This is a genomic window from Microbacterium plantarum, assembly GCF_035231185.1.
Lineage (GTDB): Bacteria > Actinomycetota > Actinomycetes > Actinomycetales > Microbacteriaceae > Microbacterium > Microbacterium plantarum.
The window spans coordinates 910,063-967,733 of the sequence record NZ_CP141117.1 but is presented as its reverse complement, the minus strand read 5'-3'; the positions used below and the strand labels follow the sequence as shown (position 1 = coordinate 967,733).

Sequence of the window (57,671 nt, the reverse complement as noted above, 5' to 3'; positions counted from 1 at the left end):
CGCGATGGTCTCGGCGAGGGCGTCCTGGTCGCGCAGCTCGAGGATGTCGAAGAAGGGCACGTGGCTGGGCAGCGGCGGGTGATGCATCGCGAGCATCGTGCCGCGGGGCGCGGGCTCCGCGAGGATCTCGCGCAGCCAGTCGCGCTGACGCGCGTCGATCTCACCGTGGTGCCAGCCGGGCACCGTGGAGTCGAGGGCGATCAGGCGCAGGCCCGCCAGATCCCAGACCCCGGTCAGCGGTTCCTGCGTCGGGGGCCCGCCGAACAGCCCCACGCGCATCGCGTCGCGCTCGTCGTGGTTGCCGGCCACCCACACGACCGGTGCGCCCAAGCGGTCCGCGACGGGCTCGACCGCGTCGCGGAGGCGACGGTAGGCGTCCGGCTCGCCGAGGTCGGTCAGGTCACCGGTGAAGACCAGCGCGTCGGGTCGGACGCCGGTGCGCTCGATCGCCGCGAGCGTGGCGTCGAGGTTGGCCTCGACGTCGTAGCGCCCGCCGAGCGCGGCCCCGCCCGCCAGCAGGTGGGTGTCGCTGACATGGACGAGGACGTGCGCCGCGGGCTCGTGACGCCCGAAACGCACGGATGCCGCGCGGTCGCGGGGCTGCGTGGAACCGTCCGACGGCACTGCTGAGGTCATGGCCACAGCCTATGCCGGGGGTCCTACCGTCCCGCCACGATGAGGACGATGCCGCCGAGGACGGCGAGACCGCACAGGGCGAAGGCGCCGTAGGCCGTGACGAGCGCGATCCTCTTCTGCCCCGCCGTCAGCGGATTCTTCTTCGCCGCCTTGGCCGCTGCCTTCGCGTGACGGCGCGCCTGCTTCTCGCTGATGACGGCGATCGCGTCGGTGAACTCCGCGGGAGTCACCACCGGCACCCGGCCCGCGCGCACCAGCATCCGGAGCCCGAGTGCGTAGAAGCCGACGACGAGCACGGCGCCCGTGATGGCCGCCGCGAACACCTGGACGAAGGCGAACCAGTCGATCGAGACGTTCATCGCTCGCCCTCCGTCTGCTCCGAGCCCGAGCTCTTCGCCGCGGCCGCCGCCTTCGCGCGCCGCTGCCGCCGCGTGGGCGGCGGATCGGAGGGCACGTCGACGGCCAGGCCGGAGTCGGCGACCTCGCTCATGGCGTTGCCCGCGTGCACCTCGTTGCGGCGCGAGCGGAGGAACAGCGCCAGCACGATCGCGACGGCGGCGATCGCGTCGATGACGATGCCCACCGGGCCGAGCCACACGACCAGGAGCGCCGCCACGGCGCCGACCGCGCCCGACGCGGGGAGCGTCAGCAGCCAGCCGACGGCGATGCGGCCGACCGTGCCCCAGCGGACCGTCGAGCCGCGGCGTCCGAGTCCGGAGCCGATCACCGAGCCGGATGCGACCTGCGTCGTCGACAGCGCGAAGCCGAGCGCGCTCGAGGCGAGGATCGTCGACGCCGTCGACGCCTCGGCCGAGAAGCCCTGCGCGGGCTTGACGTCGGTGAGCCCCTTGCCGAGGGTGCGGATGATGCGCCATCCGCCCATGTAGGTGCCCAGCGCGATCGTGACGGCGCACGCCACGATGACCCACAACTGCGGTTCGGCGTGCTCGGCGCTCTGCCAGCCGGCCGCGATGAGGGCGAGCGTGATGACGCCCATCGTCTTCTGAGCGTCGTTCGTACCGTGGGCGAGCGCGACGAGCGACGACGTGAAGATCTGGCCCCAGCGGAATCCGTCGCGGCCGTCCGGCTTTCCGTCGTGGCGACGGGTCACGGCGTAGGCGACCTTCGTGACCGTGAAGGCGATGAGGCCGGCCGTGACGGGGGCGATCAGCGCCGGGAGGATGATCTTGCTCAGCACGACGCCGAAGTCGATGGCCATCGCGCCGACGCCCACGAGGGTCGCGCCGATGAGGCCGCCGAAGAGGGCGTGCGACGAGCTCGACGGGAGGCCGAGCAGCCAGGTGAGCATGTTCCACGTGATGGCGCCGATCAACCCCGCGAAGATCAGCGGCAGCAGCGCGGTGGCGGCGAGCTGATCCTCGTGAATGATGCCGTGCGAGACGGTCTTGGCGACCTCCGTGGACAGGAAGGCTCCGACGAGGTTGAGGCCGGCGGCCAGGAGGACGGCGACCTTCGGTTTCAGGGCCCCCGTCGCGATCGGCGTCGCCATCGCGTTGGCGGTGTCGTGGAAGCCGTTGGTGAAGTCGAAGAAGAGTGCCAGTCCGATGACCAGCAGAAGAATGAGTACAGCGGTTTCCACTGTGCGCTCTCTGTGCGTGCGGGCCCGCGAGCGCGGGTCCTCGAGTACGGGTCGGGATGCCGCGGCAGCGGCGGGCGCGAACGAAGAGTTCACCGTCTGTTCAGGGTCCGGCAACCGGACCATCGAATCCTGCCACACCATCGCCGTCACCGTGAATCCGAGCGGCCGGATCAGGCGGCCGCGGCGCTAGCGTGGAACGGTGACCGACACCCGCGACATCCCCACTCCGTCCCCCTCCGACGCGCCGGCGGCCCCCGTTGCAGCCGTGCGCGAGCACCGCCGTACGCACCACGACGACGAGTTCGTCGATCGCTACGAGTGGCTGCGCGAGAAGGAAGCCGGCGAGGTCGTCGCGCACCTCGAGGCCGAGAACGCGTACACCGACGCCCGCACGGCGCACCTGAGCGGGCTGCGCGAGCGGATCTTCGAGGAGATCAAGGGGCGCACCCTCGAGACCGACCTGTCCGTTCCGAGCCGCCGCGGCGACTGGTGGTACTACAGCCGCACGGTCGAGGGCAGCCAGTACGGCATCCACTGCCGCGCTCCCCTGGTCTCACCCGATGACTGGACTCCCCCGCAGCTCGAACCCGGCGTCGACGTCCCCGGCGAGCAGGTGCTGCTCGACGGCAACGTCGAGGCCGAAGGAGCGGAGTTCTTCTCGCTGGGCAGCTTCGAGGTCTCCACCGACGGTTCCCTGCTGCTGTACGGCGTCGATACCGAGGGCGACGAGCGGTACACCCTTCGCCTGCGCGACATCGCCAGCGGCGAGAACCTCGCCGATGAGATCGCCGGCACCTTCGCCGGAGCCTCGCTGTCACCGGACGGCCGGTTCGTCGTCTATTCCACCGTCGACGACGCCTGGCGACCCGACTCGGTCTGGCTGCACGAGATCGGCACCGACACGGCCTCCGACGAACGCCTCTTCCACGAGCCCGACGAACGGTACTGGGTGGGTGCCGGCTTCACGCGCAGCGACCGGTATCTGGTGATCGAGGTCGGCTCGTCGATCACGAGCGAGGAGTTCCTCGTGCCGGCCGACGACCTGCGGGCGGAGCCGCGCTCGGTGTGGCCTCGCCGTGAGGGCGTGGAGTACTCCGTCTCGCACGCGATCGTCGACGGCGCGGATGTGCTCTACGTCCTGCACAACGACGACGCGCTCGACTTCGAGCTCGTGCGGGTCTCGGCCGAAGACCCGATGGGTGCGCGCGAGGTCGTGCTCCCCCACCAGCCGGGACGCCGTCTGGAGGGCCTCTCGACGTTCCGCGACTGGGCGCTGCTCGGCTACCGGCGCGACGGGCTGCAGCGTCTCGGCATCTTCGACTACGCCTCGGGCTCGGTCACCGAGCTCGAGTTCGACGAACCCCTCTACACGGTGGGCTCCGGCGGGAACCCCGAGTGGGCGCCGCCCGTCCTGCGTCTCGGCTACGGCTCATTCGTCACCCCCGGCACCGTCTACGACTACGTCGTCGCGACCGGAGACCTGCTGCTGCGCAAGCGCCAGCCGGTGCTGGGCGGCTACGACCCCGCGGACTACGAGCAGCGACGGGTGTGGGCGACGGCCGATGACGGAACGCGCATCCCGGTCTCGGTCGTCTGGAAGCGGTCGTTCGGAGACCCCGCGGACGGGACGAGCGGTCAGCCCCGCGCCCTGCATCTGTACGGCTACGGCTCATACGAGCACTCGATCGACCCGGCCATGTCAGTGGCGCGCCTGTCGCTCCTCGACCGCGGCGTCGTATTCGCCGTCGCTCACGTGCGCGGTGGCGGCGAGATGGGGCGGCAATGGTACGAAGACGGGAAGCTGCTGCACAAGCGCAACACCTTCACCGACTTCGTCGCCGTCGCCCGCCACCTCGTCGAGACCGGCTACACCTCGCCCGACCGGATGACCGCCGAGGGCGGATCAGCGGGCGGACTGCTCATGGGCGCCGTGGCCAACCTCGCCCCCGAGCTGTTCGCCGGAATCCTCGCCGCGGTCCCCTTCGTCGACGCGCTGACGACGATCCTCGATCCCTCCCTGCCGCTGACGGTCATCGAGTGGGACGAGTGGGGCGACCCGCTGCACGACCCGGACGTCTACGCGTACATGAAGTCGTACTCGCCGTACGAGAACGTCCGCGAGGACGCGACGTACCCGCGCATCCTCGCGGTCACCTCGCTCAACGACACCCGCGTGATGTACGTCGAGCCCGCCAAGTGGGTCGCCCGCCTGCGCGAGGTCGGTGTCGACGCGTTGCTGAAGTGCGAGATGGTCGCCGGTCACGGCGGCGTGAGCGGCCGGTACAACTCGTGGCGCGAACGCGCCTTCGAGCTCGCCTGGCTGCTCGACGTCGTGGGTCTCGCAGACCAGCGGGCCTGACCCCGCCTCGAGGGATGCCGTCAGAGCTGGCGGCGTCCCTCGAACGCCCGGCCCAGCGTGACCTCGTCGGCGTATTCGAGGTCGCCCCCGACGGGAAGGCCCGATGCCAGGCGCGTGACCCGGATCTCGAGGGTCGTCAGGAGGCGGCTGAGGTAGGTCGCCGTCGCCTCGCCCTCGAGGTTCGGGTTCGTGGCGAGAATGACCTCCTGCACGGTGCCGTCGGCGAGGCGCTGCATGAGCTGCGCGATGCGGAGGTCGTCGGGGCCGACGCCGCCGATGGGGCTGATCGCTCCGCCGAGCACGTGGTAGAGGCCCCGGAACTCACGGGTGCGCTCGATCGCGGCGACGTCCTTGGCGTCCTCGACGACGCAGATGAACGTGCCGTCGCGCCGCGGGTCGCGGCAGATCGCGCAGCGGTCCTGCTCGGACACGTTGCCGCAGATATCGCAGAACCGTACGCGTTCGCGCAGCTCGCCGAGCAGGTGCGAGAGCTTCGAGACGTCGAAGGTCGGGGTCTGCAGGATGTGGAACGCGATGCGCTGCGCCGATTTCGGTCCGATGCCGGGCAGGCGGCCGAATTCGTCGATGAGGTCCTGGACGATGCCGTCGTACATGGCTTAGCCGAATCTCGTGGGTGAGGTGAAGGGTTCTTCGCGGACGAAGGTGGCACCGAGCATCTGGCGCACGACCGCCTCGCCGTATCGCTCGATCCCGCCCCGCGCGGGCGCCGCGTTCGCTCGACCGTTCGAGGGCGCGGCAACGGGGGCGGCAGCGGGCCGTTCGGGACCGGAGCCGTTCCGGTCTGCGGTCGGAGGCGCGGCCGTGGGCCGCTCCACGGCGACCGGCGCGCGCGGGGGCAGCGGCGCGTAGTCGTCGACGGGCGGCGGCGGGTAGTCGCGGTCCTCCTCGTCGATGGGCGGCAGAGGCTCGGGGTACGGGTCGACGTCACCGTCGTGGGGGGCCGTGAGCGTGCGCACGGGCGCCGCGACGGCATCCTCGGGCTCGTCGTCCACCGCGAACTGCGGCGCCGGGTCGCCCTGCGGAATCGGCGCAACCGCCCACTCCGTGACGGGGGCGGCGTAGGAGGAGGAGCCGGAGGGTGACGCGGTTGCGGTCGGGCGGCCGCCCGCCGGCGCCGAGGGGGCACCCGCGGCCCGCTGACCGCCCGGAGCCTGCTGCGACGAGGGCGCCTGCACCGGCTGCCGCTGATCCGTGGAGGGCTGCTGCCGGGGAGCGCCGCCGGGCTGCCCGCCGGCAGGCGGAGGTGTGGGCCCGCCCGGGGCCGGTCCGCCGCCGGGGTCGGAATCGTGACGAGCGACGTACTTCACTCGCACCCCGAGAACGCCGAGGATCGCGCCGCGCAGGTCTTCGCTCGGGCCCTTGCCGGCGTTGAGCTTCTTGAACTGCAGGACGTCGGACTGGCTCTGGAACGAGAGGGTGAGCACGCCGGTCTCGGAGAAGGCGACGGGCGAGGCGACGGAGGCGATCATCCACGAGGTGCGGCTGATCGTCTCGAGACGCTGCAGCACCTCGGGCCAGGCGTCGCGCATCTGCGCGAGCGTCACGGTCGACGGATCGCGCGGTTCCGCCGGGGCCGCGGCCGCCGAGCCGGATGCGGCCGCCGCAGCGCCGGTCGCCGGCGCGGACGGCTGTGCCGTGGGAGCGGGCGAGGCCGCTGCACGGTCGGGCTGCGCGGAGGCCGGAACCTGCGCCGGAGCGGGGGTGACGATGCGTGGCGGGGCTGCGGGCGCGGACGCGGGCGACGAGGCATGCGACGCGGGGGCCGCGGCGACCGGCGCCTGATCGGCTGCGGGAACGCCGTGCTGGGCCGCGGCGAGCACACGCGCGACCAGCAGCTCGAGCTGCAGCCGCGGTGATGTGGCCCCCGACATCTCGTCGAGCGCGGTCACGACGAGATCGGCCGTGCGCGAGAGACGGTCGGTGCCGAAGAGCGCGGCCTGGCGTCCCATCCGTTCGAGCTCTTCGGCGGACACGCCGCGCAGCACGGCGGATGCGCCCTGGCCGGTCGCCGAGACGATGATGAGATCGCGGAGGCGCTCGAGCAGGTCGTCGACGAACCGCCGCGGGTCCTGGCCCGTCTGGATGACGCGGTCGACGGCCGCGAAGGCCGCCCCAGCGTCGACGGCGCCGAACGCCCCGACGACCTCGTCGAGCAGCTCGGCGTGGGTGTAACCGAGCAGGGCGACGGCGCGCTCATACGCGACGGCGCCGTCGTCGGAGCCGGCGATCAGCTGGTCGAGCAGCGACAGCGTGTCGCGCGGCGACCCTCCCCCGGCACGCACGACGAGCGGGAGGACACCGGCTTCGACCTGCACGCCCTCCTGGGCGCAGAGCTGCTCCACGTACTCGAGCATCGCCGCGGGCGCGACGAGACGGAACGGATAGTGGTGCGTGCGCGAGCGGATCGTGCCGATGACCTTCTCGGGCTCGGTCGTCGCGAAGATGAACTTCACGTGGGCCGGCGGCTCCTCGACGAGCTTCAGCAGGGCGTTGAAGCCCTGAGCCGTGACCATGTGCGCCTCGTCGAGGATGAAGATCTTGAAGCGGTCGCGAGCCGGGGCGAAGACGGCGCGTTCGCGCAGGTCGCGAGCATCGTCGACACCGTTGTGGGATGCCGCATCGATCTCGACGACGTCGAGCGATCCACCGCCGCCGCGGCTCAGCTCGACACAGCTGTCGCAGGTGCCGCACGGGGTGTCTGTGGGTCCCTGCGCGCAGTTGAGGCAGCGGGCGAGGATGCGGGCCGAGGTGGTCTTGCCGCAGCCGCGGGGACCGGAGAAGAGGTACGCGTGACCGACGCGGTCGGAGCGGAGCGCCGTCATCAGGGGTTCGGTCACCTGCGACTGGCCGATCATCTCGCCGAACGCTTCGGGACGGTAGCGGCGGTAGAGGGCGGTGGTCACCCAGACAGACTACGGCGTACCGCTGACACCGGCCCTGTCGGCATCCGCCACCGCGGGAACAGCGCGCGCCCGCGCGCGGTTGCACCGGGCATGGAAGCCGCCCGGGTCGACGTCGTCGTGATCGGCGCAGGGCAGGCCGGTCTCTCCGCCGCCTACCATCTGCGGCGTCGCGGGTTCGTCCCGGTCGCCCCCGGAGACGCACCCTCCGATGCGCCCGTGCGAACGTTCGTCGTGCTCGACGCCGAAGACGGCCCCGGCGGCGCCTGGCAGCACCGGTGGGAGTCACTGCGGATGGAGACCGTGAACGGCATCCACGAGCTGCCGGGATTCGCCGTGCCGCCGGCCGATCCGCGGGCTCCGGCACGCACCGTGCTGCCGGCCTACTTCGACGACTACGAGCGCCGCTTCGACCTCCGCGTGCATCGCCCCGTGGAGGTGCGGCGCGTCGAACGCGAAGACGCCGATCCGCGCGGTCGTCTGCGCGTGGTGACGGGCACCGGGTCATGGTCGGCGCGCTGGGTCGTCAACGCCACGGGGACGTGGCGCCGCCCGTTCTGGCCCCGCTACCCGGGAGCCAAGACCTTCGCCGGCCGTCAGCTGCACGTACACGACTACGTCTCGGCCGACGAGTTCGCCGGGCAGCGGGTCGTCATCGTGGGCGCCGGGATCTCGGCCATCCAGCTGCTCGACGAGATCTCCCGCGTCGCCGACACCTTCTGGGTGACGCGCGACGAGCTGCGGTGGGATGTCGGCGGGTTCGACACCGCCGCGCGCATCGCGGCCATCGCGGGGGTCGAGGAGCGCGTGCGGCAGGGGCTTCCTCCCGGCAGCGTCATCTCGGTCACCGGCCTGCACTGGAATCGCTGGGCGGAGTCGGCGCAGCAGCGCGGCGTGCTCGTGCGGCATCCGATGTTCGAGCGGATCGAGCCGACCGGGGTGCGCATGCCGGACGGCGGTCTTCAGCGCACCGACGCCATCCTGTGGGCGACGGGATTTCGAGCCGACATCCCCCACCTGGCACCGCTGGGCCTGCGGACCGCAGCCGGCGGCATCCGGGTCGCGAACGGGCGGTCGGTCGACGAGCCGCGGCTCTTCCTCATCGGCTACGGCCCGTCGCAGTCGACGGTCGGAGCCAACCGCGCGGGCCGCGACGCCGTCCGCGCGATCATGACCGACGCGACCGCCACGGCCGCCGGGGCACGCGAGGTCGCTGCGCGGGCCTGACCCGCCGCAGACGAGGACCGGATGCCCCGGCGTCCGTCAGGAGTCGGTGCTCACCTGCTGGTCGGCGAAGGTCTGCGCGTAATCATCGACGACGGGGATCTCGCCGGTGATAACGGGGACCTCCGTCGTCACCGTGGGGATGGACGTCGTGACGGTCGCATCCGGGATCGACGCCGACAGCAGCGACCCGTCCTCGCGCCTGGCGTCGGCGAGCTGACGCAGCGACGGCCGCCCCGAGAGCAGCGGGCCCTGACCCGCGAGCGGTATCCGGACGGTCTCTCCGCCCTCGACCCGCACGTCGCGTCCGCGGACGGAGAATTCGACCGCGTCGCCGGGGCCGGCGGCGACCGTCATCGCATCGGCCGTCAGCGTGATGTCGAGGCGCGTGCCCTGCCAGTGCAGCGTGTACTCCAGCGAGGGCCAGTCACGCGGCAGACGCGGGTCGAAGCTCAAGGCGCCGTAATGGTCGCGCATGCCGCCGAAGCCCGACACGAGGGCGGTCCACACACCGCCGGCGGAGGCGACGTGCACCCCGTCCGACGCGTTGCTGTGGAGATCGCCGAGGTCGACGTAGATCGACTCGAGGAAATACTCCAGCGCGAGGTCCTGGTATCCGACCTCGGCCGCGAGGATCGACTGCACGACACCCGACAGAGTCGAGTCGCCCGTCGTGAGCGGGTCGTAGTACTCGAAGTCGGCCAGCTTCTCCTCGTCGGTGAAGTGGTTGCCCTGGAGGAACAGCGCGAGCACCACGTCCGCCTGCTTGAGCACCTGGTAGCGGTAGATCACGAGCGGGTGGAAGTGCAGCAGCAGCGGACGCTGGCTGTCGGGGGTGTTCTCGAGGTCCCACACCTCGCGTTCGAGGAAGACCGCGTCCTGAGGGTGGATGCGCAGCGACTCGCTGAACGGGATCAGCAGCGCTTCGGCCGCCCGCTCCCACCCGTCGGCCTCGGCCGGGTCGAGGTCGAGACGCTCGGTGAGGGCACGGTACGCCTCCGGCGCCTGCTCGGCCATGTCGCGGACCGTGCGCGCCGCGAAACGCAGGTTGAACCGCGCCATCACGTTCGTGAAGAGGTTGTCGTTCACGACCGTCGTGTACTCGTCGGGGCCGGTGACGCCGTGGATGTGGAACGACTCGGCGTCACCGTTCTCGCTGAAACGCCAGAACCCGAGCGTGGACCACAGCCGCGCCGTCTCGACGGCGATGTCGACCGCCTCGCGGTAGAGGAAGTCGACGTCACCGGTCGCCCGCACGTACTTCGCGAGGGCGAAGCTGACGTCGGCGTTGATGTGGTACTGCGCGGTGCCGGCGGCGTAGTAGGCCGACGCCTCTTCGCCGTTGATGGTGCGCCAGGGGAACAGGGCGCCCGCCTCGTTGAGCTGCCGGGCGCGGCGGCGTGCGGCCGGCAGCATCAGGTAGCGCATGCGCAGCGCGTTCCGGGCCCAGAGGGGCGTCGTGTAGGCGAGGAACGGCAGGACGTAGACCTCGGTGTCCCAGAAGTAGTGTCCGCTGTACCCCGAACCCGTCACGCCCTTGGCGGGGACCCCCTGCCCGTCGGCGCGGGCGGCCGCCTGCGCGAGCTGGAACAGGCACCACCGGGTCGCCTGCTGCAGGTCCTCGTGGCCGCCGATACGGACGTCGGAGCGGCGCCAGAAGTCGGCGCACCACGCCGCTTGCCGCTCGAACTGGACCTCGACGCCCTCCTCGCGAACCCGGTCGAGCACGCGACGGCTCCGCTCGACGAGCTCGCGGGCGGGCACGCCGCGCGAGGTGTGGTAGCTGACGAGCTTGGTCACGGTAATCGGAACGCCCCGGCGCGCGTTGACGCGGAAGACGTTCTTGGCGATGTCGGGTTCGACGAGTCGCCGTGTCGAGAACTCGTTCTCGGTCTCGATCAGATGATCGGCGACGACCGACACCGTCATGCCCGAGTTGGACGACTTGTACGACAGCACCGACCGGCCGTCCTCGTCCTGCCAGTACTCCTGGGGCTGGAGGACGCGTTCCTCGATCTTCTCGGTCTTGCGCGGGTCGAAACCGGGAGCGGCACGGCCCGGCGCCGAGCCGCCGTAGACGTCCTCGCCGTCCTGGCGGTTGACGATCTGGCTGCTGACCGACACCGGAGCGTCGGAGTTGAGCACCGTCACCGTCAGCCGCATGATCGCCAGGTGCTTCTGCTCGAACGACACGAGGCGCTCGAAGTCGACCTGCACTTCCTTGCCGCTGGGGGTGACCCACAGCAGCTTGCGCGTGAGGACGCCGGTGCGCATGTCGAGCACCCGCTCGTAGTCGCGGATATCGGCGATGTCGAGCGAGAGCGGCTCGTCGTCGACGTAGACGCGCATGACCTTCGCGTCCGGCGCGTTGATGATCGTCTGACCGACCTCGGCGAAGCCGAAGGCCTGTTCGGCGTGGCGGATCGGGAAGATCTCGTGAAAACCGTTGATGAAGGTGCCGTGCTCGTGCGCGTATCGCCCCTCGGGGTGATTGCCGCGCAGCCCGAGGTAGCCGTTGCCGACGGCGAAGAGCGTCTCGGTGACGCCGATGTCCTCGACCGAGAACCTTCTCTCGACGAGACGCCAGGGGTCGACGGGGAAGCGATCGCGATCGATCATGATGGCCTTCCGGAGGACGGGTTCCCGCTGCTGGAGGCGGGCGATGCGGGCGGGTGTAGACGTGATCAGACGAAGGCGTCGAGGTCGTCGACGACGACGTGGGCTCCGAGCGCACGCAGCGCATCGGCGCCGGCACCGCGATCGACGCCGACCACGAGAGCGTAGCCTGCCGCGACGGCCGACTCGACACCCGAGTGGGCGTCCTCGATGGCGACGGAGCGGGCCGGGTCGACGCCGAGCATGCGCGCCCCCTCGGCGAAGACGTCGGGCGCGGGCTTGGAGGGCAGATGACGCTCTTCCGCGACGACGCCGTCCATGACGACGGGGAACCTCTCGAGCAGGCCCGCGACGGCGAGGACCTCGCGCGCGTTCTTCGAGCTCGAGACGACCGCGATGGGGGTCCCGGCTGCCTGGAGCTTGTCGACCAGGGCGAGCGATCCCGGGTAGGGCGCGATGCCTTCGGACCGCAGGACGCGCTCGAACACGGCGTTCTTGCGATTGCCGATGCCGCAGATCGTGTCCGCTGACGGGTCGTCGCTCGGATCGCCCCACGGCACCTCGACGTCACGCGAGCGCAGCAGGCTCGCGACGCCGTCGTACCGCTTCTTGCCGTCGAGGTGGCGGAAGTAGTCGTCGGCGGTGTACGCCGGTGTGATGCCCCAGGCGCTGAAGAGCTCGGTGAACATCGTCTGCCAGGCGTGCATGTGCACGTCGGCGGTCGGAGTGAGCACGCCGTCGAGGTCGAACAGGACGCCGTCGTAGGTGGTCAGGTCGGGAAGCTCAGCCGAGGTCACGGAACCAGCGTAATGAGTCGGGCAGTCACTCCGTCACGGCGATGGTCTGCCGGGCGATCTCCAGCTCCTCGTTGGTCGGGACGACCAGGACCTCGACGCGCGAGGCGTCCGTGGAGATCCGGCGGATGCCGCGCCCGCGCTGCTCGTTGCGGGCCGGATCGATCGCGATCCCGGCGAACCCGAGCGTCTCGAGTGCCGCGGCACGCACCTGCGGAGAGTTCTCGCCCACGCCCGCGGTGAAGGAGATGACGTCGACCCCGCCGAGCTCCGCGAGGTACGCGCCGGCGTAGGCGCGCAGCCGGTGGGCGTAGACCTCGAACGCGAGCGTGGCCGCCTCGTCGCCGCGGGCGACGCCTTCCTCGATGTCGCGCATGTCGGAGACCCCGGCGAGGCCGAGCATTCCGCTGCGCTTGTTGAGGAGGTCGTCGAGCTGCGGGATGGTCATCTCGGCGCGTCGGGCGAGGTGGAAGATCACCGCGGGGTCGATGTCGCCCGAGCGCGTGCCCATGACGAGGCCCTCGAGGGGCGTCATCCCCATCGACGTGTCGACCGAACGACCGCCGTCGATCGCCGTGACGGATGCGCCGTTGCCGAGGTGGAACACGATCTGGCGCAGCTCGGCGAGCGGTCGCCCGAGGTGAGCGGCCGCGGCTTCGGAGACGAACTTGTGGGAGGTGCCGTGGAAGCCGTAACGGCGGACGCGGTGGGCCCCGGCCAGCGCGGTGTCGATCGCGTAGGTGTAGGCGGCAGGTGGCATCGTCTGGTGGAAGGCGGTGTCGAAGACCGCGACGTGCGGCAGGTCGGCGAAGGCCGCCTTCGCCGCGCGGATGCCCTGCAGCGCACCGGGGTTGTGCAGCGGCGCGAGCACCGACAGCTCGTCGATGTTGATCTCGACGAGAGGCGTGATGAGCGTGGGCTCGAAGAACCGCGCGCCACCGTGGACGACACGGTGGCCGACGGCGACGGGCGGATGCTGCTCGAGCGACGGGCCGTTCTCGGCGAACGCGTCGAGCATGAGCTGGAAGCCGGCCGTGTGGTCGGCGATCGGCAGCTCGCGCTCGGAAGTGGCGTCGGTGGCGGTCACGGCAGGCTCGCCGGCAGCGGCGGGCGGGAAGAACACGGTGTGCTTGACCCGGCCCTGCTCCTGCCCGATGCGCTCGACGAGACCCGATGCGTGAGGGATGCCGGTCTCGGCGTCGATCAGCTGGTACTTGAACGACGACGAACCGCTGTTGATGACGAGCACGATGCTCATGCGGATGCCCCTCCCTGGGCCTGGATCGCGGTGATCGCGATCGTGTTGACGATGTCTTCGACGAGGGCTCCGCGGGAGAGGTCGTTGATGGGCTTGTTCAGGCCCTGCAGGACGGGGCCGATCGCGACGGCGCCGGCCGACCGCTGGACGGCCTTGTAGGTGTTGTTGCCCGTGTTCAGGTCGGGGAAGACGAACACCGTCGCCTTGCCGGCGACGGACGATCCGGGCATCTTCTTGGCCGCGACGGCGGCGTCGGTCGCCGCGTCGTACTGGATGGGGCCTTCGACCAGCAGCTCGGGAGCGCGCTCGCGGACGAGGGCGGTGGCCGCGCGCACCTTGTCGACGTCGGCGCCGGTCCCCGACTCCCCCGTCGAGTACGACAGCATCGCCACGCGCGGGTCGATGCCGAACTGGCGGGCCGTCTCGGCCGACGACACGGCGATGTCGGCGAGCTGCTCGCTCGTGGGGTCGGGGATGACGGCGCAGTCGCCGTAGACGAGGACGCGGTCGGCGAGCGCCATGAGGAAGACGCTCGAGACGACCGAGACGCCCGGCTTCGTCTTGATGATCTCGAAGGCCGGACGGATCGTGTGCGCCGTCGTGTGCGCGGCACCCGAGACCATTCCGTCGGCGAGACCGAGGTGCACCATGAGCGTGCCGAAGTACGACACGTCGGTGACCGTGTCGGCCGCCTGGCCGTACGTCATGCCCTTGTGCGCGCGGAGGCGCTCGTACTCGCGGGCGAACTTGTCGACGTGCACGGCGTCGAAGGGAGAGAGGATCTCGGCTCCGCGCAGGTCGAGACCGAGCTCGAGCGCGCGCGAGCGCACCTCGATCTCCTCTCCCAGCAGCGTGATGTCGGCGATGCCGCGAGCGAGCACGATCGAGGCCGCGTGCAGCACGCGATCATCGTCGGCTTCGGGGAGGACGATGCGGCGGCGGTCGGTGCGGGCCCGCTCGACCAGGCCGTAGGCGAACATCAGCGGGGTCACGACGGTCGAGCGTGCGAGCCCGAGCGCCTCGGTGAGCTCATTGGTGTCGATGTGCCGCTCGAACAGGGCCGCCGCCGCCTCGTAGTGGCGCCGGGAATCGGCCGCGAGGCGCCCGCGGGTGCCCATGATGCGGGCTGCGGTCTCGTAGGTGTCGAGGTCGGTCGCGATGATCGGCAGCGTCTCGCCGACGCCGTCGATGAGACGGTCGACCGCCTCGGGCAGGGGGAATCCGCCGTTGATGACGATCGCCGAGAGCGAGGGGAAGGTTCCCGACCCGTGCGCGAGCAGGGTGGCGAGCAGAACCTCGGCACGATCGGAGGGGATGACCACGACCGAGCGCTCGCTGAGCCTCGGCAGCACGTTGACCATCGACATCGCACCGATGACGACCCCGAGCACCTCGCGCCCCAGGAGGTCGGCGTCGCCCTTGACGAGCGACCCCTCGACGGCGGCGAGGACGGTGCTCACCGACGGCGAGACGAGGAAGCGGTCCTCCGGCACGGCCCAGACCGGGACGTTCTGCGGTACCGCACCGCGCACGGCCTCGACGATCTCGTCGAGACGATCGCCGTCGGCACGGTTGGCGACGACGGCGAAGAGCTCGGCGCGGTCGCCCCGCAGCTCGGCGACGGCCAGCGAAGCGATCTGCCCCATCTCGTCGGGGGTGCGTGCCGGGGCCGAGCCGAGCTTCTCGCCGCCGCCCTGGCCTGCCCGGCCGCCGAGCACCAGCAGGACCGGCGCCCCGAGGTTCACGGCGATGCGACCGTTGTAGCTCAGCTCGGCGGGAGAACCGACGTCCGTGTAGTCGCTGCCCATGATGACGACGGCGTCGCACTTGGCCTCGACCGACTTGTAACGCTCGACGATGCGGGAGAGCGCACCGTCGGGGTCGCGCCGCATGTCGTCGTAGGTGACGCCGATGCACTCGTCGTACGCGAGGTCGACGCCGTCGTGGTCGAGCAGCATCTCGAGGACGTAGTCGCGTTCCTCCGTCGACCGGGCGATCGGCCGGAACACTCCGACGCGGGGCGCGACGCGGCTGAACGCCTCGAGCACCCCCAGCGCGATGATCGACTTCGCGGAATGGCCTTCTGCGGACGTGATGTAGATGCTCTGAGCCACGGGTTCAGCCTAAGAGGGAGAGGCCTGACCACGAGCCGTGAATATCCCCACGGGTCGTGGCGGCGGGTGCCGCAGGCCACGACGGTGGGGGAAAAGTAAGACTCTCCGCGAACCCGGCAGAGCCCGGTTACCCTTGCTACGTTTCCGTCCTGGGGGAGTTGGCCTGGATGCCGCCTCGCGGAGAGCTGTCACCATCCTAACCCGGAACCTGAGTCCTCCCGTCACCGGGGGCGGTTAGGCTCTCGCCAGATGGGCGCGACGCGGCGGGACACGCGGCGCCGAGAACGAGGGGATCGCATGACCAACGACGGCATCCAGGCGGCTTTCGGCCCGGACCGGTTCGCCGCCACCACCGACGCGATCTCGGCGAGCATCGCCCGCGTCATCGACGGCAAGCCCGAGGCGGTGCGCTCCGCGCTCGTGTGCCTCCTCGCCGAGGGTCACCTCCTCATCGAGGACGTGCCCGGGGTCGGCAAGACGATGCTCGCGCGAGCGCTCGCCGCGACGGTGGATGCCACGGTTCGCCGCATCCAGTTCACCCCCGATCTGCTCCCGGGCGACGTCACGGGGGTGAGCGTCTTCAACCAGGCCGATCGCGAGTTCGAGTTCAAGCAGGGGGCGATCTTCGCCCACATCGTCATCGCCGACGAGATCAACCGCTCCTCCCCCAAGACGCAGTCGGCGCTGCTCGAGGCGATGGAGGAGCGTCAGGTGACGGTCGATGGCCGAACCCACGCGCTGCCCGCGCCGTTCCTGGTGGTCGCGACGCAGAACCCTCTCGAGATGGAGGGCACCTACGCCCTGCCCGAGGCGCAGCGCGACCGCTTCATGATGCGGATCTCGATGGGCTATCCCGATGCCGCCTCCGAGGCGCGGATGCTGCGCCAGCGCGACACCGTCAACCCGCTCTCGTCGCTCGGTCCGGTCATCACCGCACGCGAGGTGCAGGATCTCATCGCGTGGGCCCGCAGCCTGCACGTCTCACCCGCTGTCGAGGAATACGCGGTCGCGATCGCGCGGGCGACCCGCGACCACCGCGACCTGCGCCTCGGGGCCAGTCCGCGAGCCACGCTGCAGCTGGTCCGCGCCGCGAAGGTGTGGGCAGCGCTCGACGGGCGCCCCTTCGTCATCCCGGACGACATCGTCGCCCTGCTGCAGCCGGTCTTCGCTCACCGACTCATCCCGGCACGCACGACCGGCGCCTCCCGCGGCAAGAGCGGTGCCGAGGTGGTCGAGGCCGCACTCGCCGACATCGCCGCGACGGTGCCGGTGCCTCTCCCGGTCCGCTGAGCCCGCCATGTCCGCTTCTCCCGCCCCGGCTCGACGCCGGCTGCACCCGCTGGGACGCGCTCTCCGACGGATGTGGCCGCTGACGCCGCGCGGGGTCGGCGCGGTCGTCATCGGCATCGCCGCCATCGTCTGCGCCCACGCCTTCGGCGTCGTGGAGCTGGTGTACGTCGGCGTGCTGCTGATCGTGATCGTCGCGCTCGGGTGGGTGTCGCTGTGGTTCGTGCACCGCTACGGGGAGGTATCGCGCTCGTTCTCCCCCGACGTCGCCGCGGTCGGAACCGAGAGCGTCGTCACGGTGCACGCGACGGCGCGCGGCGGTCTGTCCGGCGCGATCGCACGATGGACCGACATCCTGCCCGAAGGCGTGGAGGGCGAGGCCTCCGGGATCGTGGCCGGCGCCGCAGCCCTCGACCACGTCCGGCTGACCTACCGCATCCGGGGCACTCGACGGGGCATCCGCGACGTGGGACCGTTCTCGATCGTCGTCACCGATCCGTTCGGGTTCACGCGTCGCAATGTGCGGGCGGGTGGCGTGGAGCCGATCACGGTCGCGCCGGCGACGGTGACGCTGCCTCCCCTGACGGAGTACCCCGGCGAGGCAGGCGGCAGCCTCCACACCGCGACCCATCAGCTGGGCGAGGGCGCCGACAACCTCATCCCCCGGGCCTACGCCCCCGGCGACTCGATGCGGCGCATCAACTGGCGTGCCAGCGCGCACCACGACGAGCTGATGGTGCGTCAGGAGGAACAGGAATCCACCCCGGAGGCGACCGTCGTGCTCGATCGCGCGGCGGCGCGCTGGGCTCCCGCCGCGTCACGACCGGGCGAGGACCCGACGTTCGAGGCCGCGGTGACCGCCACGATCTCGGCCGCCGCCCGTCTCGCCCGCGAAGGCTACGACGTCACCGTCATCGACACCGATGCGCACCCCATCGGCGCACCCGTCCCGGCGGGAGACATCGTCGCGGTCGAGCAGCTCGCCCTCGACCTCGCGACGATCGTCACCGGATCGGACGACCGTCTGGCCTCGCTCCCCCGCCTCTTCGCGGGCACCGTCGCCGGTCCCGTCGTTGTCGTGTCGGCGCGGGTCACCGCCGCCGATGCCGAGGCCCTGGCACCATTGGTCGCTCACAGCGCGCTCCCCGTGCTGCTGGCCGCCGATTCCTCGGACGACGCCCTCGAGCGGGCGTCCGCGGCCGGCTGGCGGGCCGCCGCCCTCTCCGCCGACGGCGACCTCACCGAGACCTGGCGCGCCGCGACCGAATGGGGGACGGCTCGTGCCCGCTGATCCGTCACGCCGGTTCTGGCGCCGCCCGGCGACGATGCCCGCGCGCGGTGAGCTGACTCGAACCGGTGACGTGCGCCTGGCGACGGCCCTCCTCGTCGCCATCATCGCGGCGATCCTTCCGCTGCTGCGCGTCGTCGCCGCCGGCACGTGGCTCGTCGTCGCGGTCACGGTGGCCGCGGCCGTGCTGCTGGTCGGCATCGGATTGCGACGACTTCGCACGCCCGCCGTCGTCGTGACTCTGACCGAACTGGTGGCCGCCGGCGCGCTCGTCACCGCGGTGTACTTCGGCGACACCGCGTTGCTGCTGGTGATCCCGACGCCCGGAACGTTCGCCGAGGTGCCCTCTCTCGTGGCGGGCGCGAGCGACCAGATCATCAACGGCATCGCGCCGCTCTCGGCGGAGCGGCCACTGTCAGCCCTGGCCGTGACCGGTGTCGCAGCTCTCACGGTGCTGCTCGACCACACCGTCATCACTGCGCGGATGCCCGTGCTGGCGGCCATCGCTCTCGTCGCGGTATGGCTGATCCCCGCCCTGTCCGTCCCTTCCGCCGTCGACCTGGTCGGGTTCGTCGTCTTCGCCGCCGCGCTGCTGCTGCTCATCCGCGCCGAGACCCGGTCTCGCGAGCGCGCCCTCGCCCGATCCGTCGCCGCGGCGGAGAAACCGCGCGGTGAGGCGGCCTCCGCCGCGCGTCCGCACCGCGCGGGAGCGGTGCTCGCCGCCGGCCTGGCCGTGACCGCGATCGTCGCGACCGTCATCGTGGTCCCGGAACTCCCCCGCCCAGCGCCCCGCATCGGAGTCGGCACGGGGCCCGCCACGACCATCAATGCCAGCCTCGAGCTCGGCGACGACCTGCGACGCCCCACGGACGTCGAGGTGCTGACGACGCGCACCAACGCGCCGAGCATGCCGTACCTGCGGGCGGCGACGCTCTCTCGCTTCGATGGCCGGGTGTGGGAGCCCGACCGCGACGAGACCACACCGCTCACCCCCGAAGCGCTCGGTCCCGTCGTCGCCGACCCCGACATCCGTGTGACGGAGTACCAGACCACCGTCAGCATCACCCAGCTCTCCTCCGCCTGGCTGCCGGTTCCCGGCCCGGCCGTGCGCGTCGATGACCTCTCGGGCGCGTGGGAGGCGATGCCATCGAACCGCACGGTCATCGCAGGAGACGCCGTCACGCAGGGCCAGGAATACGTCACGACGACGCACGTCGTGCGACCGACCCTGGAGCAGATCCAGGCGGCCGGGACCACGATCGACGGCCTCCCCGAGACGGTCAGCGAACTGCCCGCCGAGATGCCCGCCTCGATCGAGCGGACGGCGCGCGAGGTGACCGCGACGGCGGAGAACGACTTCGACCGGCTCGCCGCCCTCCAGCGCTGGTTCCGCAGTGGGGAGTTCACGTACTCGCTCGACGCTCCGGTCTCCGACGGGTTCGACGGATCGGGCGTCGATGCGATCGCCGACTTCCTTGAGGTCCGCAGCGGCTACTGCGTGCACTTCGCCTCGGCGTTCGCCGTCATGGCGCGGACACTCGGCATGCCTTCCCGCATCGTCGTCGGATACCTGCCGGGGACGCTGACCGGCCGGGTCGCCGACGGTGAGAGCGTCGCGACGGTGCTCAGCTCGCAGCTGCACGCGTGGCCGGAGGTGTATTTCGCCGGCATCGGCTGGGTGCCGTTCGAGCCCACCAACAGCCTCGGGACCCCCGCCACCTACACGCGATCCACTCAGCCGGTGCCTGACGACGGCGGGCAGGACGTGCCTCCGGCGCCCGCGCCGCAGCAGACGGCGACGGTCGCGCCGGACGGCGTGCCCACGCCGACGCCGACCGCCTCGACGGGGACGGGAGCGGGCTCCGGGACGTCGCCCCTCTCGCTCGTGCTGCCCTACGGCGGAGTCGCCCTCGGCTTCGCGGCCCTCGTGCTGCTGCCGGCCCTCCTCGGAGCGGCGCGGCGGCGGTGGCAGGCGACGGCGGCTGAACGCGGCGATGTGCTGGCCGCGTGGCGCATCGTCCGCGAGAGCGCTCGCGACGTCGGCCTGCGCGTGGACGACGCCGAGAGCCCCCGTGCCCTCGGCATCCGGCTGGCGGCGGTGCCGACGGTTCCCGCGAACAGGATCGAGGCCCTCGTCGCCGCGGTCGAACGCGCGAGCTACGGCGTTCCCGGCAGCGAACGCGACGCGGAGATCGGCCGCGCCGCGGCATCCGACGCCCTCGCCGTCCGCCGCGGGCTGCTCGCGTCCGTCTCGACGCCGCGGCGCATCGGCGCCGTCCTGCTCCCCCGCGCCCTCGTTCACGCCTGACCTACCCGCTACGCGCGCCCCGTGCACGCCGATGGGGCGCACTTCCTGAGGTCGAGCGCAGAAGAAGCTGCGCCGGATGCCGGAAAGTGCGCCCCATCGCGGGTGGGCGCGAGCGTCAGGCCCGGACGGAGGGCTCCAGCTCGTCGGCGCTGTCGTCGGCGAACGGGTCGCCCGAGCGCTCCGCGTCGTACAGCTCGCGGTCGAGGATGCCCTCTCGCTTGGCGACGATCGTCGGCACGAGCGCCTGGCCTGCGACGTTGACCGCGGTGCGCCCCATGTCGAGGATCGGGTCGATCGCCAGCAGCAGGCCGACGCCCTCGAGCGGCAGGCCCAGGGTCGTGAGCGTCAGTGTGAGCATGACGGTCGCGCCGGTCGTACCCGCCGTCGCCGCCGAGCCGACCACCGACACCACCACGATGAGCAGGTACTGCACCGCGTTGAGCTCCAGGCCGAAGAACTGCGCGACGAAGATCGCGGCGATCGCCGGGTAGATCGCGGCGCAGCCGTCCATCTTGGTCGTCGCCCCGAACGGCACGGCGAACGAGGCGTACTCGCGCGGGACACCGAGGTTGCGCTCCGTGACGCGCTGCGTGAGCGGCAGCGTGCCGATCGAGGAACGCGAGACGAACGCGAGCTGCACGGCGGGCCAGACACCCGAGAAGTACTGCCGGATCGACAGGCCGTGGGTCTTCAGCAGCACCGGGTACACCACGAACAGCACGAGCGCGAGGCCGATGTAGATCGCCACGGCGAACCAGAGCAGCGTCGTGAGCTTCTCCCAGCCGTAGGTGACGACAGCGGATCCGATGAGGCCGAGGGTGCCGATCGGGGCGATGCGGATGATCCACCAGAGCACCCGCTGGACGACCTTCAGGGCCGACTCGGTGAACGACACGAACGCCTCGGCGCGCTTGCCGAGCTTGAGGGCGGCGATGCCGATCGCGACCGAGATCACGATGATCTGGAGCACGTTGTACCCGACGCTCGAGCTCGCGGCACCCGTCTCGGGGTTGATCGAGGTCGACACCGACAGTCCGAGGAAGTTCTGCGGGATGAGGCCCGTGAGGAAGCTCCACCACGAGCCGACGCTCGAGGGGACGTCGGGCGTGAGCTCACCGGCGTCGACACGCGCGCCGGGCTGGATCGTGACGCCCAGCACGATGCCGATCGTCACGGCGATCAGCGCGGTGATCCCGAACCAGAGCAGCGTCTGGCCCGCCAGGCGCGCGGCGTTCGTGACGTTGCGCAGCTGCGTGATCGAGGCGACGATCGCGAGGAAGATCAGCGGCACGACCGCCGTGCGCAGCAGTGTGACGTAGCCGCTGCCGATCGTCGACAGCGTCGCGGCGAGCCCGTTCGGGTTGCCCTCGGCATCGGGCCCGAGCTGACGTGCCAGCAGGCCGAGGAGGACGCCCGCGACGAGGGCGATCGTGATCTGGAAGCCGAACGAGCGGTAGAAGGGCTTCTTCCGCTTCGCCGGGGCGGCGGCGTTCTTCGAGGTGGCAGAACTCATGGTGGTGCTCCTGAGAGGGATGACGTCGCGATGGCGACCCACCGACGCTAAACCCGATTCGAGGTCGTCGGGGCCATATGACCCTCCGTGACACCCGCTGACTCCGACACGCCGTCGCTTTCGGGACACGGCCGCTCTGATGTCTGCCGGAGTCGGCAGCGGGGCGGTCCGGGCCGTCGCCGCCACCCCAGAATGAGCGCATGATCCGTGATCTCGACCGTCTCCTCACCCCGCCGACGCCCACCGCCGCGCTGGCTCTCGAAGCGGTGAGTCGATGGTCCTCGCCCGCGCTCGTGAACCACGGCATCCGGTCGTGGGCCTGGGCGCGGCTGCGCGCCGAGGCGCTCGGGCTCGACCACGACCCCGAACTGCTGTTCGTCGCCGCAATGCTCCACGACCTCGGCGTGACGCCCGCGTTCGACGCGCACGAGATGGCGTTCGAATCGGCCGGCGGGGCGGCGGGGTGGCTCTTCGCGGCCGGTGCGGGGTGGCCCCCCGAGCGCCGCGAACGCGTGCGCGAGGTCATCGAGCGGCACATGTGGCTGAGCGTCGACCCGGCACTCGACCCCGAGGGTCACTTGCTGGAGGTCGCGACGAGCCTCGACGTCTCGGGAGTCGCGCCGGAGCTGTGGGATGCCGCGACCCTGCGGGCGGTCACCGAGCGGCATCCGCGCCGAGACTTCACCGCGCAGTTCGCGGGATGCATTCACGCGCAGGCTCGCCGCAAGCCCGGCACCGCCGCGGCCCGGCTCGACGCGTCGGAGCGCATCAGCCAGGGCGGGCGGGTGTGGGACGGCATCCTGGCATGACGAAGGGCGCCACCCGGATGAGTGGCGCCCTTCGTTGTGGCGGAAGTGACAGGATTTGAACCTGCGAGGCGAGTTACCCCGCCTACATGGATTCCAGCCATGCTCCTTAGGCCGCTCGGACACACTTCCGTCGTCGAGTTTATCAGTCCCCGGCGTGCTCGCCCGCCGCGTCGGTCTCGGGCCGCGGAGCTAGGCTCGTGATGTGACTGATTCCTCTCTCGTCCTGGTCGCCAACGCGGGTGACAGCACCATCAGCGTGTTCCGTCTCGACGGCGACGCCCTCGAACGACTCTTCGTCGCCGAAGGCCTCACCGGAACCGGCACCTTCGCCATCGACGGCGAGCGCGACCTCGTCTACGCCGGGGTCAAGGGCGCGTCCTCGGACGAGCCTGCTGCGATCGTCACGCTCACGCTCGATCGCGGCACGGGCGAGCTCACCCCCCTCTCGCGGTTCGCGCTTCCGGAGGGGTCGGTCAGCTACATCGCGCTCACCCGCGGGGGCACGGCGCTGCTCGCTGCGTCGTACGGCGGCGACTACGGCTTCGTCGCCCCGATCACCGACGGCGTGATCGGCGACCCTACCGGCCGCGTCGAGTTCGCCAAGCTCCACTCGGTGCTGCCCTCCTCCGACGGGCGCTTCGCCTACTTCGTCTCGCTCGGCGACGACCTCGTCGGGCAGTTCGCGCTCGGCGACGACCTGACGCTGACTCCGGTCGGCTCGGGCACCGCCGCAGCGCCCGCCGGCAGCGGCCCCCGCCATCTCGTGCTCAACAGCGCCGAGGACGCTGTCTACGTCATGACCGAGTACTCCGGCGAGGTGCTGCACTACATCCGCGATCTGGAGACGGGCGGCCTGCAGCTGCACTCCCGGGCCAACGCGGTCGACCCGGCCGCCGGGCTCGTGCGCGGTGAGATCGGCGGTGACCCCGTCGCCAACCACGCCGTCTGGGGCGCCGACATCCACTTCGGCGCGGACGAGCAGTACCTCTGGACCTCGGAGCGCTCGACGAGCACGCTGGGAGCCGCACCCGTCGCCGAGGACGGCACCGTGCAGGACGTCGCGTCCTTCATCCCCACCGAGCCGCAGCCGCGCGGATTCGTCCTCTCCCCCGCCGGCGACCGCCTGATCGCGGCGGGCGAGAAGTCGCGCACGGTCTCGCTCTACGCCGTCGACGGTGCCGAGCTGACGCTGCTCGAGCAGGCCGAGACCGGCGCGGGCGCGAACTGGGTCCGCTTCGCCTGACCCGCGGCGCCCCGGGTACCGTGGATGAGGTGGCCCTCTCCTCTCGCACCGCTCCCCGTACCCCGCGCCCGAGCATCGAGCTCGAGGTCGTCGGAACCGAACGCCTCTCGGCGCACCTGGTGCGCGTGACCCTCGGCGGCGAGGGCTTCGCTGCGTTCCAGAACCGGCCCGAGACCGATAAGTACGTCAAGCTGAAATTCACGACCCCCGCGCCCGAGTCGGCGCCGGTCACTCGGACGTACACGGTCCGTCGGGTGGATGCCGTCGCCGGCACGCTCTCGATCGACTTCGTCGTCCACGGCGACGAGGGCCTCGCCGGACCGTGGGCGGCGCGCGCGCAGGTGGGCGACCGGATCGAGCTGATGGGACCGGGCGGCGGCTACGCCCCGGATGCCGCAGCCGACTTCCACCTCTTCGCCGGTGATCTGTCGGCCGCTCCGGCCATCGCGGCGACGCTCGAGGCCCTGCCGTCGGATGCGGTCGGACACGCGTTCATCGAGGTGGAGTCCGACGACGCGATCCTCGCCCTCGAGGCGCCCGCCGGGGTAGAGGTTGAGTGGATCGTCGACCCCACCCACGATCCCGAGGCTCTCGCCGCCGTCGTGCGGCAGTACGACTGGCCGGCGGGCGACGTGGAGGTCTTCGCCCACGGCGAGCGCGAGTCGATGAAGGCTCTGCGACGCGTGCTCTTCGACGAGCGCGGACTCGAGCGCGGCCGGGTATCGTTGTCGGGCTACTGGGCCCGGGGCCGGAACGAGGACCGGTTCCAGGCGGAGAAGCGCGAGCCCATCGGGCAGATCCTCTGACCAACCCGGTCTCTGCAATCGTGCGGGAATGCCGGGACCGGCTCCGGCGGTTCACTCCCCCATGACAACTGTGGGAATCATCGGAGCAGGACACATCGGAAGCGCTCTCGCCGAAGGGCTGGTCGCACGCGGCTACGACGTCGTGATCGCCAATTCGCGCGAGCCTGAGACGCTCAGCGACCTCGTCGCGCGGCTCGGCGAGCGCGCACGGGCGGCGACCGCGCAGGAAGCTGCCGAGGCGGCGGATTGGGCCGTCGTGACGGTGCCGCTGAAGGCACTCGAAGACGTCCCCGCCGAACCGCTCGCCGGCAAGATCGTGCTCGACACGAACAACTACTACTGGGAGCGCGACGGCCGCATCGCCGAGCTCGAGGAGAAGCGCACCACGACCTCCGAGATCGCCCAGCGGCACTTCGCCGAGTCGAAGGTCGTGAAGGCGTTCAACCACATCCCCGCCGCCGACATCAACGCCGGAGGCTCCCCCGCCGGCACCCCCGACCGTCGAGCGCTCGCGACCGCGAGCGACCACCCGGATGCCGTCGCGCACGTCACCGCGCTCTACGACGAGTTCGGCTTCGACACCGTCGACATCGGTTCGCTCGCCGAGAGCTGGCGCGTCGAGCGCGACCAGCCCGCCTACGTCGTCCGGCAGAACGCCGACGAGCTGCGCTCCAACCTCGCCCGCGCCCAGCGCTGATCGAAGCGTCGCAACGCCCACGCGGGCCTGTTCGAGCGGATCACCATCCCATCGAACCCGGGATGCCCTTGAACGGGCCCGCGAGGTTCGACGTCACCCAGCCGCCGTAGAAGCCGCCGGGCTGAGGCACGACGACCTCGCCGTCGACCGTGCACCGCTCCATCCCTCCCGCATAGACGGCGACGCGGCCGACGAGCTCCTCATAACCCGGCGACGGGTTCGGGTACCCCCACGCGGCGCGCTCGCGTACCGCCGTGCCGCGCACGACATCGAAGTACTCGGCTGCGCCCTTGAACTCGCAGTACGAGCTGCCTGCCGCCGGGACCAGCGAGCCGGGCACGAACGCTGCGGCCGGCAGGTAGTACACGGGCGGATGGCTCGTCTCGAGCACCCGCACCACGTCGTCGGTGTCGACGATCGTGACAGCGGCGAAGTCGATCGTCACGCGCGAGTGAACGCGTTCGAGGCGGGGCGGACGGGGATAGTCCCAGACGGACTCCTGTCCGGGACCGACAGGATCGGGAGTGGGGCGGCGCATGCCCGACAGGTTACGCGCGGCGAGCGACATCCCGGCTGCGAGACCGCTCACCGCGGTGCGAGCGCAGCGAACGGATGCCGCGGGCGACGAGGCGCCATCCGACCAGAAGCGCGAGCAGCGTCAGCGTCGCGACGATCACGAACGGCAGCGCCGTCCCCTGACCCGACACGGCGCGAAGCAGCATCCCGCTGACGACAGTGACCGCCCACACGACGAGACCCGTCGGCACGATCCCGGTCGGCGATCGCCATGCCCGCACGGCCACCCACGCCACCAGCAGGCCGGCGAGGAACGGCCACGAGGTCTGCCAGAGGCCTGCGAGCACATCGGAGTCATGGCTCGCCCGGCCCGTCGCCGCGAACGCCACCACGAGGACGGCATCGAGCAGGAAGGCGAGGACGGACGCACGGATCATGTCCCCATCCTCTCCCGCCACAGCGGTGTCGGCCGCCCTCGATAGCGTCGCAGGCGTGCGACTGCTCCTCCTCTCCCTGCATCCCGGCGCGCTGAGCTCGTTCCTCGACGGCTGTGACCGTCCGGGCCCGATCGTGTACATCGACGACGCGCAGGCGGCGTTCCGCGATGCGCCCTTCGTCGCCGCCGGAAACACCTTCGCTCTGCTCGAAGCCCTGCGGATCTCCGGCAACGACGACGTCCTCGTCGACCACGTCCGGCGTGGGCTCCCGTACATCGGACTCAGCGCCGGATCGATCGTGGCGGGACCGGATGTGACGCCCGCATCGCTCATGGACGATCCTGCCGACGGTCCCGCGCTCGAGAACCACGAAGGGCTCGACCTGATCGACGTCACGCCGATCCCCCACGCCGACGGAGCACTGCCGCCCTACCCGCCCGAGCTGATCCGCCGCACCGTCGACACCTACGGATCGGACTTCGCGCTCCTCCCGCTGCGCGACGATCAGGCCCTGCTCGTCGAGGACGGCAGCGCCACGGTGATCGCCTCGCGCTGAACCTGCGCATCCCATGCTTCGCCCAGCATCCGCTCCTTCCTAGACTCGGAAGGCGTCCGCCGCGCCTGCTCCGGACGAGAGAACAGATCCGAGGCCCATGTCTTCTCCCGATGCGACGGCGGCGACGGCCGCATTCCGCGCCGCCCGCGACTTCCTGCTCGACAACGCGCACTCCCCCGAGGCAGCCCACGCCGGGTTCAGCTGGCCCGACGTCGGCGACCACTTCAACTGGGCCGTCGACTGGTTCGACGCCATCGCCTCGGGCAACGACCGCATCGCCCTGCACGTCGTCGACGAGGACGGTAGCGAGACGCGGGTCACGTACGACGAGATGCGTCGTCGCTCCAACCGCGTCGCCAACTGGCTCACGGGCCTGGGCGTCGGGCACGGCGATGCCGTCATGCTCATGCTCGGCAACCGTGTCGAGCTGTGGGAGGCGATGCTGGCGATCCTCAAGATCGGTGCCGTCATCCTGCCGACCTCCGTCGTGCTGGGCGCCGACGACCTCCTCGAGCGCGTCGACCGCGCCGACATCCGCGCCGTCCTCGCCGACCCGGTCGACGCTGCCAAGTTCGACGGGATCGCGGGCGGCTTCGAGCGCATCGTCGTGGGTGGCGAGCGTCCGGGATGGCACTCGTTCGCGGACGCGGCCGACGCCGACGACGCGGCACCCGGTGTCGTCGTGGCCTCCGATGATCCGGCCATCGTCTACTTCACCTCCGGCACCACGTCGCGACCCAAGATGGTCGTGCACACGCACGTAAGCTATCCGGTGGGTCACCTGTCGACGACGTACTGGATCGGCGTCCGTCCCGGCGACATCCACATGACGATCAGCGCCCCCGGCTGGGGCAAGCACGCGTGGAGCCTGTTCTTCGCGCCGTGGATCGCCGAGGCGACGATCTTCGTCTACAACTACTCCCGCTTCGACGCCGCACGCCTGGTCGATCAGCTCGACCGCAACGACGTGAACACCTTCTGCGCCCCGCCGACGGTCTGGCGCATGCTGATTCAGGCCGACCTCGAGAAGCGCCCCCGCGCACTGCGCGAGCTTCTCTCGGCGGGCGAGCCCCTCAACCCCGAGGTGATCGACACGATCCAGCGCTGGTGGGGACTGCAGATCCGCGACGGCTACGGGCAGACCGAGCTGACGGCGGTCATCGGCAACACCCCGGGAGTCGCCGTCAAGCCCGGCGCGATGGGACGCCCGCTCCCGGGCAACGACATCGTGCTGATCGACCCGCTCACCGGACGCATCGGAGATGAGGGCGAGATCTGCCTGCCGACCGCGCCGACCCGTCCGCTCAACCTCATGCCCGGCTACCTCGGCGAGCCCGAGCGCACCGCCCGGGTCGACCACGACGGCTATTACCACACGAGCGATGTCGCCGTCCGCGACGCCGACGGACAGCTGACGTTCGTCGGACGCACCGACGACGTCTTCAAGGCCAGCGACTTCAAGGTCTCGCCCTTCGAGGTGGAGTCGATCCTGTTGACGCACCCCGCGGTGGCCGAGGCGGGCGTCGTCGGGGCGCCCGACGCCGTACGGCTCAACATCGTGAAGGCGTACGTGGCGCTCGCGGCATCCTGGGAGGAATCCGCCGAGACCGCGCGGGCGATCCTCGCGCACGCCCGCGAGCACATGCCGCCGTACATGCGGGTGCGCCGTGTCGAGTTCTTCGAGCTGCCCAAGACGATCTCGGGCAAGATCCGCCGGGTCGAGCTGCGCGAGCGCGAGGTGGCCGCGGCGGATGCCGGCGAGCGCGCGACGACCGAGTGGCGCGAGTCGGACTTCCCCGACCTCAAGGGCTGAAGCGCGGGTCGCCTGCCGCTCAGGCGAGCCATTCGCAACCCCTGGCACGCGCACAGGCGGCGGGAGAAGACTGAGGGTGTCCCGACAGCCTCAGCAGAAGGAGCCCCCGTGCCGCAGAACATCGCCGAACAGATCGTCGCTCAGCTGATGGATGCGGGGGTGAAGCGGATCTACGGCATCGTCGGCGACTCGCTCAACCCGATCGTCGACGCGGTGCGACGAACCGGAGGCGCGGCGGAGGGCGGGATCGACTGGATCCACGTCCGCCACGAGGAGGCCGCCGCGTTCGCCGCCGCCGCTGACGCCGAGCTCACCGGCGAGCTGGCGGTGTGCGCGGGCAGCTGCGGTCCCGGCAACCTGCACCTGATCAACGGACTGTTCGACGCGCAGCGATCGGGTGTGCCGGTGCTCGCGATCGCCAGCCACATCCCGAGCCTCCAGATCGGGTCGGGGTACTTCCAGGAGACGCATCCCGAGCGCCTCTTCACCGAGTGCAGCGACTACTGCGAGATGATCCTGACGCCCGAGCAGTCGCCGCGCGTCGTGAACTCCGCGATCCGTCACGCCACCGCGGGGTCGTCCGTCTCGGTGATCGTGCTGCCCGGTGACCTCGCCGAGTTGCACTCGACCGGCGAGTTCCCGCCATTCGTCGCCGCTCGCCCCGGTCGCATCGCGCCGGACGAGCGCAGCGTCGCCGACCTCGCGGCCGCCATCGACAAGGCCGAGAAGATCGCGATCTTCGCGGGCGAGGGCGTACGCGACGCCCGCGAGGAGGTCATCGCGTTCGCCGAGCACCTGCAGGCACCGATGGGGCACTCGCTGCGCGGCAAGCAGTGGATCCAGTGCGACAACCGGTTCGACGTGGGCATGTCGGGTCTGCTCGGCTACGGCGCCATCGACCACGCGATGCACGAGGTCGATCTCCTCCTCATGGTGGGCACCGACTTCCCCTACGACCAGTTCCTCCCCGACGGCGCGAAGACCGTCATCGCGCAGATCGACGTCGATGCCCAGCGGCTCGGACGTCGAGCGGGCGTGACGCATCCCATCCACGGCGATGTCGGCCTCACCCTCGCGGCCCTGCGCGCACGGACCGCTGCGAAGACCGACGACACGTTCCTCGAACACACGCTCAAGCGGTATCGGAAGGCGATGAAGGACTCGGTGGCGGCGTACACCGACTCGGATGCGCAGCCGATCCATCCCGAGCGCGCCATGTCGGTCATCGACCGGGTCGCGGCATCCGACGCCGTCTTCACCGCCGACACCGGCATGGGCAACGTCTGGCAGGCCCGCTATGTCACTCCCGGGCCCGAGCGCCGTCTGCTGGCGTCGTGGCGGCACGGGTCAATGGCCAACGCCCTCCCCCATGCCTTCGGAGCGCAGATGGCGTATCCCGACCGGCAGGTCATCGCGATCGCGGGCGACGGCGGACTCTCCATGCTCCTCGGTGAGCTCATCACCGTCGCCGCCTACGACCTGCCGCTGAACGTCTTCGTCTTCAACAACTCGACGCTCGGGATGGTCAAGGCCGAGATGCTCGTCGCCGGCTTCCCCGACTTCGGCGTCGACGTGCCGATGGTGGACTTCGCCGCCGTCGGGCGCGCGCTCGGGTTCCACGCGCAGCGCGTGACCGACCCGGCAGACCTCGAGGTCGCCGCCTCCGCCGCCCTCGCGCACCGCGGTCCGTCCATCGTCGACATCGTCACCGACCCCGATGCCCTCTCGATGCCGGCGTCGATCACCGCCGAGCAGGTCGCGGGCTTCGGGATGTCGATGGCGAAGATGGTGCTCGGCGCGAAGGACTCCGGGGGCATCGGCGCGGTGCTCGAGACGGCGAAGTCGAACATCAAGCACATCCGCAGCCTCTGACCCCCGCCGGCCCGCGCCTCCGACGAATGTGTCGGCGGACACGGGCGGGGCCGGTGCAGTCTCGCCGCTTCCGCGAGACGACACCAGCCCCGCCGGTCCGACGGGTGTATCGCCTCAGGCGAGGTCGGCGGGCAGCGGGAAGCGCAGCACAGCGGCCACGGGCGCGCCGTCGGGCAGATCGGTGCTGCGGACGGCCCGCACCCGGCCTCCCGAGCGCAGGACGCGCGCGGCGATCTCGTCGAGGATCGCGTAGGTGCTCGGCCCGGCGTCGGGCGCGCGGGTGATGTGCCCGGCCTCGTCGATGACGCCCTCCTGCTCGAAGGCCAGGTCGAACAGCAGCTCGTCGACGGCGGCGGTGCTCGCGGCGACGGCGGCCTCGCGGACGGATGAGGTCGCGAGCCCCTGCGCCCGGAGCGAGCCGAAGCGCTCACGCCACTGCGCGAGCTCATCCTGCTCGTGGGCGTCGAGGATGTCGCGCGCCGCCTGTTCGAGATCGGCGCTCGAGAGCGAGTCCGGGTGCGCGTCGATGCCGCGCTCCAGCAGCAGGCGGTGGGTGTTGACCGCGCGGTAGGCCGGCTCGAGGTCCTGGGATGCGGCGAGGATCAGCGGAACGTCGGCGGGAACGACGCGCACGACGGCGTCCTGGATGATTCGGCTGAACTTCTCGCGCTCGATGCGGTCACCCGTCGTCCCCTGCGGCCTCGGCATGTCGCGCTGGCCGTCGGTCGTGGTGTGCTCGAGCGCGGCCCACAGGTCGTCGGGAAGCTCGAGTCGACGCTCGGTGAGCCCCAGATCGGGCCCGAGTTCGCTGAGGCGGCCGCCCTCGCGCGCCACCTGGATGACGAATGCTCGACGCGGGAACGACACGGCGCGCAGCAGCTGACCGGCGTCGAAGCGGTCGCCGACCGATGCGCGCGCCTCGAGGCGGCTCGGCAGACGGAACGCCTCGACGCGGCCCGGGGATGCGAGCACCACCGTCGAACGCGACTGGCTCTGCCAGAACTCTTCGTCGTCGAGCAGCGCGCGCAGCGATGCGAGCACCGCGTCACGATCGGCGTCGTCGACCTCGGCCTCGGCCAGTTGTCGGGCCGCCTCGTCGATGCCCTCGCGCAGCTGGAGCTGCGCGTGATGCCGATCCGTGGGGATCGGCGACGACGGGGCCACGATCGTCACGCTCGCGGGGTGGCGGGCGCCGATGAGGTCGAGCAGGGATGCGGTCTCAGGAAGATCGGATGCCAACATCGTCTCAGGGTAGGCAGACGACCGCGCGCGGCGTCGAGGGGTTGCATCCAGCCGTGGATGCCGTTAGGTCGTGAACCCGGCGAGACCCGATCAGGCGAGGAACTCCCACGGGTCGAAGGTCTCGATCGGGATGACGCGCACGCGCGGCAGCGGGGCATCGAACGCGTGCACGTCGTACTCGAGGTCGAAGAACTCGACGCCGGGGATGGCCGTCAGCTCGCTGCTGCGGAACTCGGAGAACGCGAGCACGCCCACGCGTCGGTCGGGCCCGGTCAGGGCGGCCACCTCGCCGACGAAGTCACGGTCGTGACTGACGAGCACGACGTCATCGGTCCGCTCCTTCAGCGCCGCGAGCGTGCGCTGGATGGCGATGTCGACGACCTTCTCGTCAGCGTCGCCCGACAGGGGAACCGGCTTGTAGCCGAGTGCCAGCAGAGCCTGCACGAACGACATCGGGAGGTGGTTGCTGGCGTTGAGGAAGAACAGGCCGCGCGCCGGCTGCTTCCACTGCTCGTCGACGAACTGCAGCAGCCGGTCCCAGCGGGGGCGCTCGTCCGGCAGCGGGCGACGGCCGAGGATCGACTGACCGAGCGTCGCGTCGATGTTCTCGCCGTCCACGAGCAGCCACGTCACGCGTTCGGTCATGAGGTCCCCTGTCTGCGGATGTCCTCTGAGAACGCTATCAAGCCGGTTCAGCCCTCGGGCGCGAGCGTGACCCGCGCCAGCCGGTCATCACCGGCCGCCGCGTTCCCGCGGCCGTCGGTGTTGTTCGTGAGCAGCCAGAGTTCGTCGCCCGCGACGACGGCATCGCGGACGCGGCCGAGCTCACCCGGCCAGAGCGCGACCGGCTCGCCGACGAGAGCGCCCGCTTCGACGTCGATCTCCCAGACGCGTTCGCCGCGCAGGCCCGCGACGAAGAGCGTGTTGCCGCGCGCCGCGACGCCGCTCGGGCTCGCCTCCTCGGGCGTCCAGGTGATCAGGGGCGCGATGAAGCGCTCGTCATCCGATTCGCCCTCCACGACGGGCCAACCGTAGTTGCCGCCCGCCTCGATGCGGTTGAGCTCGTCGAAACGGTCCTGTCCGAACTCGCTCGCCCACAGGATGCCGTCCTGGGTCCACGCGAGACCCTGCACGTTGCGGTGTCCGAGGGAGTACACCTCCGACCCGAGAGGGTTGCCCGGGGCGGGCTCTCCCTCCGGCGTCAGCCGCAGGATCTTCCCCGCCAGCGAAGCGGGGTCCTGCGCGGCGTCGGGCTCTCCCGCATCTCCCGTGGCGACGTAGAGCATGCCGTCCGGCCCGAAGGCGATGCGCCCGCCGTTGTGAACGCGGTCGCGCGGAATGCCGTCGATGACGACCTCCGCACCGCCGAGCCGGCGGTCGCCGGCCTCACCCTCCAGCTGCATCCGCACGACGCGATTGTCGTCAGCCGTCGTCACGTAGGCGTAGAGCAGCACATCATCCTCGCCCTTGCGGACCGCGATGCCGAGAAGACCACCCTCGCCGACCGCGGCGGTGAGGTCGATCTCGCCGACGACGCGCGCGAGCCCGTCCGCGTCGACCTCGAGGACAGCACCGTCGTCGCGCTGGCTCACCAGCTGCGTCCCGTCGTCGAGGACGACGACCGACCACGGCACCTCGAACTGGGTGACGACGTCGATCGGACTGCCGGTCGGGCGCCACCAGCCGGGCGAGGCATCGACCGGCGCGGTCGACGTCTCGTCGGGAGTGGGCGTCGCCTCGTGGTCCGGAGGCCGCCGGTCGGCCACGCCGGTGCATGCGGAGAGCAGCAGTGTCGAGGCGAGCAGGGCGCCGGCCACGGCCGCCGGCCGAGACCGGCGAGCAGGGATGCCGGTTCCCGTCGAGCGCGTCATCGTTCCAGGCTACGGGCCGGTGAGGATCGCGGCTGCGTCCTGCGCCCATCCGAGCGCCACGGCAGGGCTCGCGAGCGTGGTGGCGTCGTCGGCGCGCGCGAGCACCGTGATGACGACCGGCGCGGCGCCCTCGCGTTCGAGGTACCACGATCCGGCGAGCACCCCGACCGAGCTGCCGCCCTTGAACGCGACGAACGTCCACTCGTCCCCGAACGCGAGACCGGGATTGGCCGACAGGATGTCGCGGACCGGCGCTCCCGCCTCGGTTCGCGCCCGCTCCTGCAGCGCCTCGTGCGCCGCGGCCAGATCGTCGGGGGTCGCGAACCAGTCGGCGCCGTCGCGCCATCCCGGAGTCGCCGCGGATGCGGCGGAGAGGTCGGGCACACCCGCGGGGAGCCGCTCGATGACGGAGCGACGCGCCTCGGGATCGTCACCCGCTCCACCCCACACTGCGCGGAGGTCGGGGTCGCCGAACAGGAGCCAGAAGAGCTCGCGCGTGGTGAGGAACGGCGTGTTCGCGCCCGGGTCTGCATGCCCCATCGAGACCATCGCCGATTCGACGGCATCGCGCCCGACGGCACGGATGAGCATGTCGGTCGCGGTGTTGTCGCTGATCGCGATCATCTTCTCCGCGGCCTCGAGCACGGTCACCTTCGTGCCGTCGGGACGGTCCTGCAGCTCGCCGCTGGGGAGGCTCCGCACTTCGGCGTCGACGACCAGCTCGTCATCCCAGGTGAGCCGGCCGGCCGCGACGGCGTCGACGACGGCTCCGAGCACCCACAGCTTGAAGACGGATCCGATGGGTCCGGCCGCCTGATCGCCGCCCTCGTAGAGCACCTCGCCGTCGACCTCGCGGACCTGAACGCCGACAGTGAAGGCGGCCTCGTCGATCTGTTGCGTGAGCTCATCCCACGAGGCCGCGGGAGTCCGCTCCGGCTGCGGCGGGGCGAAGAGGAGCATCGCGATGCGAGCGTCGGGGGTCACCGAGATCGACATGTCGTACGTCACCTGCTCGGACTCGATGGTGACGCGGGCCTGGGTCTCGACGCCGTCGTAAGCCACCGCCGACCACGGGGCCGCGGCCTGCATCTGCGTGAACACCTTCTGCAGCTCGGCGGGCGGCAGCTGCTCGAGCGCCGCGTCATCGAAGTGCGTCTCGATGTCGCCGGCATCGGTGGTCTCGTCGCCGTTGATCTCGTCCATCACCCAGCGGACCTGCTCGCCGACCGCGGTGGCGGGAATGTCCACCGAAGCGGCAGACGAGGCCGTTGCTTCGTCGGGTGCGGGGTCGGCCGCGCAGCCCACGAGGACCGCGGCGATCGCAGCAGCGATGGCCACGGCAGCCGGGCGCCGTCGGGAGGCGCGAGCGGACGAGCGGGTCGAAGGGGTATCGATGGGGGAACTCACGCATCCAGCTTGGCGTCGCGCGACTTCGGCCACCTCCCCCCACAGGAGGAGATCGCACCGGCGTTCACGCTCGCCGCGGCATTCGCCGGCTTCGGGGATCCGACGGTGCCGTTCATCGCCAGTCTGTTCCTCGACGCTCGCTACCGGCGCCATCACTGCGGCGGGAGCGGCAGCTCTCGGTCGAGATCCCAGTCCTCGGTCCACCCGAGTTCGGTGAACAGGCCGTCCAGCAGCATCGCCGTGAAACCCCAGACGAGGAACTCTCCGGCATCCTGACGCACGACGAAGCCCGGCCCCCGCCATTCGGCGCCGTCGCGGCGCAGCACCGTGACACCGCGGTTCGCCGGCGCGAGCAGGTCGGCCACCGGCGCTCGGAACACCGCCGCCGACTCCGCGACGTCGACGACGCGAACGGGTGACGGGCGGCGCCACCAGGCGAGCACGGGCGTGACGAGGTGGCGGGAGTACTCCAGCGGCAGCGGCGGAAGCGGGCCGAGCACTTCCACCCCGGCGGTGTCGAGGCCCGTCTCCTCCCGCGCCTCGCGCAGCGCCGCGGCGACGACGTCCTCGTCACCGGGATCCACCCGTCCGCCCGGCAGCGCCACCTGTCCCGGATGCGACCGGAGCGTGGCCGCGCGGGCGAGCAGCAGGACATCGAGATCACGCGAGAGAGCGGCTTCGGGCGCGCGATCGCTCGGACGGTCGTCGAGGATGCCGAAGAGCACGAGCACGGCGGCGGCACGGGTGCCCGGCGCGGCCTCGGACCCATCGAGCAGCCCGCCCCCGGCGAACCCGGGCCGTGCGGCACGCGCCGCGAGCGCGGCGAGCTGTTCGCGCGCACCGGTTGCAGGCGTCTCGAGGGGCATGACCTCAGGCTACCGAGCCGTCAGTCGCGGCGGCCGAACACGCCCGCCAACAGGACGTGCAGCAACGGCAGCGCCGACAGCCCCATGAGTACCGTTCCGAGGGTCTCGTCGTCGGGGCGCAGGAGCACTCCCCCGACCAGCAGTCCCGCGAAGAGGATCCCCGAGACCGCGCGTCGTCCCAGTCGTTCCAGGCGCGACATGCGCCGTTCGAGCCTGCCGCTGTCGAACCCGAGGTTCCCGTCCTCGAGATGCGTGATGAGCCCGTCGAGCCGCTGCGGCAGGCGCATCGTGACGTCGGCGAGGCCCATGGCACGCCGCGCCATGTCGCGCATGAGATCTCCGCGTTCCTCGCGGAGCAGCCGAGCCGCGTACGGCTCCACCGCGTCCCAGAGGTTGAAAGCGGGGTCGATCGAGGTGCACACACCCGACGTGAGCGAGGCGGCCCGGATGACGAGCAGGAAGTTCTCCGGCAGCTGGAAGGGCAACGCGCGGGCGAGCTCGCCGAACTCCCCCGCAAAGTCGCGGAACTCGCGCGGATCGACCTCCTTCAGCTCCGCGAAGCCCATGCCGCCGAAGCGTGCGAACAGCTGCGTCATGGCGCGCTCGAGCTCGCGGACGTCGGCCGAGGGCAGCAGCGCGCCCACCTGCGACATCCCGGCAACGAGCCCGCGGCCGTCGCGAGCCGCGGCCGCGACGAGCACCGTGCGCAGCGCCTCCCGCGTCGAGGGCGATATCTCGCCCATCATCCCGAAGTCGATGAACGTCAGCAGCCAGTCGGGCCGGTCGTCGCGGCCCTGGTCGGGCGGCACCGGCGTGACGAAGACGTTCCCCGGGTGCGGGTCGGCGTGGAAGAACCCGAACCCGAAGAACTGGTCGAACATCACGGAGGCGAACACGCTCGCCACCTCGTGAGGATCGATGCCCGCGGCCCGGAGACCGTCGACGTCGGTGACCTTGATCGCGGTGACGTCGGCGAGCGTCAGGACCCGCGACGTCGAGCGCTCCCAGGCGATCTCGGGAACGGCGACCCGGGGGTTGTCGGCGAACTTCTCCCGAAAGCGTTCGGCATTGGCCGCCTCGTGCCGGTAGTCGATCTCCTCGAGGCTCGTGACGGCGAACTCCTCGACGAGCGCGGGCATGTCCGCGCGGCGCGAGACGAGGCGGATGCGGCGGAGCCATCGGGCGATACGTCGCAGCGCAGCCAGGTCGACGTCGACGATCGTCTGGATGCCGGGGCGCTGCACCTTCACGATGACATCGGTGAACCCCGCGTCGGCGGCCTGCTCCGGCGTCAGCCGGGCGCGATGCGCCTGACCGAGGGATGCCGCGGCCACCGGCTGTTCGTCGAACGACGCGTAGGCGTCGCGCAGCGGCATCCCCAGCTCCGCCTCCGCGGCCGCGCGGATCTGGTCGAAGGGCACCGGCGGCACCTCGTCCTGCAGGCCGGCGAGCTCGGTCGTGATCTCGGGAGGCAGGACGTCGAGCCGGGACGACATGAACTGCCCGACCTTGATCATGAGCCCGCCGAGCTCGACCGCGAGCGCATGGAAACGACGGGCCAGTCGGCGCAGTCGCGCGGTCCGACCCCGTTCGGCGAGGCGCTCCAGGCCGAAGCGGGGCAGGACGATCTCGAACCACCACGTCTGCACGAGTGCGCGCGCGGCGAACCGCAGGATGCGGCGGTAGCGCGAACGCGCGCGCGCATCACCCGGCACCGAGGGGATGCCGGGTGATGCGACGCGATGCGAGTCGGCCGAGGCCACCCGCGTCAGGCCTGCGCGAGCAGGGCGTACAGCTTGCGACGCGCGTCGTCGAGGATCTCGACGGCCTGCTGGACCTGCTCGGGTGATCCGCTGCGGCCGACCTGGGCGGCGGCCTGCGCGAGCTCGACGCCTGCCTTGGGCAGTGCCGTCACGCGGCTGTGGTCGCGGCTCGTGCCCTCCCACGGCGCCGACTTCTCGCCCGCCTCGCCCGCCGCTGCGCGGCCGGCCTCGGTGAGGGAGTAAGTCTTGCGTCCGTTGGACTCCTGGGCGCTGACGAGGCCCTCGTCGGCGAGCAGCTGGAGGGTCGGGTACACCGAGCCGGCGCTGGGCTTCCAGGACCCGCCGCTGCGCTCCTCGATCTCGTGGATGATCTGGTAGCCGTGCATGGGCTGCTCGGCGAGGAGGGCGAGCACGGCGGCGCGGACGTCGCCGCGTCCGACCCGGGTGTTCACCTTCTGCTCGAAGGTCGACTTCAACTGGTCGAACGCTTCGAACACGTTGTTTCCGAGATCGGAGACGTTGAATCCGCCGCGACCTCCGAAGATGTTGTCACGGCCGCCGAAACCGCCGGTGGGGAATGTTCCGCTCATGCTGACCTCCCGGTCGTCGATACGTTAGCGATACCTGACGATATATCGTTACCGCCACGGACGACAGGGTTCGCATGGAATACCCAGCCTCACTCGCCGCGGTCGACGATCTCGTCCGCGTGCGCCGCGATCCACTCCATGAGAGGCATCATCCGCTCCATCAGCTCGTCGCCACGTTCGGTCAGCGAGTACTCGACGCGGGGCGGGACCTCGGGGTACGCGGTGCGGTTGACGATGCCGTCGGATTCGAGCGTTCGCAGCGTCGAGGCGAGCATCTTCTCGCTGATGCCCGTGACCGAGCGACGCAGCTCACCCCATCGGGCGGTGCCGTCGGTCAGAGCCATCAGGACGAGCACACCCCATTTGCTCATGACGTGGTCGAGTACGACTCGCGTCGGGCAGTTCTCCGTGAACACTTGATCGGATGTCGCCCGGATCTGCGCGAAACTCACTGCCATGTAGGTAGCTTACCGAAAAGTGGGTACCCATCGTCTGGAATGTTTGCCCGCCCCGAAACGGTTCACCCGAGCATCACCCGATCGAAAGGATCACCGATGACCATCCTCATCACCGGAGCGAGCGGACAGCTCGGCCGCCTCGTCGTCGACGCCCTGCTCGCCCGCGGCGCCGCCCCTGACACCGTCGTCGTGGGAGCGCGCGACGTCGCGAAGATCGCCGATCTGGCGGACCGCGGGGTGCGCACCGCCCGCGTCGACTACGACGACCCGGCCTCGCTGCGCGAAGCGCTCGCGAACGTCGACAGCGTCCTGCTGATCTCGGCGTCCGAGCCGGGCAGGCGCTTCGCGGGCCACAAGAACGTCATCGACGCTGCCGCCGCGGCAGGCGTCTCTAAGCTCGTCTACACCAGCGCCCCGAAGGCGACGACCTCCGAGTGGGCCCTCGGCGCCGAGCACAAGGCGACCGAGGAGGCCATCGCGGCCAGCGGCGTTCCTGCCGTCGTGGTGCGCAACAACTGGTACATCGAGAACTACGTGCCCGACGTCCAGCGCGCCGCCGAGAACGGTGTCATCGCGGCATCCGTCGGCGACGGCCGGATCGCGCCGGCCTCGCGCGCAGACTTCGCCGAGGGCGCGGCCGTCGTCCTCCTCGAGGACGGCCACCTCGGCGAAACATACGAGTTCGCCGGAGACACCCGTATCGGGTACGACGCGATCGCCGCCGCGGCCTCCGAGGTGCTCGGTCGCGACGTGACGTACGCCCGCGTCTCGACGGACGACCATGTCGCCGCCCTCGAGAGCGCCGGACTCGACGCCGGCACCGCGCAGTTCGTCGCCGGGATCGACACCGGCATCCGCGACGGCGTTCTCGACGTGGACGACCACACCCTCTCGCGCCTCATCGAGCGACCGACGACGTCGTTCGCCGACGGGCTTCGCGCCGCGCTGGCCTGAGCCGCGGCATACCGGCGCGCACCCACCTCGGGGGCGGTGCGCGCCGGCTCTGCGGGCCTCAGTTCAAGGGACGCGTGGACGGCGGGATGACCCCGTTGGCGTACAGCTGCTGGGCGACATCCTGCAGCGCCGTCAGAGCGACCCGCTGTGTCGTCGGGCCGTAGGAGATGCGGGCGACGCCGAGATCCTCGTACTCCGCCGCGGTCAGCGCACCGGGAAGCCCGATGACGCTGAGCTTGCGCTCACCCAGACCCTCCACGAGGCGCCGGGTGATGTCGGCGTCGAGGATGCCCGGGACGAACACCAGGTCGGCGCCGGCGTCGAGATACGCGCGACCGCGCTCGATCGCGTCGGCGATCGACTCCTCGGTCGACCGGTCGCCCGCGCGCACGAAGGCGTCGGTGCGGGCATTGAGGGCGAACCGGACGCCCTCGGCCTCCCCCGCCCGGACGATGGCCTCGACCGCGCGGACCGAGTCCGCCAGCGGCTGCAGGCGGTCTTCGACGTTCGCACCCACGATGCCCACGCCGATGGCCCGGCGCGTCGTCTCACCGGGGTCGCCGAAGCCCGCGTCGAGGTCGGCCGACACCGGGACGTCGCCCGCCACCGCGACGATGCGGCCCACCATGTCGAGCACGATCTCGAGCGGGATGTCGGTGCCGTCCTCGTATCCGAAGGATGCCGCGATCGAGTGACCGGCCGTAGCGATCGCACGGGTCTCCGGCAGAGCCAGGATGGCCTCGGCCGACACGACGTCCCACACGTTCACCACCCGCAGGATCTCGGGGGCGGCATGGAGGGCGGACAGGGTCTGGGCTCGCTCAGCGGGAGTGCTCATGCCGCTCACGCTAATCGTGCGGCCCAGCCGGAGGGCATATGTTGCGCGGATCGACGGCACGTGTCATCGGGCCGCGCCTCAGCCCTGGCGCCCCTTGAAGCGCGGGTTGAGCTTGTTGATGACGTACACGCGGCCACGGCGGCGCACGACCTGCGCGCCGGGCTGGTTCTTCAGCGACTTGATGGATGCGCGAACCTTCACGATGACCTCCTATTGAGAACTGTTATCAACAACAAGGTACGGTGGAGGATCGATCGCCACAACTCGAGCCGGAGAGAACACCGTGACCACTCACCTCGCCGTCACCGGCGTCTGCAGCGCCGAACGCCGTCGTTACGCCCGTCTGTGCGTCATCGCCGGGCGCCACCGCTCCCTCCGCGTCGTCGATCTCGCCAGCGACGCCGACCCCGCTCACGTCCACGCCACCGTGCACGGCATGCCGTCGCTCTGCGTGCTCGATGCCCGCCACGCGATCGACGACCTGCGCGACGAGGCGCCGCTGCGTCGGGCCGTCCCGCACGGAGACGGGCGAGCCGACGTCGGCGCACGCGCGCGGTTGGCGGCGCAGCTGATCGAGGCGGCGAGCGCCGTCGTGATCGTCAACTGGGAACGGATGCCGACGGCCGACCTCTCGATCCTCATGGCGCTCGCGTCGCACCTGGCGCCGACCGCCCGCATCCGGCTCAGCCGCGGCGTCGTCGACGACCTCTCCGCGCTCGGTTTCGGCACCACCCTCCCCCTGCGGGACGCGGGCGACCGCGCCGGATGGACGCGTGCCCTCAACGGCGAGCACGATCCGTTCCTCACCGATCGGCGCGTCGCCACGATGCGCTACGAGCAGTTGCGCCCGTTCCACCCCGGCAGGCTCGTGCTGGCTCTCGATCTGCTCGATTCCGGCTCGTGCGGACTCGTTGTGCGATCGGTCGGAGTCTGCTGTCTCGCGACGCGAGCCGCCACCCCAGCCCGATGGGAGCAGGCGGGTTCGGCCATGTGGATCGATCCGACCGAGGCGGGTCACGGGCTGGACGACGTCGGCCAGGACATCGCCCTGACGGGCATCGACCTCAACACCGCCGCTGTGCGGCACGTCCTGGATGCCGCCGTGCTCGACGACGCCGAGCTGTCGGCGGGCCCGATGGCCTGGCGACGGCTGCCCGACCCCCTGCCCGAATGGAACGTGGCGGTCGGGTCCGAGGACCCGACCGCCGACTGAGCCGCTGGGTGCGGTTCAGACCCGTCCGCGACGATGCGCGCGCCGGCGGATCGCCGTGAGAAGCGCACCGCCCACCAGGAGCACGAGAGCGATCCCGGTCACAGTGGCGGTCGTCGAGGCTTCCCCGCCGGTCGCAGCGAGATCGCGACGTGAGCCGGTCCCGTCACCCGCGCCCGCCGCCTCGGGGTCGGCCGCGCCGGTGCCGCCGGACGGAGCATTACCCGCGCCACCGCCGGTGTCGCCGCCGCCCGTGCCGCCGCCCGCGCCCGGGTCCGACCCTCCGCCCGAGCCGTCCCCGGGGTTCTCGGGCTCGGCCGCGGCGATGACCGTGAACAGCGACACCCGCGAGTCGTCGACGGCGCCGAACGGATCGCTCGTGCGCACGTACCACCCCCGCTCACCCTCCTCCGCGAGCGGCCATGCGGCCGAGAGGATCGAGCCGCTCGCGACGTCCGAGAACGTCGCGATCTCGGTGTCCCCCAGAACCTCCGCCGAGAAGGCGTCGGTGCCGAGCGTTCGCGTGCCGGGCTCGATGCGCAGCTGGTCGTACGTGAGCGCGAACTCCTGCTGCGAGTAGTCGCCCGCCCCCGCCGGGCCGAGCAAGCTCGGCTCGTCGGAGTTGTACACGTCGAGCGAGGGCGAGTAGGTGCGCACGAGCATCTGCCGGCCCTCGTTGTCGAAGTGCAGGAGACGCAGGAACCCGAGACCGCCCTCCGGGAGACCCTGATAGTCGAACAGCATCGAGTACACCGTGCGGTCCAGGGCGCCGTCACCGTCGTCGTCGAATCCGTCCTCGCGCAGGAACGCGTCGTGGTAGTGACCCGAGAAGACCATGCGGACGTTCGGGTTCGTCGCGACGACCGCGTCCATCACCCGCTGCGGGATCGCCCCGAGCCCGCCCGTGGTGAGGATGAACTCGTGCTGCGCGATGATCGCGACGCGGTCGGGGTACTGCGCGAGCACCTCATTCATCCAGGCGATCGAGGCGTCACCGGGAAGCCACCCGGTGTAGAGCATCAGGAAGTCGATGCCGCCCGCCGAGATGAGGTCGTAGTGACCGCGGTTGTCCTCGAAGCTGCCGCCGTACCAGGGGTTGCCGGCATAGCGGTCCGCGCCGAAGTACGCACCGTAGTTCGAGTAGTCCTCGAGGTGGTGGCCCACATCGTGGTTGCCGGCCAGCACGCCGTACGGCAGCCCGGCCTCGTCGAGGCGGCGGTACTCGGGGTCGGCCCGCTCCCACTGCTCCATCACGTCGTAGTCGTCGATGATGTCGCCGGTGTGGAAGAGGTACTGCAGGTTCAGCTCGTCGCGCCGATCGAGCAGGTACGAGTGGATCGCCTGCTGGTGGCGGTAGGGCTCACCCGGCATGGTGTTCTCGTTGTAGTACTGCGTGTCGGACTCCCAGGCCAGAGTGAAGTCGTAGTCGCTGCGCGGCACATCGGCGACGTTGTGCGGCGTGACCGGAGTCGTCCGGTCGGAGCGGTCCGCGCCCGCGAAGCCCTCCGAGTGCTGGACGAGCATCCGCACCACCCGGCCCGCGCCGTCCGACGCGGCGAAGGCGTAGTCGTCGACCGCGACGACGGCGTCGAGCGAGAACGACTCGTCATCGGCCGCGCTCACGTGGCGATCGACCTCGTCCCAACCCGACCCGTCGGCTCGCTGGACGTAGAGGATGACCGTCGCCCCCGCGTCGGCGTGACCCGACCACGTCGAGCGGACGTCCGAGCCGGCGTCGGCATCGGTGACCGCGACGTCGAACGACTGGTACGGGAACGCCCGGTCGCTCGTGATCTCCTCCGAGACGCCGTCGACGGCGGCGAGGGTGCGCAGCTCGTCGGCCGTCAGCTGCTCGGCCTCGGCGCGGTCGACCGCCCGAGCGTCCTGCACGGTGCCGGACTGCGCGCTGACGTCGCCGTCGGACAGATCGAGCCGGCGCCCCTCGAGGAAGCTCACGTCGAGTACGTCGCCCGTCGGGTCCTCGACCTTCGCCTGCAGGGTCACATCGCCCACTGCGACCTCGGCCCCTTCGGCCGGGGCGAGGACACCGGCGCTCGGCTGCTCCTCATAGGTCGTGAAGGCGGCCGTCCACGTGTCGGTGTTCCCCACGTGGTCGGTCGCGGTGATCTCGACGCGGTGATCCCCGGCCGCGAGGTCGACGGACGACGTCTCGTGAGGCAGCGCGATCTCGACGCCGTCGAGCCGGGCGACGGTGCTCGCGACGCCCGATCCCGCGTCGGCGACCTCGGCGTCGATGACGATGGGCCCCTGATAGGCGGTGCCGTCGACGATCTGCGAGGTGACGACGGGAGCGGTGTTGTCGACCGTCACCGTCCGCGAGAGGGTCGTCTCGCCGTCGGTGGCCGCCACGACGGCGGCACCGTCGGCGCGGGCGGTCGTGTCCCACGAGGCCGAGAGAGCGGCGAACGCATCGTCGGGCAGCGCGAAGCGCGCCTCGTAGTAGTCGAGCTTGCCGGTGGCCGCCCCCGTGTCGGTGACGCTGTCTCCCATCCGCAGGACCGCCGCGGGATCGTCGTACCCGATGGGCGTGAGCGTCCGCCCGTCGGGCAGGACCAGGCGCAGACCCCGGATCTCGAAGTCGTCGTTGTTCTCGGCGAGGTCGATCTCGGGCGCCTTCTTGGTACCGGCCCATACGCTCACGACGAGCTCGTTACCGCGGACGACGTACTCGACCGGCACCGGGGTCACGATGGTCTCCCACCCCTGCGTGCCGATCTCGAAGATGTTGAGGACGTCGTCGCCGATGCGCACGCCGTTCTTGAAGTAGTAGTTGACGTTCGTCGTGTCGAAGACGAAGCGCGGCTGGTCCTCCAGGGTGGGGGTGGTCTCCACGGCCGCGCCGTCGATCGTCAGCTCGATCGGGCTCGGGTACGCGTCGCCCGCGGCGACGATCTCGGTCGTTCCCGAAACGAACCGGCCGTCCTCGAGGTTGAGTCGGACCGGGTTGGTGTCGACCCCGGCCACCGGAACGCGACGGATCGACGTCGAGGTGGAGTTCGTGCCGTCGCTCGCGGTGATCGTGTACTCGTACCAGCTCTTGCCGATGAGGTCGGCGGCGTTGACCACGAACGTCACCGAGCCGTCGCCGGCGTCGAGGAGGTTGATGCGCGCCGGAGCGGGGTCGACGTCGTTGGCGAGCTGCAGTGTCACGGTCCGCGCCAGGACGTCGTCGGTCACGGTCGCGGTGATGGCGAAGTCGGTGCCCGGCTGGATCTCGGCGGCGGTGCCGTCGACGATCGTCGGCGCCTGCGTGTCGGGCGCAACGATCATGAGACCGCCGGGAACCTGGTCTGGCTGCACGGCACCCGGCGATGCCGGGGCGAGGTCGACGATCCGCTGCGTCGCGACATCCGCTCCGACGGTGTAACGGATCCCCTGGTCGGCGACGGTGTCATCGGCGCCGTCGAGGTTGTACAGCGCGGTGCTGACGTGACGGCCGCTGTTGGTCTCGATCGCGACGCCCCGAGGCGAGCCGTTCGCCATCCCGGCCGAAGAGATCTCGACGAGGCTCTCCCCCGCGACGAGCCGCGAGCCGAAGTGGTCGTTGAAGTCGGCGGCGGTCAGGGCGTCGTTGGCGCCGTTCTTGATCCACAGCACGAGCGTCTCGCCGGCCGGGATCACGACGTCACCGGGAACAGCCGGCCAGACGCTCGACGAGCCCTCGACGGGGTAGAGGTAATCGATCGTGTAGTCGGAGAAGTCGATCGGATCGCTCGAGGCGTTGTAGACCTCGATGAACTCGAAGGCGTCGGAGCCCGCGACGTTCGCCGAGTCCGGCAGCAGCTCGGTGATCTGCAGCGGCGCGGTGACGACGCTCGGGTCGGGCTTCGGGTCGAAACCGGGTTGTCCCCCGGGCTCCTCTCCCGCGGGCGGGGTGATGGCCTCGGGCGCCACGACGCCCGGGGTGGCCGGGGCCGGCTCGGCGAGGATGTCCGTGCCGCCGTCGACGCGCTCAGCGGGCAGGCGGAAGTGCGCCGATTGCCCGGCTGCCGTCGCGGTGCGCCCGTAGGTCGACCATCCGACGGTCTCGTCGTTCTGGAGGATGCGGATGCCGCGCGGCGCGCTGTTGGCCATGCCGGCCTGCCCCGTCACGCGTACGACGGGGGTGCCGTCGTCGGCGCCCCAGTGAGCGCGGAACTCGTCGATCGAGTGCGCGAAGGAATCCACGCTCCCCGCGGTGTAGCTCAGCCAGAAGACCACGGTTCCGCCGGCGGGGACCACGACCGGATCGGCCACGGTGAGCGGCACGTCGCGGGCCCGGTCGGCACCGTCGACGTACGTGTAGGCGAACGAGAAGCCCGCCGCCGCCAGATCGAGGTCGGTCGCGCCGCGGTTGTGGACCTCGAAGAACTCGTAGTCGTCGACCCCGACGTTGTCGGGGGCGATCTCGGTGACGATGAGCGCGCCGGATGCCGCGTCGGCCGCCGTCGGCACGAGAGCGGTGGGCGATGCGAGCGCGGGCGCCGCGAGCGCGAGCGAGAGGGCTCCGGCGGCGAGCGTCGCCGTCGTCGCGATGGTCAGGAAACGGGCGCGTGGGCGCTCAGCGGGCATGACAAGCCACCTTCGGTGCAAGAGGGATGCCGCCGACCGTAGGGACCGCGCACGATCACGGAGTGAACGATCCCTCCCCGCGAGGTGTCCGCCCGGTGACGCGCCACGTCATCTCGATGTGCTAATCGCGCGTGGCGTTCACCGGCTGTTCACGGATCGGTGGTGCGCTGGACGGGTGTCGAACCTCGCCGCCGTGTTCGCGGTGTTCCTGCGCCTCGGACTGACATCCTTCGGCGGCCCGATCGCGCACCTCGGCTACTTCCGCGACGAGTTCGTCGAGCGCCGGCGATGGATCGGCGATCGGACCTACGGCGAACTCGTGGCCCTGTGCCAGTTCCTGCCCGGGCCCGCCTCGAGTCAGGTGGGGTTCGCGATCGGCCTGCGCCGCGCGGGACTCGCGGGCGCGGTCGCGGCCTTCGCCGCATTCACCCTGCCCTCCGCCGCACTCATGGTCTGGGCGGCGAGCGGAATCGGGGCCGTGACCGGCACCATCGCGACCGGAGTCGTCGACGGGCTCAAGGTGGTCGCGGTGGCCGTCGTCGCACACGCCGTCTGGGGCATGGCGAGAAGCCTCGCACCCGACCGACCGCGCGGGACGATCGCGATCACGGCAGCCGTCGGGGTCGCACTGGTGGGCGGGCCGTTCGCCCAGTTGGGGGCGATCGCCCTCGGCGCCCTCGCGGGGATCCTGTGGCTGGGCGAGGGGTTCCCCGACTCGGATGACGCCGCCGACGCGGACGCCCTTCCGAGCGCGAGCACCCGTGTCGGGGTCACCGCGCTCGTGATCCTGACCGGCCTCCTCGTCGCGAGCCCGATCGCGGCTCGGGTGACGGGAGACGGCTCGCTCGCACTGTTCGACGCCTTCCTGCGCTCGGGCGTGCTCGTGTTCGGCGGCGGCCACGTGGTGCTCCCCCTTCTCGAGAGCGCCGTCGTCGGCCCGGGCTGGGTGGATGCCGGGACGTTCCTGGCCGGCTATGGTGCGGCGCAGGCCCTGCCCGGTCCGCTGTTCGCCTTCTCGGCCTATCTCGGGGCGCTCGCGAGCGTCGGCCCGGGTGGCGTGGCCGGGGCCATGATCGCGCTCGTCGCGATCTTCCTGCCCGGCTTCCTGCTGCTCCTCGGTGCGCTGCCCGTGTGGGCCGTCGTGCGGCGCTGGTCCCGGGCACGAGGCCTGGTCCGCGGAGCGAGCGCCGCGGTCGTCGGCATCCTCGGCGCCGCCCTCTACGACCCGGTGTTCACGACGTCGGTCACCCGCGTCGACCAGTTCGCGCTCGCCCTCGTCTGTTTCGGGCTGCTGACGCTCTGGCGCTGCCCGGCCTGGGTGGTCGTGATGCTGGGCGCCGGCGTGGGGGCGACGACGGCAGCGCTGATCAACGGCTGACGAGCGACGGTGCGGAGTGGGCTCCACCCGATGTCCGGGCCTGTTCCTCCGCGCGTTCACGTCGCTCGATCACGACGTTGACGACCCCGAGCACGAGGACGAGGACCGCGGCGATCGTCGGCAGGAGCATCGCCAGCCGGACATCACCCGCCTCCGCGATCGCGCCGGTCGCGGCTGACGCGAGCGCTTGCGCCAGCGTCAGCGCCGATCCGAGGAGCGTCATCGTGGTCGCCGACCGGCCGACGGGGCTGCGGTGTCCCGCGATGCTGAACAGCGTCACGAGCGTCGGTCCGACGCCGAGCCCCATCAGCAGCAGCATGACGATGACCGCGCCCAGCGAGTCCGAAGCGGCGTAGCCGCCCGCCGAGACGGCCAGCACGGCGGCGAAGACGAGCCAGCGGTGACGCAGGGCGAAGCCCGACGGCAGGAGCACCACCGCGAGGGCGAGGGCGGCCGAGCCGATTCCCATGAGGCCGTAGAGCAGCCCGGCCTCGACGTCGTCGCCGGCGGTCTGCGCGAACGCGGTGAGCGAGGTCAGCGTCGCTCCGAAGAAGAGTCCCACGCCGAAGGTGCCCGCGACCAGGACGAGGACGCGCCCGCGCAGCACCTGCGCGATCGGCGCCCGCTCCTCGCTCTCACCGGGGTCGAGGGCGGTCGCGGCGATCCGCCCGCTGGGGTGGAGGGCGAAGGCGGTGACGAACACGAGGCTGAGAGCTGCGGCGATCGCGATCGGGGCCCAGGGCGCGATGACGGCCGCGAGGATGCCGACGAGGAACGGGCCGATCACGAACGCCGTCTCGTCGGCCGCCGACTCGTACGACATGACGCGCGAGAGCGTGCGTGGCCGGTGCTCGGCACCGAGGCGCGCCCGGATGATGCCCATCAGCCGGCTGCGCGACATGGCTGCCGCTTGCGGAGCGCTCAGGCCGATCGCCGCGGCGGCGGTCAGGATGAGCGGGTCGGGTGATCCGGCGGTGACGACGATCGGGAACACCCCGAGCAGGATGCCGTTGAGGATGCCGAGTGGAACGAGCACCCGCCGCTGCCCGAACCGGTCGACGGCGTCGCCGATCACCGGGCCGGCGATGACGACGCCGATGCCGACGGCGGCCGACGTGAGCCCGCCGAGCCCCACCGACCCGGTCGCAGAGACGACGAGGGTGAGGACACCGACGACCATCATCGCGAAGGGAAGCCGGGCGATGAACGCGATCGGGAAGAACGCCCAACCCGTGTGGCGGATCAGGGAACGATCATTCGACGTCATGCATGCCTCCGAGCAGTCAGCTCGTTCTCACGTGCCGCCTTGCTCCGTCAGCAGGTAGTTGCATCGCTTCGTCCGGGCCGGCGCCGCGGACTGCTCGATTCTACCGGCGGAACAGCTCCTCGGCCACGAGCGAGAGATCGTGCAGGTCGGAGACCCCGGCGAGTTCGCGCGCCGAGTGCATCGAGAGGATCGGGATCCCCACGTCGACGGTGCGGATGCCGAGCCGCGTGGCGGTGATCGGCCCGATCGTCGACCCGCAGGGCACGCCGTTGTTCGACACGAACTCCTGGCTGCGCACGCCCGCCGCGTCGCACCAGCCGTTCCATGCGGCGGCCCCGACGCCGTCCGTCGCGTACCGCTGGTTGGCGTTGATCTTCAGGATCGGCCCCGATCCGAGCACCGGCAGTACGACGGGGTCGTGCTTGTGGGCATAGTTCGGGTGCACCGAGTGCCCGACGTCGCTCGAGACGCACCAGGATGCCGCCAGGGCGCGCATCCCCTCCTCGCGATCGGCACCGAGGCCGAGCTGGATGCGCTCGATGACATCGGCGAGGAAGGGACCGGCCGCACCCGAGCGGGTCGCCGACCCGACCTCCTCGTGGTCGAAGACGGCGAGCATCGCGATGTGCCCGGCGTCGAAGCCTCCGGCGGCTCGCTCCAGCGCGACGACTCCGGCATGGACGGAGGCGAGGTCATCCAGCCGACCGGCCGCGAAGAAGACGTCCCCCGCGCCGAAGACCGAGCCCCGGGCGGCATCGGCCGTCACAACGTCGTAGCCGCGGATGCGGGCGGCATCCACTCCCGCCTCGCGGGCGAGCTCGCCGAGCAGGTCGGCGGAGTCGGCGGACCCGAGCCCCCACACCGGCTGTGTCTGCGTCTGCTTGTCGAGGGCGAGGTGGTCGTTCGCCTCGCGGTCGAGGTGGATGGCGAGCTGCGGCAGGCGGAGGAGCGGGCCCGTCGCGGTGAGCACCGCGGTGCCGTCGTCGAGCACGAGGCGGCCGGCCAGCCGCAGCTCGCGGTCGAGCCACGAGTTGAGCAGCGGTCCGCCGTAGACCTCGACCCCGGCTTGCAGCCAGCCGAGCCGGCCGGTGGTGGGGCGGGGCTTGAGCTTGAAGGCGGGCGAGTCGCTGTGCGCGCCGAACACCCGGACGGGCGTCACCGCGGTCGCCGCTGCCGGCACGATCCACGCGAGCACGGCTCCGTCGCGCACCACGAGGTAGCGCCCGCCCGGTTGTTCCGGCCACTGCTCGTCTTCCGCCAGCGCGGTGAAACCGGCTGCGGTGAGGCGTCGCGCCACCTCGGCAGCGGCATGGAAGCTCGACGGCGACGCGGCGACGAACTCGGCGAGGTCGTCGGCGTGGGAGCGGGCGGCGGCGGTGACGGCGGACACGGTGACTCCTGGATCGTTGAGGGGCTCCCTCGATCGTAGGCGCACCCGCCGCCGCGGCCCGGGCTCAGCCGTTGGCATCGGTGCGCATCGGCGGGCACTCCGATCCCGGCGTGGTCGCCAACTCGAAATGCCACGGCTCGTTGCCGTAGGTCTGGCAGATGCCGAACTCCGAGCCGTACGAGATCAGCCAGTACTGCGCGTCGACCGGCCCGATGTCGATGGCGTCGCCGCTGACGTGACGCGACTGCTCGGGGGTGGCGACGTAGGCGCGGGCGGTCTCCTCCCCCACCGAAGCGATGCGGTCGTCGAGGAGCCACTGCTGATACCCCGCGCTGCGCCATCCGCTCGTCACGCCCAGGCGGATGCCGTCGTCCGCGGCACGCGCCTCGGCAGCGCGCATCGCCGCCAGCAGCTCCGGGTCGATGCGCGAGATGGCCGGCAGGTCGTCATCCCACAGACTCACCTGCACGCCGTCGTCGATGAACCCGTCGTCGGCCGACGGCGTGAAGACCGCGCCCGGGAAGACCGGCGGCATCGGCGGCAGCTGAAGACCCGATGAACCGGCCAGCGCACCGATGGCGGAGGCGCCGAGGGCGACCGCACCCGCGACGGCAACCGCGCCGAGGGCGAGGCGGCGACGGCGAACACGACGGGATGTGCGCGCTCGCGGGCGCGGCGGCACGAAAGTCACCCGCCGTCCGGATTCGGTCGTCGGCAGCGCGAGCGGGCGGGTCGGAACCGGGGCGGAGGAAGTGCTCATGCTCCCAGTGGACGAGAGCGGATGTTGCACCGGTGTCGCCGATTCCGCATACGCCCGCGATACATGCGCCCGCCTATCCTGAGGCCATGCGTGTGCTGATCGTCGAGGACGAGCTCTTCCTCGCCGAGGCGATCCGCGACGGCCTCCGCCTCGAGACCATCTCGGCCGACCTCGCCGCCGACGGCGATACCGCGCTCGAGCAGCTGGCGATCACCGCGTACGACGTGGTCGTGCTCGACCGCGACATCCCCGGCCCGAACGGTGACGAGATCGCGCGCCACCTCTCCCAGCAGACCGGGGCGCCCCGCATCCTCATGCTGACCGCGGCCGATCGGCTGGACGACAAGGCGTCGGGCTTCGAGTCCGGTGCCGACGACTACCTGACCAAGCCGTTCGCGATGCGCGAGCTCGTGCTGCGACTGCGTGCGCTGGCGCGGCGCTCGGCCAGCTCCGCTCCCCCGATCCGCGAGTTCGGCGGCGTGAGGCTCGATCCCTTCCGCCGCGAGGTCTACCGCGATGGACGGTACATCGCGCTGACACGCAAGCAGTTCGCCGTGCTCGAGGTGCTCCTCAGCGCCGGCGGTGGTGTCATCAGCGCCGAGGCGCTGCTCGAACGCGCCTGGGACGAGAACGCGGACCCGTTCACGAACGCGGTCCGCATCACGATCTCCACGCTCCGCAAACGGCTCGGCGAGCCCTGGGTCATCGAGACCGTGCCGGGTGTCGGATACCGGATGTCGGAACCCGCGCTGTGATCGCCCGCCGCCGCGGGCTCTCCCTGCGGGTCTCACTCACCCTCAGCTACGCCGGGTTCCTGGTCGTCGCGGGCGCGGTGCTCTTCGGCGTCGGGCTGCTGGCCCTGCGGTTCGTGCCGAGCGGCGACCTGTTCAGCCAGTCGACGGGCGGGTGGGCGCCCGGACGCGGCGACCTCACCGACGTCTTCGTCAAGTACGCGTGGTGGGCTCTGGCCGCCCTCCTCGTCGTCGGACTCGTCGGCGGCTGGTTCCTCGCGGGGTGGATGCTCGCGCCGCTCGGACGGGTCACCGAAGTAGTCGGCCGGGCCGATGCCGGAACGCTTCACCGCCGAATCGCGCTGCGCGGACGCCGGAACGAGCTGACCGACCTCGCCGACGCCTTCGACGACATGCTCGACCGGATCGAACGCGCTGTCGCAGAGGAATCGCGGTTCGCGGCGAACGCGTCGCACGAGCTGCGCACCCCGCATGCCGTCATCCGGACGATCATCGAGGTGGCGCGCGCCGATCCGGGCGGCCGCGACGTCGACCTCGTCCTGAGCAGGGTCGCCGAGACGAACGAGCGGGCGATCGCCACGACGGAGGCCCTGCTCGACCTCGCGCGCGCCGGACGATCCGGCCTCGACTTCGCGCCGGTCGACCTCGCAGCCCTGGTCGAGCAGGTCGTCGCAGACGCACGCGACGGCGCGGATGAGGCGGCCCGTGGAGGGTCACCGAGCATCCGCGAGGAGCGGGGGCCGGCCACGGCGCGCGGGAACGCCGCCCTCCTCCGGCAGCTGGTGTCGAACCTCGTCGCCAATGCCCTGATCCACAACCTCCCGGACGGGGCCGAGGTCGCCGTACGCACCCGGACGGCACCCGATGGCTCAGCGCTGCTCGAGATCGCCAACACCGGTCCCGACCTCGATCCGGCTCGCGTCGCAACGCTCACGGAGCCGTTCGTTCGCGCGGGAGACCGGACCCGCGCGGCATCCGACCGGGGGATCGGTCTCGGACTGACGATCGTCTCGGCCATCGTCCGCAGCCATCGCGGCGATCTGCGGATCACCCCGCGTGAGGGCGGGGGCCTGATCGTCCGCGTGACACTGCCCGGCGCCTGACAGCGCCTAGGCCGTCTCGGCCCGGCTCTGACACTCGATGCACGCGGGAGCGTAGGGCACCGCTTCCAGGCGTGCCGGCGCGATCGCGCGGCCGCATCCGACGCAGCGCCCGTACGAGCCCGCGTCGACGCGATCCAGGGCCTCGGTGATCAGGGTGATCGTGGCGCGGTGCGATGCGGCGGTCTGATATGCCACCGGGTCGACGGAAGGAACCGCGCGCGGCTCGATATCCTGCAGCAGCTCGCGGCGTTCGGCGAGCAGCGCTTCGAGGCGCATTCGAACGTCGCTCGACGTCGCGTCGGCGGTCTTTTCCATTTTTCTTCCGTTCTGATTTTTCTGGTGCGCGAAAAACCCCGGTCTCAAGCCTGCAAGGGCGAAACAACGGGGCGGTGACCACCCACCATAGCCAGTCCGCACAGAAAAGCAAGCTGCGCCGAGGCGGCCCGAAAAGCGGATTTGACTTCTTTTTCTTCCGGGCTATGGTCGGGAGTCACACGCCAGCCACGAGGGGAAGCGAGTTCTCATGTCGACCAAGACACCACGCACACGAGGCGACAAAAAGGCGCCGCAATTGTCGTTGAAAGAAAAACGCGCGGCCAAGCGCGAGAAGCAGGAGGACGGCGCGTTCCTGAAGCCCCGCAAGGGGTCCTCCCGCTGACACCGCGAGCGCGCATGCGGGATATCCCTTGGCGCATCTCGAATCGATTCGATACACTGATTGACGGCGGCGCTCCGGCGCCGCCGTTGTCGTGCCCGCATCTTCTCGAAGGCCACCGCGATGTCCCGCACCCTCACCACCGGCAGCCCCTGGCGCGTCATCCTCGCGTTCTCGGTGCCTCTCCTGATCGGCAACGTGGTGCAGCAGATGTACCACATCGTCGATGCGGTCGTGGTCGGGCGCTGGCTCGGCGTCGACTCTCTCGCCGCCGTCGGCGCGACCGGCTCGATGCTGTTCCTGCTCATCGGGTTCGCGTGGGGACTCACCTCCGGATTCGCGATCCCGACGGCGCAGGCCTTCGGCGCGGGCGATCACGCCGCGGTCCGCCGGTCGGTCGCGGCCGGCGCCACGCTGACCGCGATGACGAGCGTCGTCCTCACCGTCGTGGCTCCGTTCCTGTCGCGTCCCCTGCTCGAACTGCTGCAGACTCCCCCCGAGCTCCTCGATGATGCGACGACCTTCGCCGTCGTCAGCTTCCTCGGCGCCGGGGCGACGATGTTCTTCAACTACCTGGCGGCGATCATCCGCGCGATCGGCGACTCCCGCACTCCGCTGATCTTCCTGACGGTGGCATGCGTCTTCAACGTCGTGCTCGTCGTGCTGATGGTCGGGCCGCTCGGATGGGGCGTCGGTGGCGCCGCCCTGGCGACGGTCGTGTCGCAGGCGTTGTCGGTCGGGCTGTGCCTCGACTACATCCGCCGCCGCATCCCGGTCCTGCGCATGCGGCGCGCCGACTGGCGCATCACGCGCGCCGACCTCGCCCTGCACCTGCGACTCGGACTGCCGATGGGTTTCCAGGCGTCGATCATCGCGATCGGCACGCTCGCGGTGCAGGTGCGCCTGAACGAGCTCGGCGCCGACGCCGTCGCCGCCTACACGACCGCTTCACGCGTCGACGGGCTCGCGATCGCTCTGCTGCAGTCGCTGGGACTCGCCGTCTCGATGTTCGTCGCGCAGAACTACGGCGGTGGACGTCCCGACCGCATCCGCCAGGGCGTCGCACAGGCGACGTGGATGGCCGTGATCGGCGCTGTCGGACTCGGCGCGGTGCTCATCACTCTCGGGGCGCCGCTCGTCCGCCTGTTCGTCGGTGACGGCTCGGACGACGTGGTCTCGCTCGCCGCCCTCATGCTGATCATCAACGGCGCGACCTATACGGCGCTGGGCGTCCTGTTCGTGCTCCGCGGGGCGCTGCAGGGCCTCGGCCACACTCTCGTGCCGACCATCACCGGAATCGTCGAGCTCTTCATGCGCGCCGGAGCCGCTGTCGTGCTCGGCGCGCTCATCGGTTTCGCGGGGGTCGCGTGGAGCAACCCCCTCGCCTGGCTCGGTGCCACCGCCATCCTGATCCCGGCCTACCTGCGAGCGCGTCGCGAACTCGCGAGCATGCCGGTCGCACGCGCGGATCACATCAGCGCGGCCACGACTCCCGTTCCGGTCGTCGGCCCCGCGAGCGGATCGATGGTCGTCGATGCGGTGGTCACGCAGCCGGTCCCCGTCGTCCCGGCCCGGCGACGCCGGCGTACGGTCGCCGCAGCGCTGCGCCGCAGCCGCGGCTGACCCCCGGGTGACCTGCGGATCAGCTCGCGGATGAACCGGGGCGTGATGCCCGGCGTGGCGTCCGCTTGACGGGGGCGGCTGCCGCCGCGGGCTCTTCGGCGCGCGGCTCCACGGCGGGCTCCGCGGGAGCGTCCGTCACCGGAGCCTTCCGGCTGCGGGGTGCCCGCTTCGGCCGAGTGGGCGCCTCGGCATCGGCCCCGGCTTCGGCTTCGGCTTCGGTATCGGCTTCATCCGACGGTGTCTTCGGAGCGGCGGCCCGGCTCCGCGAAGCGCGCTTCGGCCGAACCGGGGCGTCGGTCGAAGGCTCGGTCTCAGCCGGAACGGACTCGGCGACGGGCTCGACGTCAGCCGCGGGGGCGGACGCCGCATCGGTGCTCGGAGCCGGCGCAGCCTCGTCCGTCTGCGTCTCCGTCGACGCGTCGGCGTCCGTCGCGCGCTTCGCGGCGGTGCGGGCACCGGTTCTGCGAGGGGTCCGGGTCTTCGACTCGCCGCTCGCCGACGTCGTCTCCGCTTCGGACTTCGCGCTCGTCTTCGCCGCTGTCCTCCCGCCGGTCTTCTTCCCGGCCCGGCCCGCAGCGGGCGCCTCATCCGTGACCGGAGCGGCGTCAGCCGAAACCGCCGGCTCGTCAGTGCTCGCGACGTCCGACGTCTCGGTCGCGTCGGATGCCGGCGCGGGCTCGATCGTTGCCACGCCGGCCGCCGTCTCCGTGCTCTCCGACGGCGCTGCGGACGCTGCGGCGTTGCCGCGCGCCGCCGACGAGACCGCGTCGAGAGCCGCATCCAGGGCTGCGCCCAGCGTGAGCTGCTCGATCATCGGACGGCGGTTGCGCGGCGTCGATCCGCTCGTCGGTTCTGCCGGAGGCATCGCCCGCGAGCCCTCGTCACGCGCCTCGGCGGCGACCTCCGGGGCCGGCGGCTCAGCGTCCTGCGCGGCGCTCTTGGCGCGGGACGGCTTGCGCCGCGAGCGACCGCCGGTCGTCCCGGCTTCGGCCTCGCCGCGAGCGTCGCCGCGCCCCTTCGCGGACGCATCCGCAGGGGTGTCGTCGGAGCCCTTCACGCCCGCTGCGTCCTTCGGGCGAAGCGACATCCCGCCCGGCTTCGACTCGATCGTGAACAGCCCCACCGCCCGCACGAGATCCGAGAGTTTCGCGTAACCCCAGTTGCGGGGGTCGAAGTCGGGCTGCTGCTTGCGCATGAGCTGCCCCACCGTCCCGAGGTCGGACCAGCCGTCATCGGCGGAAGCCGTCTCGACGGCGCTCCGGAGGAGAGCCACGAGGCGCGCATCGCCGCGCAGCGCCGCGGACGTCCAGCGCTCAGCCGTCGTCGAGCGGGCGGCATCCTTCTCGTCGACGACTCCGAGCACCTCGAGGTAGGTGAACTGATCGCAGGCGTTGCGGAAGGCCTCGGGCGTCTTCCGCTCGCCGAAGCCGTAGACGGTCACACCCTCCTCGCGGATGCGCGAGGCGAGGCGCGTGAAGTCGCTGTCGCTCGAGACGATGCAGAACCCCTGGAATCGGCGCGTGTACAGCAGGTCCATCGCGTCGATGATCAGCGCACTGTCGGTCGCGTTCTTGCCCGTCGTGTTGTCGAACTGCTGCATCGGCTGGATGACGTGCTCGCTCGCGGCATCCTTCCATCCGCGCAGCTGCGACTTGGTCCAGTCGCCGTACACGCGCTTGACCGAGGCGGTGCCGTAGGTGGCGATCTCGGCGAGTACTCCGCCGATCCGCGATGGCGAGACGTTGTCGGCATCGACGAGGACGGCGAGGAGATCGCTCTGCTGAGGCATACCTCCAGCATGTCATTGACGGCGGGCCGGAGCACTGTCAAGCCGCTCCCGCCGCTCCCGCGCCCGCCGTAGCGTGAGGTCCGATGACACTCGAACGCCGGCCCCCGCACCGTCCGACCGTCTCGGTCGTGATCCCGGTGAAAGACGATGCTGTGATGCTGCGGCGGTGTCTGCGCGCTCTCGCCCAGCAGTCCGAACAGCCCGATGAGATCGTCGTCGTCGACAACGGTTCACGCGACGACTCCGCCGAGGTCGCGCGAGCCGCGGGTGCACGGGTCGTCGAGTGCATGACCGCCGGCATCCCGGCGGCGGCCGCCACCGGCTACGACCATGCGACCGGCGATCTCGTGCTGCGCCTGGACGCCGATTCGCTTCCGGATCCGACGTGGGTCGCGGACTTCCGTCGCGACTTCGCCCAGCGGCCTGACGTCGATGTCCTGACCGGCGCCGCGCACTTCGTCGACGGGCCCCGCGCCCTGCGGGTACCGCTCGCAGCGACGTACCTGGGACTCTATG

Annotated in this window: 48 protein-coding genes, 1 tRNA gene and 1 other RNA gene (2 of these 50 only partly in view); 20 read left to right on the top strand and 30 right to left on the bottom strand. The window is 71.1% G+C overall.

Annotated features, from left to right (window positions below):
- The 3 genes in view from VC184_RS04570 to VC184_RS04560 are tightly spaced (at most 23 nt apart) and all read right to left on the bottom strand, a layout consistent with a single transcriptional unit that may run on beyond the window.
- On the bottom strand, positions 1 to 636 hold the 5' portion of the coding sequence (locus VC184_RS04570) for a phosphodiesterase (protein ID WP_323987408.1). Its footprint begins 312 nt before the window's first position; 636 of the gene's 948 nt are visible here — the first part of the coding sequence; the start codon lies at positions 634 to 636; its stop codon lies beyond the left edge, outside the window.
- A gap of 23 nt (positions 637 to 659) precedes the next feature.
- Complete coding sequence (locus VC184_RS04565) at positions 660 to 995, bottom strand: peptidase (RefSeq protein WP_112613687.1); 336 nt, start codon at positions 993 to 995, stop codon at positions 660 to 662.
- Positions 992 to 2,236: an inorganic phosphate transporter gene (locus VC184_RS04560; RefSeq protein ID WP_274177524.1), complete on the bottom strand. Its 1,245-nt coding sequence runs from the start codon at positions 2,234 to 2,236 to the stop codon at positions 992 to 994. The genes VC184_RS04565 and VC184_RS04560 overlap by 4 nt, the downstream gene beginning before the upstream one ends.
- A gap of 199 nt (positions 2,237 to 2,435) precedes the next feature.
- Between VC184_RS04560 and VC184_RS04555 the strand changes: the two genes are divergently transcribed.
- A complete protein-coding gene (locus VC184_RS04555; RefSeq protein WP_407667129.1) occupies positions 2,436 to 4,595 on the top strand; it encodes a S9 family peptidase in 2,160 nt (719 codons plus the stop codon).
- 20 nt (positions 4,596 to 4,615) lie between these two features.
- Here the strand turns inward: VC184_RS04555 and recR are convergent, their stop codons facing one another.
- The gene (gene recR / locus VC184_RS04550) at positions 4,616 to 5,209 is read right to left on the bottom strand and encodes a recombination mediator RecR (protein WP_112613685.1); all 594 of its coding nucleotides are present in this window, start codon (positions 5,207 to 5,209) and stop codon (positions 4,616 to 4,618) included.
- Between the two features lie 3 nt (positions 5,210 to 5,212).
- On the bottom strand, positions 5,213 to 7,519 hold the full coding sequence (locus VC184_RS04545; RefSeq protein WP_282502266.1) for a DNA polymerase III subunit gamma and tau: 2,307 nt from the start codon (positions 7,517 to 7,519) through the stop codon (positions 5,213 to 5,215).
- Positions 7,520 to 7,609: 90 nt separating this feature from the next.
- On the opposite strand from VC184_RS04545, the gene VC184_RS04540 reads away from it, so the two are divergent.
- The gene (locus VC184_RS04540) at positions 7,610 to 8,743 is read left to right on the top strand and encodes an NAD(P)-binding domain-containing protein (RefSeq protein WP_323987407.1); all 1,134 of its coding nucleotides are present in this window, start codon (positions 7,610 to 7,612) and stop codon (positions 8,741 to 8,743) included.
- A 36-nt stretch (positions 8,744 to 8,779) separates the two neighbouring features.
- Here the strand turns inward: VC184_RS04540 and VC184_RS04535 are convergent, their stop codons facing one another.
- From VC184_RS04535 to ffs, 5 genes are all read right to left on the bottom strand, one after another.
- Positions 8,780 to 11,359, bottom strand: a complete 2,580-nt coding sequence (locus VC184_RS04535) for a glycoside hydrolase family 65 protein (protein ID WP_112613679.1) — start codon at positions 11,357 to 11,359, stop codon at positions 8,780 to 8,782.
- A gap of 65 nt (positions 11,360 to 11,424) precedes the next feature.
- Positions 11,425 to 12,153 carry an HAD family hydrolase gene (locus VC184_RS04530; RefSeq protein WP_114588030.1) on the bottom strand — a complete coding sequence of 243 codons (729 nt, stop codon included), beginning with the start codon at positions 12,151 to 12,153 and terminating at the stop codon, positions 11,425 to 11,427.
- 25 nt (positions 12,154 to 12,178) lie between these two features.
- Entirely contained in the window at positions 12,179 to 13,408 is a 1,230-nt protein-coding gene (locus tag VC184_RS04525; RefSeq protein WP_323987406.1) for an acetate/propionate family kinase, read from the bottom strand.
- Positions 13,405 to 15,522, bottom strand: coding sequence for a phosphate acetyltransferase (gene pta / locus VC184_RS04520; RefSeq protein WP_269266720.1), 2,118 nt, complete (start codon positions 15,520 to 15,522; stop codon positions 13,405 to 13,407). Before pta ends, VC184_RS04525 begins: the two co-directional genes overlap by 4 nt.
- 93 nt (positions 15,523 to 15,615) lie before the next feature.
- Positions 15,616 to 15,712, bottom strand: an RNA gene (ffs, locus tag VC184_RS04515) — signal recognition particle sRNA small type.
- A gap of 107 nt (positions 15,713 to 15,819) precedes the next feature.
- Between ffs and VC184_RS04510 the strand changes: the two genes are divergently transcribed.
- The 3 genes from VC184_RS04510 to VC184_RS04500 are packed head-to-tail and all read left to right on the top strand — an operon-like array spanning position 15,820 to position 20,405.
- Entirely contained in the window at positions 15,820 to 16,812 is a 993-nt protein-coding gene (locus tag VC184_RS04510; protein WP_323987405.1) for an AAA family ATPase, read from the top strand.
- Positions 16,813 to 16,819: 7 nt separating this feature from the next.
- Positions 16,820 to 18,100: a DUF58 domain-containing protein gene (locus VC184_RS04505; RefSeq protein ID WP_323987404.1), complete on the top strand. Its 1,281-nt coding sequence runs from the start codon at positions 16,820 to 16,822 to the stop codon at positions 18,098 to 18,100.
- On the top strand, positions 18,090 to 20,405 hold the full coding sequence (locus tag VC184_RS04500; RefSeq protein WP_323987403.1) for a transglutaminase family protein: 2,316 nt from the start codon (positions 18,090 to 18,092) through the stop codon (positions 20,403 to 20,405). The genes VC184_RS04505 and VC184_RS04500 overlap by 11 nt, the downstream gene beginning before the upstream one ends.
- 115 nt (positions 20,406 to 20,520) lie before the next feature.
- On the opposite strand, the gene VC184_RS04495 is transcribed toward VC184_RS04500, so the two are convergent.
- Positions 20,521 to 21,918, bottom strand: a complete 1,398-nt coding sequence (locus VC184_RS04495) for a dicarboxylate/amino acid:cation symporter (protein ID WP_269266728.1) — start codon at positions 21,916 to 21,918, stop codon at positions 20,521 to 20,523.
- A gap of 200 nt (positions 21,919 to 22,118) precedes the next feature.
- On the opposite strand from VC184_RS04495, the gene VC184_RS04490 reads away from it, so the two are divergent.
- Positions 22,119 to 22,727, top strand: coding sequence for an HD domain-containing protein (locus VC184_RS04490; protein ID WP_323987402.1), 609 nt, complete (start codon positions 22,119 to 22,121; stop codon positions 22,725 to 22,727).
- A 37-nt stretch (positions 22,728 to 22,764) separates the two neighbouring features.
- Here the strand turns inward: VC184_RS04490 and VC184_RS04485 are convergent.
- Positions 22,765 to 22,856 (bottom strand) — tRNA-Ser (locus tag VC184_RS04485).
- A 73-nt stretch (positions 22,857 to 22,929) separates the two neighbouring features.
- On the opposite strand from VC184_RS04485, the gene VC184_RS04480 reads away from it, so the two are divergent.
- From VC184_RS04480 to VC184_RS04470, 3 genes are all read left to right on the top strand, one after another.
- Positions 22,930 to 23,970, top strand: a complete 1,041-nt coding sequence (locus VC184_RS04480) for a lactonase family protein (protein ID WP_323987401.1) — start codon at positions 22,930 to 22,932, stop codon at positions 23,968 to 23,970.
- 29 nt (positions 23,971 to 23,999) lie between these two features.
- Complete coding sequence (locus tag VC184_RS04475) at positions 24,000 to 24,776, top strand: siderophore-interacting protein (protein ID WP_323987400.1); 777 nt, start codon at positions 24,000 to 24,002, stop codon at positions 24,774 to 24,776.
- Positions 24,777 to 24,837: 61 nt separating this feature from the next.
- Positions 24,838 to 25,473 carry an NADPH-dependent F420 reductase gene (locus tag VC184_RS04470; protein ID WP_323987399.1) on the top strand — a complete coding sequence of 212 codons (636 nt, stop codon included), beginning with the start codon at positions 24,838 to 24,840 and terminating at the stop codon, positions 25,471 to 25,473.
- A 40-nt stretch (positions 25,474 to 25,513) separates the two neighbouring features.
- Here VC184_RS04470 and VC184_RS04465 read toward each other — a convergent pair whose 3' ends face one another.
- Both VC184_RS04465 and VC184_RS04460 read right to left on the bottom strand, forming a co-directional pair.
- Positions 25,514 to 26,011, bottom strand: a complete 498-nt coding sequence (locus tag VC184_RS04465; RefSeq protein ID WP_323987398.1) for a DUF427 domain-containing protein — start codon at positions 26,009 to 26,011, stop codon at positions 25,514 to 25,516.
- A 10-nt stretch (positions 26,012 to 26,021) separates the two neighbouring features.
- Positions 26,022 to 26,426: a DUF3054 domain-containing protein gene (locus VC184_RS04460; protein WP_323987397.1), complete on the bottom strand. Its 405-nt coding sequence runs from the start codon at positions 26,424 to 26,426 to the stop codon at positions 26,022 to 26,024.
- 55 nt (positions 26,427 to 26,481) lie between these two features.
- On the opposite strand from VC184_RS04460, the gene VC184_RS04455 reads away from it, so the two are divergent.
- The 3 genes from VC184_RS04455 to VC184_RS04445 all read left to right on the top strand — a co-directional run bounded on the left by VC184_RS04455 (position 26,482) and on the right by VC184_RS04445 (position 30,667).
- Positions 26,482 to 26,982 (top strand): Type 1 glutamine amidotransferase-like domain-containing protein, encoded by a 501-nt coding sequence (locus tag VC184_RS04455; RefSeq protein WP_323987396.1) that lies wholly within the window; start codon positions 26,482 to 26,484, stop codon positions 26,980 to 26,982.
- A 97-nt stretch (positions 26,983 to 27,079) separates the two neighbouring features.
- The gene (locus VC184_RS04450) at positions 27,080 to 28,795 is read left to right on the top strand and encodes an AMP-binding protein (RefSeq protein WP_323987395.1); all 1,716 of its coding nucleotides are present in this window, start codon (positions 27,080 to 27,082) and stop codon (positions 28,793 to 28,795) included.
- Positions 28,796 to 28,903: 108 nt separating this feature from the next.
- Entirely contained in the window at positions 28,904 to 30,667 is a 1,764-nt protein-coding gene (locus tag VC184_RS04445) for a thiamine pyrophosphate-dependent enzyme (RefSeq protein WP_323987394.1), read from the top strand.
- A gap of 114 nt (positions 30,668 to 30,781) precedes the next feature.
- Here the strand turns inward: VC184_RS04445 and VC184_RS04440 are convergent, their stop codons facing one another.
- From VC184_RS04440 to VC184_RS04405, 8 genes are all read right to left on the bottom strand, one after another.
- On the bottom strand, positions 30,782 to 31,909 hold the full coding sequence (locus tag VC184_RS04440; RefSeq protein ID WP_323987393.1) for a baeRF11 domain-containing protein: 1,128 nt from the start codon (positions 31,907 to 31,909) through the stop codon (positions 30,782 to 30,784).
- 90 nt (positions 31,910 to 31,999) lie between these two features.
- Positions 32,000 to 32,554, bottom strand: a complete 555-nt coding sequence (locus VC184_RS04435) for an NYN domain-containing protein (protein WP_112613643.1) — start codon at positions 32,552 to 32,554, stop codon at positions 32,000 to 32,002.
- A gap of 47 nt (positions 32,555 to 32,601) precedes the next feature.
- Positions 32,602 to 33,780, bottom strand: a complete 1,179-nt coding sequence (locus VC184_RS04430; protein ID WP_323987392.1) for a PQQ-dependent sugar dehydrogenase — start codon at positions 33,778 to 33,780, stop codon at positions 32,602 to 32,604.
- Between the two features lie 9 nt (positions 33,781 to 33,789).
- Positions 33,790 to 35,187, bottom strand: a complete 1,398-nt coding sequence (locus VC184_RS04425) for a serine hydrolase (RefSeq protein WP_323987391.1) — start codon at positions 35,185 to 35,187, stop codon at positions 33,790 to 33,792.
- Positions 35,188 to 35,339: 152 nt separating this feature from the next.
- Positions 35,340 to 36,053 (bottom strand): NUDIX hydrolase, encoded by a 714-nt coding sequence (locus tag VC184_RS04420; RefSeq protein WP_323987390.1) that lies wholly within the window; start codon positions 36,051 to 36,053, stop codon positions 35,340 to 35,342.
- Between the two features lie 20 nt (positions 36,054 to 36,073).
- The gene (locus VC184_RS04415) at positions 36,074 to 37,816 is read right to left on the bottom strand and encodes an ABC1 kinase family protein (protein ID WP_407667128.1); all 1,743 of its coding nucleotides are present in this window, start codon (positions 37,814 to 37,816) and stop codon (positions 36,074 to 36,076) included.
- A gap of 5 nt (positions 37,817 to 37,821) precedes the next feature.
- Positions 37,822 to 38,406, bottom strand: a complete 585-nt coding sequence (locus VC184_RS04410) for a PadR family transcriptional regulator (protein ID WP_112613635.1) — start codon at positions 38,404 to 38,406, stop codon at positions 37,822 to 37,824.
- A gap of 89 nt (positions 38,407 to 38,495) precedes the next feature.
- Positions 38,496 to 38,864 (bottom strand): winged helix-turn-helix transcriptional regulator, encoded by a 369-nt coding sequence (locus tag VC184_RS04405; RefSeq protein WP_274177505.1) that lies wholly within the window; start codon positions 38,862 to 38,864, stop codon positions 38,496 to 38,498.
- 96 nt (positions 38,865 to 38,960) lie between these two features.
- Here VC184_RS04405 and VC184_RS04400 point away from each other — a divergent pair, with 96 nt between their 5' ends.
- Complete coding sequence (locus VC184_RS04400; RefSeq protein ID WP_323987389.1) at positions 38,961 to 39,818, top strand: SDR family oxidoreductase; 858 nt, start codon at positions 38,961 to 38,963, stop codon at positions 39,816 to 39,818.
- Between the two features lie 58 nt (positions 39,819 to 39,876).
- On the opposite strand, the gene VC184_RS04395 is transcribed toward VC184_RS04400, so the two are convergent.
- A complete protein-coding gene (locus VC184_RS04395) occupies positions 39,877 to 40,656 on the bottom strand; it encodes an isocitrate lyase/PEP mutase family protein (RefSeq protein ID WP_323987388.1) in 780 nt (259 codons plus the stop codon).
- Positions 40,657 to 40,734: 78 nt separating this feature from the next.
- A complete protein-coding gene (gene ykgO, locus VC184_RS04390) occupies positions 40,735 to 40,857 on the bottom strand; it encodes a type B 50S ribosomal protein L36 (RefSeq protein ID WP_023951906.1) in 123 nt (40 codons plus the stop codon).
- Between the two features lie 82 nt (positions 40,858 to 40,939).
- Between ykgO and VC184_RS04385 the strand changes: the two genes are divergently transcribed.
- Positions 40,940 to 41,869: a GTP-binding protein gene (locus tag VC184_RS04385; RefSeq protein ID WP_323987386.1), complete on the top strand. Its 930-nt coding sequence runs from the start codon at positions 40,940 to 40,942 to the stop codon at positions 41,867 to 41,869.
- Between the two features lie 15 nt (positions 41,870 to 41,884).
- Here the strand turns inward: VC184_RS04385 and VC184_RS04380 are convergent, their stop codons facing one another.
- Positions 41,885 to 46,438, bottom strand: coding sequence for a lamin tail domain-containing protein (locus tag VC184_RS04380; protein ID WP_323987384.1), 4,554 nt, complete (start codon positions 46,436 to 46,438; stop codon positions 41,885 to 41,887).
- A gap of 175 nt (positions 46,439 to 46,613) precedes the next feature.
- Here VC184_RS04380 and chrA point away from each other — a divergent pair, with 175 nt between their 5' ends.
- Positions 46,614 to 47,816 (top strand): chromate efflux transporter, encoded by a 1,203-nt coding sequence (gene chrA, locus VC184_RS04375; RefSeq protein WP_282502238.1) that lies wholly within the window; start codon positions 46,614 to 46,616, stop codon positions 47,814 to 47,816.
- Here chrA and VC184_RS04370 read toward each other — a convergent pair.
- The 3 genes from VC184_RS04370 to VC184_RS04360 all read right to left on the bottom strand — a co-directional run bounded on the left by VC184_RS04370 (position 47,806) and on the right by VC184_RS04360 (position 51,233).
- Positions 47,806 to 49,083: an MFS transporter gene (locus VC184_RS04370; RefSeq protein ID WP_282502237.1), complete on the bottom strand. Its 1,278-nt coding sequence runs from the start codon at positions 49,081 to 49,083 to the stop codon at positions 47,806 to 47,808. The genes chrA and VC184_RS04370 overlap by 11 nt on opposite strands.
- A gap of 100 nt (positions 49,084 to 49,183) precedes the next feature.
- The gene (locus tag VC184_RS04365; protein WP_282502236.1) at positions 49,184 to 50,473 is read right to left on the bottom strand and encodes a M18 family aminopeptidase; all 1,290 of its coding nucleotides are present in this window, start codon (positions 50,471 to 50,473) and stop codon (positions 49,184 to 49,186) included.
- Between the two features lie 64 nt (positions 50,474 to 50,537).
- Positions 50,538 to 51,233, bottom strand: a complete 696-nt coding sequence (locus VC184_RS04360) for a M15 family metallopeptidase (RefSeq protein ID WP_323987382.1) — start codon at positions 51,231 to 51,233, stop codon at positions 50,538 to 50,540.
- An 86-nt stretch (positions 51,234 to 51,319) separates the two neighbouring features.
- Between VC184_RS04360 and VC184_RS04355 the strand changes: the two genes are divergently transcribed.
- Both VC184_RS04355 and VC184_RS04350 read left to right on the top strand, forming a co-directional pair.
- Positions 51,320 to 51,988: a response regulator transcription factor gene (locus VC184_RS04355; protein WP_323987380.1), complete on the top strand. Its 669-nt coding sequence runs from the start codon at positions 51,320 to 51,322 to the stop codon at positions 51,986 to 51,988.
- On the top strand, positions 51,985 to 53,088 hold the full coding sequence (locus tag VC184_RS04350) for a sensor histidine kinase (RefSeq protein ID WP_323987379.1): 1,104 nt from the start codon (positions 51,985 to 51,987) through the stop codon (positions 53,086 to 53,088). Before VC184_RS04355 ends, VC184_RS04350 begins: the two co-directional genes overlap by 4 nt.
- A gap of 6 nt (positions 53,089 to 53,094) precedes the next feature.
- On the opposite strand, the gene VC184_RS04345 is transcribed toward VC184_RS04350, so the two are convergent.
- A complete protein-coding gene (locus tag VC184_RS04345) occupies positions 53,095 to 53,364 on the bottom strand; it encodes a TraR/DksA family transcriptional regulator (protein ID WP_282502233.1) in 270 nt (89 codons plus the stop codon).
- A 247-nt stretch (positions 53,365 to 53,611) separates the two neighbouring features.
- On the opposite strand from VC184_RS04345, the gene VC184_RS04340 reads away from it, so the two are divergent.
- Positions 53,612 to 53,746 carry a hypothetical protein gene (locus tag VC184_RS04340; protein ID WP_274177495.1) on the top strand — a complete coding sequence of 45 codons (135 nt, stop codon included), beginning with the start codon at positions 53,612 to 53,614 and terminating at the stop codon, positions 53,744 to 53,746.
- A gap of 120 nt (positions 53,747 to 53,866) precedes the next feature.
- Entirely contained in the window at positions 53,867 to 55,366 is a 1,500-nt protein-coding gene (locus VC184_RS04335; RefSeq protein ID WP_282502232.1) for an MATE family efflux transporter, read from the top strand.
- A 19-nt stretch (positions 55,367 to 55,385) separates the two neighbouring features.
- Here VC184_RS04335 and VC184_RS04330 read toward each other — a convergent pair whose 3' ends face one another.
- On the bottom strand, positions 55,386 to 57,155 hold the full coding sequence (locus tag VC184_RS04330) for an NYN domain-containing protein (RefSeq protein WP_282502231.1): 1,770 nt from the start codon (positions 57,153 to 57,155) through the stop codon (positions 55,386 to 55,388).
- 83 nt (positions 57,156 to 57,238) lie between these two features.
- Between VC184_RS04330 and VC184_RS04325 the strand changes: the two genes are divergently transcribed.
- Positions 57,239 to 57,671, top strand: the 5' portion of a protein-coding gene (locus VC184_RS04325; RefSeq protein WP_323987378.1) for a glycosyltransferase. 377 nt of this gene lie beyond the right edge of the window; the window shows 433 of its 810 coding nt (coding positions 1-433); it begins with the start codon at positions 57,239 to 57,241; the stop codon falls past the right edge of the window.

What these genes read in the sequence shown, in the direction of transcription:
- VC184_RS04565 (WP_112613687.1), bottom strand. Translation starts at nt 995, where the DNA reads ATGAACGTCTCGATCGACTGGTTCGCCTTCGTCCAGGTGTTCGCGGCG.
- recR (WP_112613685.1), bottom strand. Translation starts at nt 5,209, where the DNA reads ATGTACGACGGCATCGTCCAGGACCTCATCGACGAATTCGGCCGCCTG.
- VC184_RS04540 (WP_323987407.1), top strand. Translation starts at nt 7,610, where the DNA reads ATGGAAGCCGCCCGGGTCGACGTCGTCGTGATCGGCGCAGGGCAGGCC.
- VC184_RS04535 (WP_112613679.1), bottom strand. Translation starts at nt 11,359, where the DNA reads ATGATCGATCGCGATCGCTTCCCCGTCGACCCCTGGCGTCTCGTCGAG.
- VC184_RS04525 (WP_323987406.1), bottom strand. Translation starts at nt 13,408, where the DNA reads ATGAGCATCGTGCTCGTCATCAACAGCGGTTCGTCGTCGTTCAAGTAC.
- VC184_RS04510 (WP_323987405.1), top strand. Translation starts at nt 15,820, where the DNA reads ATGACCAACGACGGCATCCAGGCGGCTTTCGGCCCGGACCGGTTCGCC.
- VC184_RS04505 (WP_323987404.1), top strand. Translation starts at nt 16,820, where the DNA reads ATGTCCGCTTCTCCCGCCCCGGCTCGACGCCGGCTGCACCCGCTGGGA.
- VC184_RS04495 (WP_269266728.1), bottom strand. Translation starts at nt 21,918, where the DNA reads ATGAGTTCTGCCACCTCGAAGAACGCCGCCGCCCCGGCGAAGCGGAAG.
- VC184_RS04490 (WP_323987402.1), top strand. Translation starts at nt 22,119, where the DNA reads ATGATCCGTGATCTCGACCGTCTCCTCACCCCGCCGACGCCCACCGCC.
- VC184_RS04470 (WP_323987399.1), top strand. Translation starts at nt 24,838, where the DNA reads ATGACAACTGTGGGAATCATCGGAGCAGGACACATCGGAAGCGCTCTC.
- VC184_RS04465 (WP_323987398.1), bottom strand. Translation starts at nt 26,011, where the DNA reads ATGCGCCGCCCCACTCCCGATCCTGTCGGTCCCGGACAGGAGTCCGTC.
- VC184_RS04460 (WP_323987397.1), bottom strand. Translation starts at nt 26,426, where the DNA reads ATGATCCGTGCGTCCGTCCTCGCCTTCCTGCTCGATGCCGTCCTCGTG.
- VC184_RS04450 (WP_323987395.1), top strand. Translation starts at nt 27,080, where the DNA reads ATGTCTTCTCCCGATGCGACGGCGGCGACGGCCGCATTCCGCGCCGCC.
- VC184_RS04440 (WP_323987393.1), bottom strand. Translation starts at nt 31,909, where the DNA reads ATGTTGGCATCCGATCTTCCTGAGACCGCATCCCTGCTCGACCTCATC.
- VC184_RS04435 (WP_112613643.1), bottom strand. Translation starts at nt 32,554, where the DNA reads ATGACCGAACGCGTGACGTGGCTGCTCGTGGACGGCGAGAACATCGAC.
- VC184_RS04430 (WP_323987392.1), bottom strand. Translation starts at nt 33,780, where the DNA reads ATGACGCGCTCGACGGGAACCGGCATCCCTGCTCGCCGGTCTCGGCCG.
- VC184_RS04420 (WP_323987390.1), bottom strand. Translation starts at nt 36,053, where the DNA reads ATGCCCCTCGAGACGCCTGCAACCGGTGCGCGCGAACAGCTCGCCGCG.
- VC184_RS04410 (WP_112613635.1), bottom strand. Translation starts at nt 38,406, where the DNA reads ATGAGCGGAACATTCCCCACCGGCGGTTTCGGCGGCCGTGACAACATC.
- VC184_RS04405 (WP_274177505.1), bottom strand. Translation starts at nt 38,864, where the DNA reads ATGGCAGTGAGTTTCGCGCAGATCCGGGCGACATCCGATCAAGTGTTC.
- VC184_RS04400 (WP_323987389.1), top strand. Translation starts at nt 38,961, where the DNA reads ATGACCATCCTCATCACCGGAGCGAGCGGACAGCTCGGCCGCCTCGTC.
- VC184_RS04395 (WP_323987388.1), bottom strand. Translation starts at nt 40,656, where the DNA reads ATGAGCACTCCCGCTGAGCGAGCCCAGACCCTGTCCGCCCTCCATGCC.
- VC184_RS04380 (WP_323987384.1), bottom strand. Translation starts at nt 46,438, where the DNA reads ATGCCCGCTGAGCGCCCACGCGCCCGTTTCCTGACCATCGCGACGACG.
- VC184_RS04370 (WP_282502237.1), bottom strand. Translation starts at nt 49,083, where the DNA reads ATGACGTCGAATGATCGTTCCCTGATCCGCCACACGGGTTGGGCGTTC.
- VC184_RS04360 (WP_323987382.1), bottom strand. Translation starts at nt 51,233, where the DNA reads ATGAGCACTTCCTCCGCCCCGGTTCCGACCCGCCCGCTCGCGCTGCCG.
- VC184_RS04355 (WP_323987380.1), top strand. Translation starts at nt 51,320, where the DNA reads ATGCGTGTGCTGATCGTCGAGGACGAGCTCTTCCTCGCCGAGGCGATC.
- VC184_RS04345 (WP_282502233.1), bottom strand. Translation starts at nt 53,364, where the DNA reads ATGCGCCTCGAAGCGCTGCTCGCCGAACGCCGCGAGCTGCTGCAGGAT.
- VC184_RS04340 (WP_274177495.1), top strand. Translation starts at nt 53,612, where the DNA reads ATGTCGACCAAGACACCACGCACACGAGGCGACAAAAAGGCGCCGCAA.
- VC184_RS04335 (WP_282502232.1), top strand. Translation starts at nt 53,867, where the DNA reads ATGTCCCGCACCCTCACCACCGGCAGCCCCTGGCGCGTCATCCTCGCG.
- VC184_RS04330 (WP_282502231.1), bottom strand. Translation starts at nt 57,155, where the DNA reads ATGCCTCAGCAGAGCGATCTCCTCGCCGTCCTCGTCGATGCCGACAAC.